Source organism: Microbulbifer hainanensis (assembly GCF_014904735.1).
Classification (GTDB): domain Bacteria; phylum Pseudomonadota; class Gammaproteobacteria; order Pseudomonadales; family Cellvibrionaceae; genus Microbulbifer; species Microbulbifer hainanensis.
The window spans coordinates 1-57671 of sequence record NZ_JACZCR010000057.1 but is presented as its reverse complement, the minus strand read 5'-3'; the positions used below and the strand labels follow the sequence as shown (position 1 = coordinate 57671).

Sequence of the window (57671 nt, the reverse complement as noted above, 5' to 3'; positions counted from 1 at the left end):
GCGTGGCAGTGTGAATAAACTCGATGATGGCCGCCAGATCGATGTGCTCGCGGCCATTGAAGCCCGCGGCGCGGGCGCACAGCAGTACCAGCAGCGGGCGCAGGCGCTTGCCACCGGCTTCGACCAGGTAGTGGCCGATATTCTCAACCAGGGGAACGTCGGAATGCAGCTGGTCGATGATGAGCTGATTGACCGCGGCGAAATCGTCGGCGGCGACCCGGTGGAAAGGCAACATGCGAGGCTTCCTTATACTTCTGTTGGGGGCTGGTGGCGGCCGTTTCGGAAGGGCCCGGTACGGCGGCGGCGCGCTATTGTATCAATCTCGTGAATTGATTAGAATCTGCGCCCCACTTTGGCTGGCCCTTCGCCGGCTGGGGAACTGGTTTTTAAACTACACGGCGCAAGCTCCCGAAATGCGGGGCAGTGACTGCCCGGTTTTATGCCGGCAGTGCGAGTCTCTCCCGCTGCTTCGTGTCGTCCATCTCGGAGCATGAGATATGTACGCTGTAATTGAAAGCGGTGGCAAGCAGCACCGCGTAGAAGAGGGCGAAGTCCTTCGCCTGGAGAAACTGGAAGTCGCCACTGGCGAGTCCATCGATTTTGACAAGGTGCTGATGGTCGTCGACGGCGACAAAATCAACATCGGCGCCCCCGTAGTAGACGGCGCTAAAGTGACTGCCGAAGTGGTTAGCCACGGCCGCGGCGAGAAGGTGAAAATCATCAAGTTCCGCCGTCGCAAGCACTCCATGAAGCGTCAGGGCCACCGTCAGTGGTACACCGAAGTTAAAATCACTGGCATCAAGGCATAAGCAGAGGAGTAACGACTCATGGCACACAAGAAAGCTGGCGGTAGTACGCGCAACGGGCGCGATTCCGAAAGTAAACGCCTGGGCGTGAAGCGCTTTGGCGGCCAGTCTGTTCTGGCAGGCAACATCATCGTGCGTCAGCGCGGCACCAAGTTCCACGCCGGCGTAAACGTTGGTATGGGCAAGGACCACACCCTGTTCGCGACTGCGGACGGCGTTGTGAAGTTCGAGGTGAAGGGCCCCAACAACCGCAAGTTTGTTTCCATCGAAACTGCTTAAGCGATTGTCTGGTCCGATCCGAAAAGCCCCGCCCCGAGCGGGGCTTTTTCGTTGTGAGGCGGCCGGGAGCCGCTGTCCGTATACACTCGTATAGAGAGAAGCAACCGCCGCGGCGGTGGAGAGAGCATGAAATTTGTCGATGAGGCGCCCATCTACGTACAGGCTGGCAAGGGGGGCAATGGCTGCCTGAGTTTCCGCCGCGAAAAGTTCGTCGAAAAGGGCGGTCCCGACGGCGGCGATGGCGGTGACGGGGGTTCCGTTTACCTGGAGGCCGACGAGTCTCTCAATACCCTGGTGGACTACCGCTACCAGCCCCGCTACAGCGCCGAGAGTGGCCAGCCCGGCCGCGGCCGCAACTGTACCGGCGCCAAGGGTGAGGACCTGGTATTGAAGGTGCCGGTGGGCACCACTGTCATCGACGTGGATACCGGTGAGACGCTGGGCGATATGACCGAGGCCGGTGAGCAGCTGCTGGTGGCCCAGGGCGGCTGGCACGGTCTCGGCAATACCCGTTTCAAGTCCAGTACCAACCGCGCGCCGCGCCAGACCACCAACGGTACCCTCGGCGAAGAGCGCAATCTCAAGCTGGAGCTCAAGGTGCTGGCGGACGTGGGTATGCTGGGGTTGCCGAATGCGGGCAAATCCACCTTTATCCGCGCGGTTTCGGCGGCCAAGCCCAAAGTGGCCAACTATCCCTTCACGACACTGGTGCCCAACCTCGGCGTGGTGCAGGTGCAGAGACACCGCAGCTTCGTCATTGCGGATATTCCCGGGCTGATCGAGGGTGCGGCTGAAGGTGCCGGGCTGGGTATCCGCTTCCTGAAGCACCTGACCCGCTGTCGCGTACTGTTGCACCTGGTAGACCTGGCACCGTTTGACGGTTCCAATGCTGTCGACAATGCGCTGGCAATCGAGCGCGAACTGGAGGCGTTCAGTCCCACGCTGGCGGCACGCGAGCGCTGGCTGGTACTCAACAAGACCGATCTGGTCCCGGCGGCGGAGCTGGAGCAGCGCTGCAACGAAGTGGTCGAAGCGCTGGGCTGGCAGGGGCCGGTTTTCCGGGTTGCTGCCATTCGCGGCGAGGGCACCGACGTCCTGTCGGGGCGACTGATGGACTACCTCGAGGAACGCAAGGAAGAGGAAACCGCCAATCCTGAGCTGGCCGAGGCGGAACTGGAGTCCCAGCGCCAGATGCAGCGGGAGGCGCGCGAGCGCATCGAGGAGCAGCGTGAGGCCCAGCGCGCCAAACGGCGCGCAGCGAAAGGGCAGGATGACGACGAAGATTGGGACGACGATGATCACGACGTCGATATAGAATATCGACCCTAATCAACACGGCTGGGCAGAGGTATTGCCCGGTTTTATCGCCCCCGCCATTGTGGCTCGGGGCGGCTCCAGGGGAGGGAATCGGTGCAAGCTCGGCAACAGCTCGCCGCCAGCCGGCGCTGGGTAATCAAAATCGGCAGTGCCCTGCTGACCGACAACGGCCGTGGGGTCAACCGCGCGGCCATCTTCAATTGGGCCGAGCAGATTGCCGCGCTGCGCAGCAACGGCATCGAAGTGGTGCTGGTCTCGTCTGGCGCCGTGGCCGCCGGCATGGATCGCCTCGGCTGGCGCCGCCGGCCGGAATCCATCCACCAGCTGCAGGCCGCCGCCGCAGTTGGCCAGAGCCATCTGGTGCAGGTCTACGAGCAGGCCTTCGGGCAGTTTGACTGTCGCACCGCGCAGATTCTGCTGGATCACGACGATCTCTCCAATCGCACCCGTTACCTCAATGCCCGCAGCACCCTGCGCACGCTGCTGTCTCTCGGCGCCCTGCCGATCGTCAATGAAAACGACACCGTGGTCACCGACGAGATCCGCTTCGGTGACAACGACACGCTGGCGGCGCTGGTGGCCAACCTGGTGGAGGCTGATGCACTGCTAATTCTCACCGATGCCGATGGCCTGTTTACTGAGGATCCTCGCGACAATCCCGCGGCCGAATTGATCGCTGAGGGCTCGGCAACTGACCCGAGACTGATGGCCATGGCCGGCGGTTCGCGCAGCGGTCTCGGCCGCGGCGGCATGAGCACCAAGGTTCGCGCCGCACAGCTGGCGGCCCGCTCCGGTGCCTATACGGTGATCGCCGGTGGCGTGCTGGATGATGTCATTGAGCGTGTCGCCGCCGGCGAGCCTCTGGGTACGCTGCTGCTGCCGGACGCAGATCCGCTTGCGGCCCGCAAGCGCTGGCTTGCCGGGCAGCTGCAGGTGCGCGGTGCGCTGGTGCTCGACAGTGGGGCTGAAGCGGCGCTGCGCAGCCAGGGCAAGAGCCTGCTGGCGGTGGGTGTGAGGGAAGTGAGTGGCCACTTCCGCCGCGGCGAGCTGGTTTCCTGTCGCAATGCGGCGGGGGTGGAGATAGCCCGCGGGCTGGCCAACTACGACAGCAGCGAGACCGCACGCATACTCGGGCAGCCTTCGGAAAAGTTTCTCGAGCTGCTGGGTTATCGCGACGATGACGAGTTGATTCACCGGGACAACCTGATTCTGCTCTAGCAGGTAATCGCCCGCTTCGCGGAATCGGGCGATGGCATTTTTTGGGGAGGGATAGCGATGTTTTCCACAGCCGAATGGCTGGTGTTCGCTGGTGCGGCGCTGCTGATGGTGCTGACGCCGGGACCGAATATGATCTACTTGGTCTCCCGCTCCATTTGCCAGGGCCGGAGAGGCGGGCTCGTTTCGCTGCTCGGGGTGGTGGCGGGATTCCTGATGCATATGTTCGCCGCCGCTGCGGGCCTGACGGCGCTGCTGCTCGCGGTGCCGCTGGCCTACGAATTGCTGAAATGGGCGGGGGCTGCATACCTGCTATGGCTGGCCTGGCAGGCGCTGCGCCCGGGTGCCCGCTCCCCGTTCGATCCCCGGCCACTGTCGCCGGACTCGCCGTTGCGGCTCTTCTCTATGGGTTTTCTGACCAACCTGCTAAACCCCAAGATCGCGGTATTCTATCTGGCCGTATTCCCGCAATTTATCGATATCGAACGGGGATCGGTGTTTGCGCAGGGCGTGCTGCTGGGCGCGACGCAGATTGCCATAAGCTTTGCCGTCAACCTGATGATTGTGCTGTTCGCGGCAGGTATCTCGCGCTGGTTTGCCCGCAAGCCACTGCGGCTGGCGCTGCAGCGCTATGTCATGGGGTTTGTGTTGGCGGGGTTAGCGGTGCGCCTGGCTGCTGAACAGCGGCGCACCTGAGCGGGCAAATGAAGGAGGAGACTAGGGTTGCTCGCCAATAATTCCCGGCGCCGTTTTGTCGAACTGGAGTGATATTTATTAATGGCGGCCTCTCATGAACAGCTGGATAAGTTGCGCATTTCCCTCGGTCGGATAGCGCTTATCCCGGATGACGCCTGGCGCGCCGCCGAGCCGTACTTTAGCGCTCGCCGGCTGGAGTCGGGGGAATGTCTGCTGCAGGCGGGAGAGGTGGCGAGCCAGCTGTTTTTCCTCACCCGGGGCCTGGCGCGCTTCTACTACCTGGACGCCCACGGGCGGGAGTTCAACAAGACCTTTGCCGGACCCGGCCAGGCGCTGGGCAGCCTCGCCGCGCTGGTGGACGGCGAGCCGTCGCCGTTTTTCGTGCAGGCGCTGCTGCCGAGCAGCTGCCTGGCGATCGGCTATCGGGAATTTCTGACGCTGGCGGCGGCGCACGAAAGCTGGCGCGCGCTGCAGTTGCGCTTGCTGGAACAGCTGGTGATCAAGAAGGAACGGCGCGAGGCTGATTTCCTGTGCCTGTCCGCCACCGAGCGCTACCACCAGTTCCTGCGGGATTATCCCCGCTTTGCCGATGCCATTCCCAACTACCATATCGCCTCCTATCTAGGGGTTACCGAGGTAGCGCTGTCGCGTATCCGCCGGCGGCTGAAATTAACCGCGGTTAAGGATTCCGCCGGCGATTGAGTGGATTCTGAGTCTCCGTACAAACAGGAGGCACATGATGAAACTGAGCGAAAATACTGTTTTGATTACCGGCGGCAGCGAGGGTGTTGGTCTGGCGCTGGCCAGGGCGCTGATTGCAAACAACCGGGTAATCGTCTGCGGGCGCAGCGAGGAAAAGCTGCGCCGCGCCAAGGCGCAGCTGCCCGGCCTGCACACGGAGGTTTGCGATGTCACCGACGCCGCACAGCGCGACAGCCTGCTGTCCCGCCTACGCGGCGACTTTCCCGAACTCAATTTGCTGATCAACAATGCCGGCGGCAAGTGGCCCTGCGATTTGCTTGATCCCGCCTGTTCGGCGGCGCTGGTGGCGGATATGGCGCTGAACTTTACCGCGCCGGTGGCGCTGACCAGCCAGCTGCTGCCGCTGTTGCGCGAGCGGCCCCGCGCGGCCATCGTCAATATCACCAGTGGTCTCGTATACCTGCCCAAGGCGGAGCAGGCCTTTTACTGCGCGGCCAAGGCGGCGCTGCACTCCTACAGTCGCAGTCTGCGCTGGGCGCTGCGGGATTCCGCGGTGTCTGTGTGTGAGGTACTGCTGCCACTGGTGGGTACCAATTTTCACCGCGGCCGGCCGCCGCGGAACCTGCGGGCGATCAGCGCCGAGCGGGCCGCGGAGCTGGTCCTGAAGGGGGTTGCCAGCGGTGCTCGGGAGCTGCGCCCGGGAAAATCGGCGCTGGCGCGCTGGCTGGATTTCCTGGCGCCCCATCGCGGCTTGGCCGCGGTCAACGGCTGAGGGGGTGCTTGTGGCGAAATACACTGTCTTTATGCACCTGAACGCGACCCGCCATTGGTTGTCCCTCAGCCGCGAGCAGCGCAATGCCTTTTTCGGCGGCGAGGTAGCCGGGATTCTGGCCCGCTACCCGCTGGTGCGGGTGCGTTTCTACGACGTGGAAGCTTTCAGCGGCCGCTGCAGCGATATCGCGGTCTTCGAGACGGACAGCCTGCGGGACTACCGCTTTGTGATAGATGCGCTGCGGGATAGCGAGGTATACACCCGCCCCTATTTCGAGGTGGTGGACATATTCCCGGCGGTGGAGGATGGCTTTGAGGAGTACGAGCGACAGCTCGGGGATTCTGCCTGAGTCGGCAACTGCTGGGCAGATACAAAAAAGCCCCGCAATTGCGGGGCTTTTTTGTATTCGCGCGAGGCGTCTACTTGAGTCGCTAACGCTTAGGCAGCCAGTGCCTTGATCTGCGCGTTCAGGCGGCTCTTGTGACGGGCGGCCTTATTCTTGTGAATAATGCCTTTGTCAGCCATGCGGTCGATGACCGGCACTGCTTCCGCGTAGGCGGTCTTGGCTTTTTCCGCATCACCTGCATCAATGGCCGCAACTACCTTTTTGATGTAGGTGCGCACCATGGAGCGCAGGCTGGCGTTGTGATTGCGGCGCTTGTCGTTCTGGCGCGCGCGCTTCTTCGCTTGAGGTGAGTTGGCCACCGGTTGCTCCTGTCTGGAATCTCTAAATCTGTAACTAACAGGCCCTGGGGCCCGATTGGGACGCGACATTATCCCCACAGTTGGTTGTTTGTCAACCTAATTGGTGCCCAGCTGCGGCATTGTGTGTGGCTGGCCGTCCGCGGCTGAATGCGCGCTCCCGTCCCCCCGTGTCCCCTTTGCGCCGGGGTGCGATCGTCACTCAGGCGGGCAGTTCGAGCGTGAACACGACGCCGCTGCCATCCTCCCGGTTGGCGGCACTCAGGTGCGCCCGGTGAAAGTCAGCGATCAACCTCGCGATATGCAGCCCGAGCCCCAGGTGCCCGGCCTTGCCCCCGTCGGCACGCACCGAGACCAGGGAGTCGAACAGTTTCTGGTTGAAACCTTCCGGCAGCAGCGGCCCGTCGTTTTCCACGGCGATCTGGTAGCCGCCCGGTTCTCGGCGCGCCTGCAGCTGAATCTCGCTACCCGCCGGCGCGAAGCTGCAGGCGTTGTCGACCAGTTTGTCGAGCAACTGCGCCAGCAGTTCCGGGGCCCCGTGGGCGGGCATCTCGCCGTCGGGCTTGTGCAGGGTGATCTGGTGCTGCGGATGGGCGTCACCGTAGCTCTGGCTGAGTACGTCCAGCAGGTCAGCCAGGTCGAAATCTTCCGTCTCCGCCTGCTGGATACTGGCTTCCAGATGGCTTGCGGCGGCCAGGCTATTGAGGATGCCGGAGAGGCGCGCGCTGCCCTCCATTGCGCGCTCGGCATAGCGGCGCCCGTCTTCGTCCAGCTCTCCGGCGGCCAGGTTGTCCAGAGACGAACGCACCACCGCCAGCGGTGTGCGCAGCTCGTGAGACAGCTTGCCAGCCAGCGTGCGCAGGTACTGGTGGTAGTGGTCCAGCTCGCCCAGCAGGCTGGCAAAGGCCCGGTTCAGGGCGCCGAGCTCGTCGCCCAGCCGGGCGCGGGGGAAATTGCCGCGCAGCTTGCCGGTGGCGTCCACGGCATTGCGCGCAGCCCGGTGCAGGCGGCGAATGCGCCAGGACAGCCAGCTGGCATAACCCAGTAACAATAGCAGCGCCGTACCCGCGGCCGCGCAGCTGATCAGCCACAGCCGGTGTGCAGCAGATTCGGTCAGGGACTGCACTGCCGCACCCGACTGCAGTGCGATGACCCGCCCCAGCAGTGGCCGTTCGACGATATCGTCGGCGTGGGTGACCACCGGCACGCTGGCGACACCGATCCGGTCTTCATTGCTGCTGCGGAACCACTGTTCGGCGGTTGTGCGGTTGTCAGTAACGGATTCCGGCAGCCCCTCTGCGGGCAGTGGCGGCAGCGCGACCCGATCCAGCAAGCGGCGGTAGAGCCAGTCGCGCAACCAGTGTCGCGCTGCGCCGGCTTCACCTTCGGCGGTTGTTGGCTCTGGGTTAATATCTCCGGTGCCGACGTGACCGCTGCTGGCCAGCAGGAAACCCTCGCTGTCGACCACTGCCAGACGCAGTTGCGGCCGCGCAAAATGTGCCAGTTCCCTCTGCAGATCCGGCAGCGGTTGCACCAGTTTGCCGGGGTAGCCGTCGGTGGGGAGCGTCGTGGCGGTGCGTCGCGGGGTACCTCCATCGCTGTCGGCGCGGTCCTGTACGGTAATGGCCAGTTCGCCCCCAGTGAGTTCATAGGGCAGTGCCAGTTCCAGTTGATAGCCACCGGAGGACGATGTCCACCGCCCGCGCAGTCGTAGTTCGCGCTCGAAGTCGCCGCGCCGGTAGTTGTGCCACAGTGCGCTGGCGACGCCTTGGCTGGCTACTGGCAGTGTGTAGTGCCGACCGCCGGTATACAGCTCTACGGCATCGCCGCTTGCCAGCAGGCCGGTGCGCGGATCCTGGTAGGCCGGAGTGTCGTCGGCCACGGTTAGTAACAGGTACACGCGGTCGCCGTCGCGGCCGAGTGTGACCCGGGCCAGGGAAGCGCCATCCGCGTCGTCGAGCTCCCGGGGCTTCAGCTGCCAGGGGCGCCAGTCGTCGCCGTAACCGTCCAGCATTGGCGCCTGGGGCAAGGGATTGAGATAGAGCTGCGCACCCGGTGGCCGACCCTGGCGCTCCGGATCCGGCGCGATCAGCTGTGGTGCGCTGGCAAGACGCGCGGCCACGGCGCTGGCCGTGGCTTCCAGAGCCTGCATCTGTCCCTGGGCGAGGGCATCATCGACCTGTCGCAGGTACTGGCAGCCGGCCCAGGGCAGGGCCAGGGCGACGAGACTGACGAGCAGGAGTTGGCGGCGGAGCTTCATCGGCGCTATTTATCCCCAGCGGCGGCCGTCAGGCCTGCCACCGGTAACCCATGCCATAGGCGGTGCCGATGGCGTCGAAATCGGGGTCGATCACCTGGAATTTGCGTCGGATACGCTTCACGTGCGAGGTGATGGTGTTGTCATCCAGTACCACGCGGGCGGCCTCCATCAGCTGGCCGCGGGATTTGACGTGGCCGGGGCGTTTGGCGAGCGCGTGCACGATCCAGAACTCGGTCACGGTGAGATCGACGGGTTCGCTGGCCCAGTGGCAGTGCAGGCGGGAGATATCCAGTTCGAGCTTGCCCTGGGTCAGGGTTTCACCGGCGTCACTCTGGTCGCGCAGTACGCTGACCCGCCGCAGCAGCGCATTGATGCGCGCCTGCATGTGCGGCAGGGAAATGTCTTTGGTCAGGTAATCGTCGGCGCCCAGGCGCAGGCCGGAGATGATGTCCAGCTCGGAATCCCGTGCGGTCAGGAACAGGATCGGCAGTGTCGGAGCCATTGCGCGCAGCTCCCGGCACAGCTCGAACCCGCCCTCGACTTCCGCGCCCAGTCCCACATCGATGACCGCCAGGTCCGGCAGTCGCTGGCGAAAGGCCTCCAGGGCCTCCGGGCGGGCGCTGTAGAGATTGACGTGATAGCCGCTGCGACGCAGGGCATCGCGGTAGTTCTCGGCGATGGCGCGTTCGTCTTCAACAATGGCGATGGTGGCGGTCATGGCGGGTCCGAATATTTTTTATACGATGTTGCTGGCGCAGAATCATGCCGCAAAACGCTGGTCAACGCCAAAAAAAGGCGGGCATTTGAGGTGCCCGCAAAGGTATGGAGAGCGTTACAGGGGAGAGTGCCGGGCGCCGGATTTCCCGACGCCCGCGGGATAGTTAAAAGGTGCCGGCCATGGATTCCGGCAGGTTGAAGTGGATGTCCACCCGGCGCTCCAGCGCATAGGCGTCGGCGTCGCCGCGGGGGGCTTTGGATTGGCTGGCGCCCAGGGCGCGGCGGCTGATGCGAGTCGAGTCGACACCGTACTCTTCCAGGGCCCGCTGGACGCTGAGGGCGCGCTGATCGGACAGCACATTGTTGTAGCCGTCGCTGCCGCGGGGATCGGCGCGCCCTTCGAGGCGCACATTCAGGTGCGGGTGGCGGCCGAGGAAATCGGCGAGGGCGGACAACTGTTGCATCTGGCCCGGCTGCAGCTGGTCGTCACCAGTGGTGAACAGCAGCTGGAACTGCAGGGCGTCGACCGCGAGTTGGTTGGCGTCATTGGCGGAAAGGTGGGCCGCGTCCAGTTGTTGGGCCAGGTTGCCGAGTTCGGTGCGGCTCTCAGCCAATTGTGATGCCAGCATATCTGCCTCTTCTGCGTGTTTAATCTGCTCGCCCAGCCAGGCTCCACCGAGGGCGCCGGCGATGAAACCTACCGGCCCACCTACTGCGGCACCCGCGATGGCGGAGCCGGTAAAAACGGTGGCCTGCTTGGCCGGAGTCAGTTTCGATCCTTGAAACTCTGGTTTAGTTTCAGTTGCCTGGACGCCAGTGGTAATCAGGGAACCCAGAGCTACAGCGGTCAGTACTTTTTTCATTGGTCCATCTCCTTGCGGTTTTGCTTCGCGGATTGCGTGTCTCGTTGGGGCCACCTCTGTGTTCCGGCCCGGTCGAGAGTTATTTAAAATCCGCAAGGAGGCACTAGCATGGCGCCAGTGTGGCCAATTTCAGTGAAATTGTGGCGAAATATGGCAGGTGCGCCCGGCGCCTGAACTCAGTTCAGCGGTGACGCTGGCGGTAGCGCCGGTCGCGGGGAGCGTCGATGCGTACCCTGATCCGCTGGGGACGAGGCCCGAGCACTACCGCGACATACAGCAAAAGAGCCAGCGCCATAGCGATAAACAGTGCGTTGATGGTCATCCGTCATCTCCTTAGGCCACCAATCCCTTAAGGCCCGCCACAATCTCATTCTGAGTATAGTTTCGTCCGCCGGGCTCGGCAGGCATCCGCAGGGATAAAAAGGCGGGGTCTAATTGCGTTAGACTTGCCGGCCACTGATCTTTACGAACACGAGAATTCCGCCTTGTCGCAATCGTCTGCAAACTCCGAGGAAAAACCGGCTACCGGCCTGCTGCGCGGCAGCTCAGTGGTAGGCGGCGCCACAATGCTATCGCGCGTCGCGGGACTGGTGCGGGATATGGTGTTCGCCCCGCTGACCGGCGCTACCGGTGCTGCCGATGCCTTTTTCGTGGCGTTCAAGATTCCCAATTTCTTTCGCCGGCTGTTTGCCGAGGGCGCCTTTTCCCAGGCGTTCGTGCCGGTGCTGGCGGAGTATCGCCAGAAGGGCGGCGTGGCCGCCGCGCGCGAGCTGAATGACCGGGTAGCCGGTGCCCTGGGGGGCACGCTCCTGTTGGTAACCCTGGTCGGTGTGGTCTGCGCTCCACTGATTGCTGGCGTCTTTGCCTTTGGCTGGTGGTGGGATGGTGCCGAGCGGGAGAAGTTTTCCCTGGCTACGGAAATGCTGCGGATCACCTTCCCCTACCTGATGCTGATCTCGCTGACCGGATTTGCCGGGGCGATCCTGAACAGTTTCGACCGGTTTGCGGTGCCGGCGCTGACACCGGTGTTGTTGAATCTGGTGTTGATTGCCGCAGCCACCGTGGCGGCCCGCTGGTTTGAGCCGCAGGTCATGGCGCTGGCGTGGGGCGTGCTGGCTGCCGGTGTGCTGCAGTTGTTGTTCCAGTTGCCGTTCCTGGTGCGCTATGGACTGCTGCCGCGTCCGCGCTGGGACTGGCACTATCCCGGAGTGCGCAAGATCCTGCGGTTGATGGGGCCGGCCATCTTCGGGGTGTCGGTCACCCAGATCAGCCTGATGCTGGATACGGTACTGGCGTCCTTCCTGCCCACCGGCAGTATTACCTGGCTGTACTTCTCCGATCGCCTGACGGAGTTGCCGCTGGGGGTGTTCGGCGTTGCCGTCGCCACAGTGATACTGCCGAACCTTTCGCGCCAGTTCGCCGGCAAGGATCCGCGCCGCTTCCGCCACACCCTGGACTGGGCGCTGCGCAGCGTGACTTTGATCGCTTTGCCGGCCACCGTGGCCCTGTTTGTGCTGGCGGAACCCTTGCTCACTACCCTGTTCCAGCGCGGCAAGATGACACCGTTCGATATGCAGATGGCCGCCTGGTCACTGCGCGCATACTCCCTCGGGCTGCTGGCGTTCATGCTGATCAAAGTGCTGGCGCCGGGATATTTTGCCCGCCAGGATACCTATACACCGGTGCGTTTCGGCCTGATTGCCATCTCTGCGAAGATGGTACTGAGTCTGCTGTTCGTGATTCCCCTCAATTACTACTTCCGACTCGGTCATATGGGGCTGGCACTGGCCACGGCCTGCCAGGCCGGGATCAATGCCTGGTTGCTGTACAAAGGGCTGCGCCGAGACGATGTCTATGTCCCGGAAGCCGGCTGGGGCGCCTATCTGCTGCGCCTGGTGCTGGCCAACCTGGCAATGGTGGCGGTGCTGCTGACAGCCCTGTATTACTGGCCGGAGTGGAGCGGCTGGCCCTGGTGGGAGCGGGCCTGGCGGATGGGGGCGCTGGTTGCTGCAGGTGGGGCTACTTACCTGTTGGCTCTGCTGGCCTCGGGACTGCGGCCGCGACATTTCCGCGCAACCAGTTGAGTGGAGCGTTTTTGCGACGTATCCGCTGGATTCCCGCCACTGACCGATACCCCCGAATCCGCTATACTGCGGCGCTCGATTTTGTGAGTATGGGAATGCCGCAGTGACCCAACAGTGGGAACCGAAGCGCGAACTGATCCGCGGGTTACACAACCTGCAGCCCCGCCATCGCGGCTGCGTTGCCACCATCGGCTCGTTCGACGGTGTGCACCTGGGGCATCAGGCCATTATTGCGCAGCTGCGGCAGCGGGCCTCGGAGCTTGGTGTGCCAGCGGTGGCGATCATCTTTGAACCCCAGCCACATGAGTACTTCTCCGGTGAAAAGGCACCGGCGCGACTGATGCGTTTCAAGGAGAAGGTACTGGCACTGTTTGCGGCGGGTGCCGACCGGGTGCTGTGTCTGCAGTTCAACGAGAAACTGCGCAGCCTCAGTGCTGAAGACTTTGTCCGGCGCGTCCTGGTTGACGGCCTGGGAATCCAACACCTGGTGGTGGGCGACGACTTCCGCTTCGGCTGCGACCGCAGCGGCGACTACCAGTTGCTGCGCAGGGTCGGTACCGAGGCCGGTTTTACGGTCGAGGATACGGCGACGGTGGAAATCCGCGGCGCGCGGGTCAGCAGTACGCGAATCCGCGCAGCGCTGGAAGACGGCGATTTCGAACTGGCGGAAACCCTGCTCGGCAAGCCCTACCGCATAACCGGGCGCGTGGCGCCGGGGCGGGCACTGGGGCGCCAGCTGGGCGCGCCGACCGCCAATGTGCGCCTGCACCGCTATCGTTCACCGCTGGTGGGCGTATACACGGTGCGCACTCGCGCGACTGACGGCAGTGATATGGCGCCGGGCCGCAAAGTGATCGACGGTGTGGCCAACGTAGGATTCCGCCCGACGGTGGAAGGCGAGGGCGCGCAGCCACTGCTGGAAGTGAACCTGTTCGATTTCGACGGCAATCTGTATGGCCGTGAACTGGCGGTGGAGTTCTGCCACAAGCTGCGCGATGAAGAGAAGTTCGCGTCCCTGGACATCCTCAAGGCCAAAATCGCCCAGGATATTCGCGATGCCAGAGCCTGGTTCGCCAAGCACGCTTAGGCAGCGCTGAAGACAACCAATTATTTTCAAGTCTCGAGCTGAAGTAGACACCCAATGACCGATTACAAAGCAACGTTGAACCTGCCCCACACCGAGTTTCCCATGCGCGGCAACCTGCCGCAGCGGGAACCGGACATCCTGAAAAAATGGCAGCAGGGCAAACTCTACGAAAAGATCCGCGCTGCCCGCGCCGGGCGCGAGCAGTTTATCCTGCACGACGGCCCGCCCTACGCCAACGGCGATATCCATATCGGTCACTCGGTCAACAAGATCCTGAAGGACATCATCGTCAAGTCGAAAACCCTGAGCGGCTTCGATGCCCCCTATGTGCCCGGCTGGGACTGCCATGGCTTGCCGATCGAGCACAAGGTCGAGCAAAAGGTCGGCCGGGCCGGTGTCAAGGTGGACCACAAGACTTTCCGCCAGAAGTGTCGCGACTACGCTGCCAAACAGGTCGAGGGACAGAAAAAAGACTTTATCCGCCTGGGGGTGTTCGGTGAGTGGGACAACCCCTACCGCACCATGGATTTCCAGTTCGAGGGCGACATCATCCGCGCCCTCGGCCGCGTCGTAAAAAACGGCCACCTGGCCCGCGGTTTCAAGCCGGTCTACTGGAGTGTGGTAGGCGGCTCGGCGCTGGCCGAGGCGGAAGTGGAGTACCAGGACAAGACCTCTTACTCCATCGATGTCTGCTATCCGGTGACCGAGGATACCGCGCTGGCGATCGCCGATGCCGCCGGCGGCCACGCCGGTGACGGCCCGCTGTCTGTCGTAATCTGGACCACCACACCCTGGACGCTGCCGTCTTCCCAGGCGGTTTCCGTCAACGCCGAGCTGGAATATGTGGTCGTGCAGACCGGCGACCGACGCATCCTGGTCGCCGAAGAGCTGAAAGACGCGGTGCTCGAGCGCGCGGGGCTCGAGGGCGAGGTTGTGGGCCATATCCGCGGTGCCGCGCTGGAGCACATGAAGATCCACCACCCGTTCTACGACAAGGAATTGCCGATCATCCTCGGCGATCACGTCACCACCGATGCCGGTACCGGCTGCGTGCACACCGCGCCGGACCACGGCCCGGACGACTTCCTGGTGGGCAAGAAATACGGCATCGAGACGCTGAACTACGTCGACGACAACGGCGTTTACCGCGACAGCGTGCCGGTCTTTGCCGGTGACCACGTGTACAAGGTGGACGACAAGATCGTCGCGCTGCTGGAAGAAAAAGGCGTATTGCTGCACCAGGGCAAGCTGGTACACAGTTACCCGCACTGCTGGCGCACCAAGACACCGCTGATCTACCGCGCCACGCCGCAGTGGTTTATCAGCATGCAGCAGAACGACCTGCTGGATCACGCGCAGAAAGCTGCCGACGCCGTGCAGTGGATCCCCGGCTGGGGCAAGGCGCGCATCGATGCGATGCTGGACGCCAGTCCTGACTGGTGTATCTCCCGCCAGCGCACCTGGGGCGTGCCCATCGCGCTGTTCGTGCACAAGGAGACTCACGAGATTCATCCGGACACGCCGGCGCTGATGGAGAAGGTCGCCGCGAAAGTCGATGCCGAGGGCATGGATGTCTGGTTCGACCTGGATCCGGCGGAGCTGCTCGGTGACGAGGCTGACCAGTACCAGAAAGTGACCGATACCCTGGATGTCTGGTTCGATTCCGGCGTAACCCACTACGCGGTACTCGAGCGCCGCGACGGCCTGCGTTTCCCGGCTGATCTTTACCTGGAGGGCTCCGACCAGCATCGCGGCTGGTTCCAGTCCTCCCTGAAGACGTCCATCGCCATCAACGACTGCGCGCCCTACAAGCAGGTGCTGACCCACGGTTTCACCGTCGATGCAGAAGGGCGCAAGATGTCCAAATCCATCGGCAACACCGTGGCGCCGCAGGACGTGATCAACAAACTGGGCGCCGATGTGCTGCGCCTGTGGGTGGCCGCCACCGATTTCAGTGGCGAGATGGCGGTTTCCGATGAAATCCTGAAGCGCACCGCGGATTCCTACCGCCGCCTGCGCAATACCGCGCGTTTCTTCCTGTCCAACCTGGCGGGCTTCGATCCGGAAAAGGATCTGCTGCCGGAAGGTGAACTGCTGGCGCTGGACCGCTGGGCACTGGACAAGGCTGCGCGCCTGCAGGACGAAATCATCGCCGCCTACGACAGCTACCAGTTCCACCAGATCTACCAGAAGCTGCACAACTTCTGTGTGGTGGAAATGGGCGGCTTCTACCTGGATATCATCAAGGATCGCCAGTACACGACCAAGGAAGACAGCGTTGCGCGCCGCTCGGCGCAGACGGCGCTCTACCATATCGTGCAGGCGTTCACCCGCTGGGTGGCACCGATCCTGAGTTTTACCGCCGACGAACTCTGGCAGTTCATCCCCGGTAACAAGGGCGAAAGCATCTTTGTCGAGGAGTGGTACCCGCTGCCGAAACTGCCGGCGGATGCAGACAAGGGCGCCGACTACTGGGTGGCCATCGCGCAGGTCAAAACGGCGGTCAACAAGGTGCTCGAAGAGCAGCGTGCAGCCGGCAATATCGGCGGATCGCTGCAGGCGGCGGTCACCCTGTACGCCGACGAGGACTTGCGGGAAAAACTGCTGGAGCTCGCCGACGAGCTGCGCTTCGTGCTGATCTGCTCATCCACCTCGGTACAGCGGCTCAGCGACGCCGCCGGCGCCGAGGCCACCGAGCTGGCGGGCCTGAGAGTCTCAGTCAGCAAAGTGGATCACCCGAAATGCGCGCGCTGCTGGCATTACCGCGCCGATGTCGGTGCGGATCCGGCGCACCCGGATATCTGTTCCCGCTGCGTGGACAACGTAACCGGCAAGGGCGAGGAACGCCACTATGCCTAAGCAGGGCGGCTTCAGACTGTTCGCACACCCCTGGCGCTGGTACTGGCTGGCGCTGCTGACCATCGGTGTAGATATCGCCACCAAGGTGTGGGCGGTGGAACAATTCCGCTTCGGTCCGCCGCTGCAGATCATTCCGGGACTCCTGCAGTTTACCTACGCGGAAAACACCGGCGCGGCGTTCAGTTTTCTCGCCGATGCCGGCGGCTGGCAGCGCTGGTTTTTCGGCCTGATTGCACTGGGATTCAGCGCATTGGTCTGCGTGTGGCTGTGGCGCCTGTCGCCGCGCAAACGCTGGGAACCATTTGCACTGGCGCTGATTCTCGGCGGTGCCCTGGGCAACCTGTGGGACCGGGTGCTGCTCGGCTACGTGCGGGATTTCATTTCCGTCTACTACGGCAGCTGGAGTTTTCCAGTATTCAATGTGGCGGATATGGCGATCAGTATCGGCGCCGCCATGCTGGTCATTGAATTGCTTTTTTTTGCGGAAAAAAGCGGTAAAGACGGCGATAAAGACAACGACGCGAAGAAGGGTGCAGAAGTTTAAATGGCGAATAACGTAATCGGCGAACACAGTCACGTGACCCTGCATTTCAGTCTGAAGCTGGACGACGGCACCGAAGTGGATTCCACCTTCAAAGGGGATCCGGCTTCTTTTACCGTCGGCGACGGCAGCCTACTGCCCGGTTTCGAGAAGGCGCTATTCGGCCTGGAAGCCGGCGACGAGGCGGAAATCGAGATTCCGCCGGAAGTCGGCTTCGGCCAGCGCAATCCGGCAAATATCCAGAAGGTGCGCCGCGATCACTTTTCCCCGGAAATCGAGCTGGAGCCGGGGCTGGTGATATCGTTTGATAACGGCAGCGGTGAGCTGCCGGGCGTGGTCCGCGAAGTTGGGGAAGAGGAAGTCACCGTCGACTTCAATCACCCGCTGGCCGGGCAGACGCTGAATTTTCACGTAAAGATCATTGAAGTGGCATCGGTGAACTAATGACTGCAATCCGCCTCGCCAATCCGCGCGGTTTCTGCGCCGGCGTCGATCGCGCGATCGACATCGTCAACCGCGCCCTCGATGTATTCGGTGCGCCCATTTATGTGCGCCACGAAGTGGTCCACAACAAGTTTGTCGTGGATTCCCTGCGCGAGCGCGGCGCCGTGTTTGTCGACGAGCTTTCCGAAGTGCCGGACGACGTCATCGTGATTTTCAGCGCCCATGGGGTTTCCAAGGCCGTGCAGCAGGAAGCCGCCAGCCGCGGGCTCAAGGTCTTTGATGCCACCTGCCCACTGGTCACCAAGGTGCATATGGAAGTGAGCAAGTTCAGTACCGACAGCTCCGAGTGCATCCTGATCGGCCACGCCGGCCACCCAGAGGTGGAGGGCACTATGGGTCAGTACGACACCAGTGGCGGCGGCGCCATTTACCTGGTGGAAGATGAAAATGATGTGGCCAAGCTACAGGTCAACGATGAAAACGACTTGGCCTTCGTGACACAGACCACGCTGTCCATGGATGATACCGCCAGGGTGATCGATGCCCTGCGTGCGCGCTTTCCCAATATCCGCGGGCCGCGCAAGGACGACATCTGCTACGCGACGCAGAACCGCCAGGATGCGGTCAAGCAATTGGCGTTAGAGAGCGACTTGGTGCTGGTGGTCGGCAGCCCCAACAGTTCCAACTCCAATCGCCTGCGTGAACTCGCCGAGCGTTGCGGTGCGACCGCAAAACTGATCGATGGCGCCACCGATATCGACCCCGCGTGGATTGCCGGCAAGCAGTCTATTGGCATCACCGCCGGTGCCTCCGCTCCGGAAGTGCTGGTGCGCGAGGTGATTCAGCGCCTGCAGGAACTGGGTGCCGAATTGCCGCAGGAAATGGACGGGCGGGAGGAAAATATCCGCTTTTCACTTCCCAAAGAATTACGCTGACAGCGGTGGTGCCACTGGGTGCCACCCGCTTCCTTGCAATACCCGCGCTTTAATTTTCCCTTTTATATTTCCGCTGAAGGCAACTTGCCGCCGGTCGCGCATGGCTGACCGCCTGTCACTTGGAAAATAGATCGACGCCAGTAACACATCAACTCCTCTCCCATCTTCTAATCTCTCTGCAAGTTGTAATAACGAAAACCGACAGGGCTCCGTCGGCGCGGAAAACGCTCGCAGTTTCCTTATTGCAACGCACGAAGCATGTCGCCGGGAAAAGTATCCATCGGCTCTGGGTTCAAGCCCCAAAGTAACCGAAAACTCCAAGTGCACCGGTGAACGTGCAGCCCGTTTAACGATTTTCGCGAAGGGACCTGACGATGAAATCCCATGCGGGTGCAACCCTGATCGAAGTGCTGGTAACGGTGTTGATACTGGCAGTCGGTCTGCTGGGACTTGCGGCCACTCAGACGATGAGTCTGAAAAATGGCAACAATTCACACCAGCGTTATTTCGCCGCATTGGCTGCCGAGGAGATGGCCGACCGCTTGCGCGCCAATCCGGAGGGAGTGGCGCTCGGTGCCTACGATGGTGCCGAGGTCAACGGCGAAGAGAGTGTGATTAATTGCCGTACACCAAGTCCCCGCTGTACCGCACGCCAGCTCGCATTGATGGACCTCTACGAGTGGGGCCAGGCAATTAGCACCAATTTGCCCGCAGGCGCTGGAAGAATAAGTCGCGACGGCTCTCAGTTCACGCTTACCGTCGATTGGTCAGAGCAGCCCACCGGTACCAATCGTGGCAGCAACCTGGTGCAGGCCGACGAATTTTCCTTTGCGCTGGAGGTGGAACTGTGAAGATGGCTTCGGTGTGGCAACAGCGCGGTCTGTCCCTGATTGAATTGATGATCGGGATACTGCTGAGTGCTGTCTTGTTACTGGGTGTGCTGCAAATCTTTGATAGCAACCGCAATACCATGCACATGCAGAACGCATTGGCCCGGGTACAGGAGAGCGGTCGATTTGCGATGGATTATTTGATTCGCGAAATTCGCATGGCGGACTACTGGGGATGTAAACCGACCAAATCGAGTATCCGCAATCATCTGGACACCAGTGACCCCGATTACGCCGGCTATAACCTCGATAGTTTTCTGGTTACCAACGCGATCAGGGGGCAGGACAATGCCAAAGGACAAACAGTCGGGGGCCTGCAAGTAATCGAAGGGTCCGACATGCTCGTGCTGGGCGGCTCCGCGGACGCCTGTCAGGGCACCGGTCGCATGGTGCCGAGTGTCAGCGCCGCCGCGCTGCAGGTTTCCCCCGAATGCTCCGTTGAGCCGGGGCAGATAGTGCTGATCGCCAGCTGTGACAGCGGTGAATTGATGACCATCACCAATGTGCAGGGTGGCGGCTCCGGAAATTCCGGCAAGAAAACCATCGTGCATGAAACCGGCAAAGATGCTGATCACTGGGTAAAAAATGCCAGCAAGACACTTCAACGCAAATATGGTGCAGAAGCCCGTCTCCTCACTCCCTACCTCAAGACTTTTTTTATCGCCAAAAACGAAGATGGTGGTTCATCCCTGTTTGTGAGTGAAAGCGGTGCGGGCACATATGAACTGGTTCCCGGCATCGAGGGCATGCAGATCTTGTATGGCTGGGATGCCAACGGGGATGATGCAGTGGATACCTGGGGCGAGGCCCAGGCGGATGCGGCAATCATGCAGAAAGTCATCTCTATCAAGGTGCAGTTGCTTGTGGCCAGTGATGAACGGGCAACGACAGGGACACGTGATTTTACCGACCTGGATGGCAAAAAAAGCACCTACTCCGATGGCAAGTTAAGAAAAACCTATCTGGGGTCCGCCAAGATACGCAACCGGGGAAAAATGTGATGAAAAAAGCTTTCGCACAGAAGGGCGCAGTGCTGATCGTTAGCATGATCATCCTGTTGGTTTTGTCTCTGATCAGCGTATCTGCAGCGCGAACAATTCTGCTACAGGAGAAAATGACGTTTGCGTCCCGAGACGCGAAGGTGGCTCTGGAGGTGGCGGAGGCGCTGGTGCGGCAGGGCGAGAGCGAAATCGAGAAAATGGAGACTACCGGCAATTTCTCTCCAGAAGCCAACGTGAGTTGGCTACACGAGGAGGGCGCCGGACTGGACAACCTGGCGGATGCAGCCGGCTGGTCCGATACCAACTCGAAACTGATCAAAGTTGAAATGGGGAGCGGCGACAAAAAGCAAAGCATGTACGGCCGCGTGTTTATCGAGATGGCCGGAACCGCGGAACAGGTAGATCCCTCTGGGAATATCACGATCGAGGGGTACGGGCAAACCACCGGAGGAGGCGAAGTGCAGGTATTTCGCGTGGTCGCGCTGGGCTACGGCATTTCCGGCTCCACGACGCGTATGGTGATCAGTCACTACGGCAAGCGCTTTTAAGTGGAGCTGAATATGAAAGGAATCATTCCCCGCGGCCGGTTCCAACAGGCCACTCTTTCGGCCTCGCTTGGTTTTTCCGTAACTCTGTCGATTTGTGCCGCTGCCGATCCGCTGACACTCAGCGATGCGCCGCTGCAGTCGCTCGGCAAAACCGAGCCCAACCTGATGCTGGTGCTGGATTCTTCCGAAGCCATGGCCACCAATACACTGTCAGATGGCCAGACCCAACTGCAGGCGGCCAAGCAGGCGGCAGTCAATGTGGTCAACAGCGTGAACAATGTGCGGGTCGGCGTGGCACGCCTGAATCGCACTAATATAACGAATGTGGGGGGAGATGGTGGTGCCAGTGACGATGACGGGGCCCTGGTCCTGAAAAACCTGACCAGTCTTTCCGAATCGGGCGCGCGCCAGGATATTATTTCGATCATCAATGCCATCGACGGTAGCGGATTCGCGCCACTTTCTGAGGCGCTGGCCTCGATGGGGCGCTACTTCACTATTGGTTTCGATCCATCGGGACAGCTTGTTGCGCACCCGGACGGCATTGCATCGAGCGGTACCAGTGCAGAGATTTTCGGACCGGAACCGAGTTATGCGGCCGGCCTCAGCTCGCCGACCGGCAACAATCTACCCGTGCAGGAATACTGCCAGAAAAGTACCTTGGTAATGTTGACCGAGGGAGTGCCGACCAAAGATAGAGACCTTTCCGCCAATACTTTTCTTGAAGACTATGACGGTGACTGCACGGACGTGGAAACGCCCTGCTTAACCTTCGACCGTAAACCGAATGAAATCTACTCGTCGGATGGCGGATCCGACTATCTGGACGATGTTGCAGGTGCTCTTTATGACATCGACCTGCGCCCGGACCTGACCGATCCGGACGATCCCGATCAGAAGAACAACGTGATCAGTTACTTCATCGGTTTCGGGGATAACCAGTTGCTTGCGGACGCGGGGATAAACGGTTTCGGCGGTTTCACAATCGTATCCGACACAGCTGCGATGGAAAATGCCCTCAGCGAGACGATCAACTCCATCTCCAGTTTCGTCGGTACCCAGTCATCAGTTTCCTTCAATACCACGACACTGGAATCGGGATCCGTTATCTATTCGGCGAAGTTTGATACCGATGACTTTAGCGGTCGCCTTTTTGCGCGCTATCTGGATCCCAATACCGGCCGGATTGATGGCACCCAATGGGAGGCTTCAGAATTGCTGGCCGGGCGGACCTCCGTCGGTCGCCAGATTCTGACCTACGTGGATGGCCAGGGAGTGCCGTTTACGCGAAGCAGTCCCATGGCCAACCTGGGCACACCACAGCGGTTGGATCTACAGGTGGATGCCAGCGACGGCTCCACCGATGACCCGGATGGACTCTGGGATAACCGGCTTGAATATATCCGCGGCGACACCTCCAGCGACAGGCTGGACGGCTTCCGCACCCGGGGGCGGTTTACTGCTGGAATCAGCGTGGGCAGGGTGAAATTGCTGGGCGATATTGTGCACTCCAGCCCCGTCTATGTCGGCGCGCCGGATCTCAGCTGGCCGTCGACCTTTGGTACGCCGGACGCTACTTACGATCAGTTCACGCTGGACTTCCAGAATCGCGCACCTGTCGTTTATATCGGCGCCAATGACGGCATGCTGCACGGCTTCCTGGCCGATTCGGGCGATGAGCTGTTTGCCTATGTGCCGAAACTGGTCGCGAGCACCGACAGGGCGAATGGCCTGCACTATTTCACCTCCTCCGTTTATACACACAAATACTATGTGGATCTCACACCCGCGGTATCCGATGTTTTTGTGGACCCCCAGGGTGGTGGCAGCCCTGAATGGATCACGCTGTTAGTAGGCGGGTTGCGGGGTGGTGGCAAAGGCTATTTCGCCCTGGATGTCACCGACCCGGCATCCCTGACCGAAGCGAATGCCGACAATGTCGTGCTCTGGGAGTTTGATGGCGGGGACGATACCGATCGCGCAAACCTGGGATTCAGTTACTCCGAAGCGAAAATCGCCAAGCTGAATAATGGGGAGTGGGCGGTTATTTTCGGCAACGGATACAACAGCGACAACGGCGTGGCCGGTCTGTTTATCGTCTATATCGAAGCCGGTGCCGACGGCACCTGGCAATCCGACGACTGGCTGTTTATATCCACTGACGCCGGCACCGTGGACGATCGCAAGAACGGCCTATCCACGCCGCGGCTGGTGGACCTTGATGGGGACAGTATCGTGGACCGTGCCTATGCCGGTGATCTGATGGGTAACATGTGGGCCTTTGACCTCTCCGGTAATAGAGACAGCCAATGGGACGTAGTGGGTGGCCACCCGCTATTCAAGGCCCCGGGAGAAACCATCATGGCGGCACCGTTGATTGCCGAAAATACCGCGGTCACCGATGGTGCCTCGCCCAATGTGCTGGTGCTGTTCGGCACAGGGCAGTACCTGAACAAGGGTGACCTCGTCGACCAGAATGCGGGTGCCTTCTATGCAGTATGGGACAACGGCGACACGGTTTCCGGGGCTTCGCTCACCGAAGGCGATCTGGCCGAGCGCCTCGTCGAGACAGTCGGCAGCGGGCGGAAATCCGACCCCGATGATCCCGAGATGGACTGGGCGCAACAGCACGGCTGGTATATCCGCCTGGACAGGGGAACCGGCAATTTTGCCGGTGAGCGGGTAGTGACCTCGCCGGCCTTGAGGGGGAATACGCTATTTTTCAATACAATCATTCCCAATCCCGACAGCTGTTCATCCAGTGGCACCGGCTATCTGATGAGCCTGGATTTCACGTCCGGCCTGTCGGGTACTGAAGCGGTGGCAGATTTTAATAATGATGGCGAGATCGATGAGGGGGATGTGGGCTTTATCGGCAAGCTATTCGAGCCCTGCATCGGCGCGCATTGCAAGGAGGGAGACGGCGACGATGGTGTCGTCAGCGGCGATCCGGGGATGCCGGGACAGCCGGGCTTTGTCGGCGATGTCCGCTGTACGCCCGGCAGTAATGGCGGTGTCGTCTGCGATGATATCCGGGTGAGTGTCGCTAACCGCAGTGGTCGTATTGCCTGGGAGCAGGTGCAGCCGCGATGACTGTGAAAGTGAAAATAAGGGACACAAAATCGAGGCATTTTCACGAACTATTGAATTGCGAATGAACACCCCAATTGATGCCGATCAATCCACAGGTGGGACCTCGCTCTGGTTTTGTCTTTAATTGGCAGAATTACCTCTAATTTTGGTCTCTAAAAGATGGTATTACCTAGCACGATGTTTTCCCCAATACGATTTCGTTCGTTTTCAAAACGATAGTGCCGATAGAACCGTTGAATTCACTCTCGATTGGATTCTTCTCCAGTAATTTCGTGAGCGTACCAATTACGGAAGTGATGCTGAGTCTTTAGAAATTTGGCACGGGGATGCCGCAGAATAATCAAGAGTGGAACGAGGGTTTTAACTTCTTCTTGCCATAAACCCCTTATGATTTGAGCCAATCGGTCCACATAAAATTATCAAATTTATTTGTCTAATTATTCCTTTTGCGCCCTTTTTTAAGGAAATGTTCCTGCCATTTGTCAATCTCTCGATGCCGCCCGTCGCCGGTTGATGAATTTTGTGACTGTTGCACTGTCGTCAGTATTGCCTCCCGTTATATAAATGCACATTCAAGCCAATGCTATGGACAGCATTGTCGCCCGTCGAGCGCGATATTATTTATGGACAAATATACCAAGTCAGCAGGATTCACGTTGGTGGAGTTGATGATCACGATTGCGATTCTGGCAATTGTGACCGCTTTGGCCGCCCCTTCTTTCAGTGAATCCATCCGTCGCAATAAGCGAATCTCCTGTACCAATCAACTTGTCGGCACTCTGCAACTGGCTCGGAGCGAAGCCGTCCGCCGTGGGCAGACGATCACGGTGACCGCACCTAATGGCATTGCACAGGGCATTACCGTCTACCGAGATGACAACGCTGACGGCGACGCCGACAGTGATGAAATCATTCAGCTCAGCGGTCGTTGTAACGGACCGGATGTGGTCGTCAGTAGCGGTGATATCGAATTCAGTTATACGGCCGACGGTCAGACCACGATGGCCAGCAGTCTTGCCATCGACATCTGTGATACGGAAACATCAGGGGAAAGCGGCCGCAAAGTCAGCGTACTAGTCAGTGGGGTTCTGCGCAGCAGTCCGTTTACCTGTAGCTAAGGAGAGCGAAAGATCATGAACCATCAACGAGGGGCCACGCTGATCGAAGTGCTGATCACTGTCTTGGTTATGTCCGTAGGCCTGCTGGGGCTTGGCGCCACGCAGATGATGAGCCTGAAAAACAGCAACAACGCCAATCTGACTTATTTTGCTTCCCTGGCGGCTTACGATATTGCCGAACGCATGCGGATTAATCCGCTGGGAGTTGAAAACGACGCCTACGATGCCACCAATGTGGACAACAGTCAGACGGCGCAGACCTGCCTGAGCGGAATCTGCAGCACGCTGCAATTGGCGGCCATGGATCTCTACGAGTGGGGGCAGATGCTTTCCACCAATCTACCCGAAGGCAAAGGCTCTATCGCCGTTGACGACGATGGCGAAGCCACGATTACCGTGACCTGGTCGGAGCAGCACACTGGCGAAGATTACGGGCAGTCCACCGGTGGTGCGGTGGATCGAACCTTTGAACTGGTGGTGGAGCTCTGATCGATGCAATTTCTGGAAAAGCAACGCGGTCTTTCGTTGATAGAATTGATGATCGGTATCCTGCTGTCGGCCGTGCTATTGCTGGGTGTGTTACAGATCTTCGACGCCAATCGTCGCACTCACAGCCTTCAGGAATCGCTGTCGCGCATTCAGGAGAGCGGTCGCATGGCTACCGATATGTTGTCGAAGGAGTTGCGTGGAGCAGCATTTGACGGCTGCGTGGTGGACCCGACTCTGCTCGTGAACAATGCCGACACGATATTCGATGGCGACTTTGTCAGTGGCACTGATAACGTGACCGGCACCGTGACACTCGGTGGCAAAACCGTGGAGCCGGGTACCGACGTCCTGCGTGTGCGTGGTGCGCTGGATGCCTGTGGTGGCGAAGGACGTATTGCGGCCAATATCAGTGGCACCCAGGTTGAGATCGAAGGCAGCTGCAATGGCATCAAGGCCGGGGACTATGTGATGGTAGCGAGCTGCCGCGCCGGTGATATCACAACCGTCGCCAGCCTGGTGGGTTCCCCCACGATCCTGACCGTCGACGATACCTTTTCCAGTCTTTACGATGCCGATGCCGCGATCTACCGCCCCTATGTTCGCGATTATTTTATCAGCCGCGATACCACTACGAACCTCCCCGGACTGTTTGTCCGGGAAAATGAAGCGAGCAGTGCCCAGGAATTGATCCCCGGTGTGGAAGACCTGCAAGTGATATACGGGCGCGATGCCGGTGGCGGTGACGATATTGTCGATATCTGGGGGGCACCGCCAGCCAATGCCGTGGAGAGCGGGCAGGTTGCGGCGATCCGTATCCAGCTACTGGTGGCCGCGGACGAGCGCAGCGGTGCCAAACAGCTGAAGTACACGCGGTTGGGAACAACCGTCCAGATCTCGGCACCGGACGACGGGCGCTTGCGCAAGACATACAGCGCACTGACCAAACTGCGCAACCGGGGGAGCCGCTGATGAATAATTTTTCTCTGGGGCGCCAGCGCGGTGCCGTGCTGGTGATCTGCATGATCATTTTGCTGATGCTGACGCTGATCGGTGTGTCCGGTGCGCGCAGTGTCATTCTGCAGGAAAAAATGACCTCTGCATCGCGGGATGCACAGCTGGCATTGCAGGTGGCAGAGTCTACCGTGCGCGCAGCGGAAAAAGATGTCAACGGGCTTGTCGATACCAGCGCATTTTCTGCGTCCGGTACCGATGGCTTGTATACCGAGGGCGACGCACCTGCAGATCTTTTTGCGGCGGCGACCTGGAATGCCGGAGTCAGCCGCGATGTCACCATCACCATGGACGGTAAAACGTTCACCGGTCACTACTTTATCGAAATGGCGGGAGAAATCGATCCGGAGGCAGTTGCCGGGAAAACAGAAGTGGCGGGGACTAATAACGTGGTTGCAAGCAGTGGCAATATAAAGGTTTTTCGCATTGTCGCCATGGGGGAGGGACTCGCGAAAACCGAGCGCGTTATCGTGACCCATCACGGAAAGTTGCTATAAGGAAGTGCAATGGAAATTCTAACTGGCTCGCGGATACGCGGGCTTTCACTTGTCGTCGGCTCTTTTGCGCTCAGCTCTTCGATACTTGTCAGTGCCGAGACAGCACCGGGCGCAGTGGCCGATGTGCCGCTGGTCACGCAGGGCGGTGCTAAGCCGAATCTGATGATCATGCTGGACTCATCGGGCTCCATGGGTAACAAACTGGATAGCGGGGAAAAGCGAACCGATGTGGTAAAACGTGCGGCAAAAGGCCTGGTTGACAGCCTTGGCGATGGAAGCATGCGTGTGGGATTGTCGAGGTTTAATGGCAGTGAAGGCGCGCGCATCTTGTACAACCTCACATTGCTGGATTCGACAGAAAAAAAGAATATCAAAGACGGTATCGACGATATCCCCGCCAGCGGTGTGACGCCACTGGCCGAGGCAGCATCGGATATCGGGCGCTACTTTACCTACGGCTATAAGGCCTCCGGCAATCTCGCCCTGCATCCCGAAAACTCTTTCAAACAGACAGAAGATTTCAAGTCGGTCAGTGATATATTCGAAGACCAGCCGGATTTCAAAAGCGGCTTAACCGCACCTTCGCAATCCGTTCAATATTATTGTCAGAAAAATTTCTTCATGCTGCTGACGGACGGTGAGCCAAATGGAGACTTCGATGTCAGCGACGCGTTGCGGGATTATGATGGAGACTGTACGGCAACGAGTGACGATTCCGACTGTCGCACGCACTATAGTGGCAAGGGATCCGACTATCTGGACGATGTCACCACGGCGATGTATGACATGGATCTGCGCCCCGACCTTGATGGCCCCGATGCCAGCAATCCGGTAAAAAACAATGTGTCGTCATACATGGTCGGTTTTGCTGAGGGCTCGCTGGCCAACAACCCGCTGCTAAAGAGTGCCGCCGAACAAGCCGGGGGCAAGTTTCTTTACGCTTCCGATAGCGATGCGCTGGAGACAGCGTTCCAGTCGATTCTTACAGATATCTTCTCGAAGGTCGGTGCTTCTTCAGCGGCCTCATTCAACGCCACATCACTGAGCAGTAACTCGGTGATCTATCTGGCCAGTTACAATAGCGAGAAATGGTCCGGTAGTCTGGTAGCGCGAGAATTCGATCCGGTCACCGGAAAATTCAATAGTACGGATAAGTGGAGTGCCCAGACACTCCTGGACAGTCGCTCGGTGTCGACACGGTTGATTTTGACCTCGGAGGACGGCGTCGGCAAAGAGTTTGAGGCTGGACTGATCGGCAGTGATCCTACCGATCCGTCGACACCGCAACAGGCAGACCTTGATATCAATTCAGCCTCGGCCAGCAACGATGGACGCGGAGACGAGCGACTGGATTATATCCGCGGTGTGCGTACCAATGAGGGCACGGACAGCAGTGAGTTCCGCCTGCGCGATACTGCGCTCGGCGATATCGTGAATTCGACGCCGACTTTTGTCGGCGAGCCGAACTTCAATTATCCGGATACGGATCCGTTCGGCGATGTCAATGATCGCTATTCTGATTTTGTCGCCGCCGCGGCGAACCGCGATCCGATTGTCTACGTGGGGGCGAACGATGGCATGCTGCATGGATTTGATGCAGATACCGGTGAAGAGAAGATTGCCTACATTCCGGAGTTGGTACTCAGTACCGAGGCAACGGAAGGACTGCACTATCTCACCAGCCAGAACTATGGCCACAGGTTCTACGTCAACCTGACCCCGACGGTCGCCGATGCGTTTTTTGATGATGACTGGCACACGGTGCTGATTGGTGGTCTCGGAGCCGGCGGCAAAGGTTATTTTGTTCTCGATGTGACGGACCCGGATGATTTTTCCTCCGGCAACGCCTCCCGAATCGTGATGGACGAGATAGGCGCGGATGATGACGATATGGGCCTGTCTTTCAGTCGGCCGAAGGTTGCCCTGCTCAACAATGGACGTTGGGCTGCGATTTTTGGTAATGGCTACAACAGTGACAGTGGCAAAGCAGTCCTATATATCTATTACTTCGATAACGGCGATATCAAAAAGATTGATACAGGTTGGACGGACTCGAGTGGAAATAATGAGAAGAACGGCTTGTCCACGCCCTCGCTGGCCGATACGAACGGCGATGGCGTCGTGGATCGGGTCTATGCCGGTGATGTGCAAGGCAATATGTGGGCCTTTGACCTGTGCAGCCTGACCAATGGGGTCTGCTCAACGGCGGATACCAGCTGGAGCAGGGATTACGGCGGCCCGCTCTTTACCACGGGTACCAATACGGAGCCGGAGCCCATCACCACGGCGCCCCGTATTGCCAAGAACACTCAGGTCCCCAACGGCCCCTATCCGAACCTGCTGGTCCTGTTCGGATCCGGTCAGTACCTGAACTCAGATGACCTGCAGGATACTGATGCCATGGCTTACTATGGCGTCTGGGATAAAGGGGACGACGACCTGGATTCTAGCGACCTGGTGTCGCGGAGCTTCTCCGTACAGAGTGGGCAGCGTACGATGAGCCTCGCAGCTGATCCTGTGGACTGGAGTGGTGGTGAAAATGGCTGGAAAATACCTCTGCAGGGGGGCAGCAACGGTTTTGACGAGGTGACCGGTGGGGAGCGGGTCATCACCGAGTCTCTGCTACTGGGCAGTGTCCTGTTTTTTAATACCGCCATACCCAGCACTGCGGTATGCTCTTCGGGTGGAACTGGTTACCTGATGAGCGTCGATTTCCGTAGCGGATTGGCCCCTGAAGTGGCTGTCTATGACGGTAACAACGATGGTGTGATCGACGACGCAGATAAGGGCTATGTTGGTGAATTGGCCAGCAGTCTTGGAGATGATGGAGAACACGGTGGGGGCGGTATCCCCACTGATCCGGCAATAATTCGCAAATCTGACGGTAGCGGTGCCAGTCGTAGTGGCGGTTCCGGTCAGTTTTGTATTAATGTCAGTGGCGAGCCGGATTGTGGCCCACGCGAATGGTACGTGGGCAACCGCGAAGGGCGCCTGTCCTGGCAGGAAGTCAGTCCTTTCTGAGGGCAGATTTTCACGCTGGCTGTCGCCACATGACCGTTGAAGAATAAATTGGAGAACTGATAGTGAACTTTATATCGGCCCGAACCCAGCGCGGCTTTACCCTGATCGAACTGATGATCGTGGTGGCGATTGTTGCGATTCTGGCGGCGGTGGCCTGGCCCTCCTACCAGAACCAGGTGCGCTCTTCCAACCGCGCCGATGCCCAGGGCGCCCTGATGGGGCTGGCCCAGGCGATGGAGCGGCATTTCACCGAGACCGGCAGTTACAAGGGCGCGGCCAGTGGCGGTGGCGACACGGGTGCACCAGCGATCTTCCCTACCGAAGCACCACTCGATGGCAGCCGCAAGTCCTATGACCTAAAAATTACCAGCGCCGATGGAACCTCCTATCTGCTTACAGCTACCCCCAAGAGCACGGGCGTGCAGAGTGGCGACGGTGACCTGACCCTGAGCTCCACTGGCGAACGCTTGTGGGATGAAAAGGGTAGTGGCACTACCAAACCTTGGTAATCCCTCCCTGTTCTAGCCTCTGACGCCGGCACCCCGCCGGCGTTTTTGTATCCACAGTGTCAGCAGCTAAGGTCGTCGCCGGTGCCGTCCTCGGCAATGCCGTCTCCGTCACCGTCGCGACCGAAATAGGGGCGGCCGCTGTAAAAGAAGACCAGAATCCAGCCGGATTCTGCGTTGTGGTCCGGTGGGCAGTAACTGATATGTCCGGAGGCGTTCAGGCGCCCATCCGGCTTGTAGCGCAGTTCATCGGCGATACCGCCATAGAATGTGAGCTCGCTCCCCGCCGGTATGCGCGACAGGTGTTGCAGGATTTCTTCGTCAGCGTCCCGCGCGCCGTCCCGATCACTGTCCAGAAACATCATGCCGCCCCTATTCCAGCTTTCGACACAGTCGCGGTCGTTGACGCTTCCACAGACAACCACGTACGCCTGGCGGGCTACGGCCATGGTGCGGGCGTAATTCAGACTGCCGAACAGCTGGCGGGCGGCCTCTTGATTGCGATGGCGTTCGATGAAATCACTCATCGAGGGCAGAGCCGTCGCGGCGATGATTCCCAGCAGGACTAACGTCACCATCAGCTCAACCAGGGTAAACCCGGAATCCGTTCTACACATTTTCACGCTGCAATTCCTTTGCTGAGCGAATCCCGTTCAGCATACAAGGATCTGCCTAAAAACCAATCACAGCGCATTACAGCAGTCGCCAGCGCTACCGATCAGTTGCTGATCGCGCTGAAATTGAAAATGTGAACTCCGTTCAGTTTGTCGCGCCGTTTGTCGAGTGGGTTGCGCCGCTCGTCGTCGGGCGTGCAGGTGACATATTTTTTTTTGTGCATCGCACGTAAATTAGTAACCCGGTACCACTGTCATGGTTGCATGGCAAACAAATTGCCCAAAAGGTAAGCAAATGCGCAAGGCCCGCCAACTGGCTCCCGGCTTTACCCTGATCGAACTCATGATTGTCATTACGATCCTGGCAATCGTCATCGCGGTCGGTGTGCCCTCATTTTCACAGATGATCCGCAAAAATCGTTTGGCCGCTGCGACCAACGACCTGGCCGGTGCACTGCAATATGCACGCGCGGAGGCGGTTCGCCGCGGTCGTAGTGTGCAGGTGGCGGCCAAGTCCGGCGATCTCGCCAATGGCTTGCGGGTCTGGTTCGATGACAACGGTAATGGCAGCTATGACGATGGTGAAACCCTGCGTGAATTGGCTGCGCCAGCGACCTCCATCGACCTCAGCGCGGAGAAGGATGGCAGTGCGGCCACCAACCTCAGCTTTTCCTATACGGCGCAGGGTGCGGTCAGCGGTGGTGGCAACGAGCTGAAAATCAATATCTGCGATGGCGTCGATGACGGCCGGCAGCTAAAGCTGCTCGCCTCCGGTGTCTTGCGTCTGAAATCCGATGTGACCTGTAGCGGAGCTTGAAAGTGAAATCACAGCGCGGGGCGACCCTGGTCGAAGTGTTGATTACAGTCCTGATCATGGCAGTGGGGCTGTTGGGACTTTCTGCCACACAGGTGATGAGCCTGAAAAACAGTAACAACTCCAATCACCGTTATCTGGCCGCCCTCGCGTCCCACGAGATGGCTGAACGTTTGCGGGGCAACCCGAGGGCGCTGGAGCTGGGCAGCTACGACGGCGAAACCGTCGATGGCACTGAGACCAGCCAGGACTGCAGTGTAGCCTGTACGCCGGCGCAGCTGGCCAAGTTGGATCTCTATGACTGGGGTCAGGTGATCAGCACTAACCTGCCCGGTGGCACCGGCTCGATCAGTCGCGCCGGGCAAGTGGTAACCCTGACCGTGAACTGGAAAGAACAACATACCGGGGAAAATCAGAGTACGGCTGCAGGAGGCGCGGAAGACGCCTCGTTTGAACTGGTGGTGGACCTGTAATGATGAATCACATGTTGAAACAGCGGGGCCTGTCCCTGATTGAACTGATGATAGCCATTCTTTTGAGCTCACTGCTGCTGCTGGGCGTGCTGCAGATTTTCGATGGCAACCGCAACACCATCCGCATGCAGAATGCCTTTGCCCGCGTGCAGGAAAGCGGCCGGTATGCCATGGATATGCTCACCCGCGAGGTGCGTATGGCGGACTACTGGGGCTGCGCGCCGGATAAAGGCAGTATTCGCAACCACCTGGATACGTCGGATCCCGACTACGACCCGAATGTCCAGGACCAGTACGGCGCCGACGGTATTTTAGGGCAGGACAATGTCAGCGGTGTGAGTATCGGCGGGGTCAATGTGATCGATGGCACCGATATCCTGACCCTCAGCGGTGCTTCTGACGCCTGCGGCGGTACCGGCCGCATGGTGCCCAGCGTTACCGCCGCGTCCTTGGCGGTGACACCCAATTGCCCGGTAAAGGAAGGGCAGATCGTGCTTATCACCAACTGCCAGAGTGGCGAGTTGATGACCATTACCAACGTGCAGGATGGCACTGGAGGCGATTCCGGTAAAAAGACCATCGTGCATAACACCGGCTCGCTGACGGTCGGTTTTGTGGAAAATGCCACCAAGAATATGCAGCGCGAATATGGCGCCGACGCCAAGGTGTTGCTGCCCTATCAAAGAAAGTATTTTGTCGCCGATAACAGCGACGGCGAGCGCTCCCTGTTTGTCAGTGAGGACGGCGGTACACCGCAGGAACTGGTGCCGGGCATCGAGGACCTGCAGTTACTGTTTGGTCGCGACACCGATGATGACGATGTGGTGGATACCTGGCAGCCGGCGGTGGCGGACAAGACGCAGATGGAGCAGGCGTTGACAGTCAAGATCGAGATGGTCGTCAGCAGCGACAATACCGTGGGTGCGAAAGATTTCACGGTGACGGATATCGACGGCGAATCCACCACTTACGGCGATCGCAAGCTGCACCGGGTTTACCTGACCACGGCCAAGGTGCGCAACCGGGGGGCAATGTGATGCGTTTAGCAAGTCGACAGAAGGGGGCGGTACTGGTTGTCTGCCTGATTGTGCTGATGGTACTGACGATGATCGGCGTCTCCGCAGCGCGCACGGTCTTGCTGGAGGAAAAAATGACTTTCGCCTCCCGCGATGCAACCGTGGCACTGGAAGTGGCGGAGGCGCTGGTCCGCCAGGGTGAGGTATACGTCGATGGCCTCTCCACCACCGGCGATTTCGACAAGATTAACTGGCTTCATACCGAGGAAGGCGGGCCCGACAATATGCTCGACAGCGCCACTTGGACTAACGCCAACTCCATTGAGCGCGAAGTCGATATGGAAGGGGCAGATGGCCAACCTCTGAAAGGCCGAATTTATATCGAATTATCTGGGAATGCCGATAAGGAAGATCCGGCTGACAGTATTACCGTGGGTGGTTACGGACAATCCACCGGCGGTGGTGAGATCAAGGTGTTTCGCATAGTCGCACTGGGGCAGGGTATCGCCGACGGGACTGAGCGCATCATTGTGAGCCACTACGGAAAGCGGTTTTAAACGTCCTATGAAAAACAAACTGATTACGCGTGCTCTGCTGAAGCCTCTGCTGTGCGCTTCCGCCGGTTTTTCCCTGACTTTCGCCACTTGCATCAGTGCCGCGCCGCTGACCCTGTCGAAGGTGCCGTTGCAGGCAACCGGCAAAGTCGAGCCCAACCTGATGATCCTGATGGATTCGTCCGGCTCCATGGCCTGGTATGTCGATCATAATTACACGGCTGACGATCCGGCGGACAGCCGCCTGGGCATTGCCAAGACTGCGGCAAATACGGTCGTACGGGGTCTCGGCGAATTGCGTGTGGGTCTCGCCCAGTTCAATAGCGGCGACGGTGCCGAGATCCTGCAGGGGCTGACCAGTATTTCTAAAACCGGCGCCCGTGAGACATTGATCAAGAAGATCAACGCGATCCAAGCTGGCGGTTCCACGCCGATTGCGGAAGCCGTAGCCGATGTCGGGCGCTATTTCGTCGAGGGCTATGAAGGGCAGCAGGTCACCTTGCATCCGGGCCAGACTAATGAGAGTAAGATGCTTGCCAAGCAAGTCCTTGGAGGTGGGCCGCTGTACGCTACTGGTGTCACGGTGCCCGGTACCGGCAGCAACTCCGCAATCCAGGAATACTGCCAGAGCAATTTCATCCTTGCGCTGACGGATGGCATTCCCAACGGGGATTCCGCGCGCACGACTTATCTCGCGGATTACGATGGTGATGGCAACAGCGAGGGCGACGACGCACTGGACGACGTGGCCTCGGCGCTGTACGACATCGACTGGCGCCCGGACAAGACCAATCCCCGCAATCCGGACCACAAGAACAATATCACCAGCTACTTCATCGGCTTCGCCGATCCGGCGCTGGCCGACAACCAGCTGCTGAAAGATGCCGGGGCGCAGGGCGGCGGCAGTTACCAGTTCGCTTCCAGCGCCGACAGTTTGCTGAGCTCACTCAACGATGCGGTAAATTCGATTTCGAACTCTATCGGTACCCAGGCGTCGGTCGCATTTAACTCCACTTCGCTGGATATCGGCTCGGTGATTTACTCGGCCAAGTTTGATACCGCCGATTTCAGCGGCAAGTTGCTTGCGCGATCGCTGGACCCGGATACCGGGCGCATCGCGTCCGAACTCTGGGAAGCATCGGAAGAGCTGACGAAACAGACTGCCAGCAGCCGCGAGATCATCACTTACCTCAATGGCAAGGGTGTGCCCTTTACCGCAGACGTCAGCGGCGTGGACACCAGCAGCCCCGACTCTCCACAGGAACTGGATCTGAAAGTCGAGGACGCCGATGGCTCCACGAACGACGCGGCCGGATTGTGGCAGTCGCGATTGGCCTATATCCGCGGCGACAACAGCCTTGACGGCCAGAGCGGACTACGCCAGCGCGGCAAATTTTCTACCTTCGATGCAGTCAGCGGGCCCAAGCTGCTCGGGGATATCGTGCACTCGACCCCCATCTACGTGGGCAAGCCGGAACTGGACTGGCCGGCAACTTTTGGCAAAAACAATCCCTACGCGCAGTTCGCCATCGATGAAGAAAACCGCACTCCGATGGTTTACGTAGGTGCCAACGACGGCATGCTGCACGGCTTCAACGCCAATACCGGGGCCGAAGTATTCGGTTATATCCCCGGGCTGGTGGTGAATTCCGACCGCTATGCGGGGCTTCATGCATTCACCAGCGACAAGTATTCCCACAACTACTATGTCGACCTGACGCCTGCGGTGTCGGATGCTTACATCGATCCGAAAGGTGGCAATCAGGCGGAATGGACCACGGTGGTGGTCGGCGGACTGCGTGGCGGCGGCAAGGGCTACTTTGCGCTGAATGTGACGGACCCCTCCAGCATTAACGAGTCCAATGCCAGCGACCTGGTGTTGTGGGAGTTCGATGGCGGTGACGCCACCGATCGCGCCAACCTGGGTGAGTCCTATTCGGAAGCGCAGATCGCCAAGCTGAACAATGACGAGTGGGCGGTGATTTTCGGCAACGGCTACAACAGCGACAACGGCGTCGCCGGCCTGTTTATCGTCTACCTGGAAAAGGGGGCCGACGGCCAGTGGGACAGCGGTGACTGGAAATTTATTTCTACCGGCAGCGGCACGGTCGACGGGCGCAAGAATGGGCTATCGTCACCGCGACTGATCGATGTCGACGGCGATAGGGTTGTGGATCGTGTCTATGCCGGGGACGTGATGGGTAATATGTGGGCGTTCGACCTGAAGGGAGCTGAAAGCGGCTGGAAAGTACTGGGTTCCAAACCCCTGTTCACCGCCGGTGCCAATGCCGGTCAGCCGAATCACGCGATCCTGGGCAAGCCGCTGGTAGCGCGCAATACTGCCGCGAGTAACGGCACCGACCCCAATCTACTGGTGATGTTCGGTACCGGGCAGTATCTCAATGGCAGTGACCTGACCGATAATTCCGCGGGTGCTTTTTATGCCGTATGGGACGACGATTACACAGATAGTAACTCCTCCCTGACCGTTTCCGACCTTGCAGAGCAAAAGCTGACCAGTGATGGCAACGGGCGCATGATCGACGCCAGTACCAGTACAACCGTCGACTGGACCCAGCACCACGGCTGGTATATGCAGCTGGAAACCGGCAACGCCGGCGCTATCGATTCCGCGGGATATGCCGGGGAGCGAGTTATCTCCGGAGCCACGCTGCGGCGGAATACACTGTTCTTCAGTACCGTAAAACCCAATGCCATGCCCTGTGCGTCGAGCGGTAGTGGCTACCTGATGAGCCTCGATTTCCGCACCGGACAGGCCGGCGATGACGGGGTAGCGGACTTCAATAACGACGGCAGCATCGACCAGAAGGATGCCGGTTATGTGGGCATGGAATTCAATGCCTGCATCGGCGGAAATTGCGGCACTGGCGACCCCGGCGACGATGATCCGGGAATGCCCGGCCAGTCCGGCTTTATCGGCGACGTGCGCTGTACCCCGGGCAGTAATGGCGATGTGATCTGTGACGATATTGAAGTCGGCGATGAAGAGCGCGAAGGGCGATTAGCCTGGGAGGAGCTGACGCCGGGGTATTGATATGAGGTATCGACCGGGCAGCGGGCTTCCGCTGCTCAGTCTTCCAGCCCGAGCTTCTTGAGGCGGTAACGCAGGGAGCGAAAACTGATCCCCAGCTTCTGCGCCGCCGCGGTCCTGTTCCAACGCGTGGCGTTGAGGGTGTCTTCGATCGCCCCGCGTTCAATGGTTTGCAGGAAGTCGTCCAGCGAGGCGTGCTGGCTCGGATCGAACTGGCCGGGATAACTTTCGCCGGCTTCGTTCTGCAAAGCCCGTTGCTCGGTTGCCACCGATGAGGCTGGCTTTTGAAACTGAAAGGTATCGTGATCCAGCAACAGGTCTCCCGCGCGAATTACCTGCTGGTCACACAGGGTAAATGCCCGCTCCAGGATGTTTTCCAGCTGGCGGACATTGCCGGGAAAAGCATAGACGCGCAACGCGGCTAGGGCATCTTCGGCGAGCCGTGGCGGTGCGACACCGGCATTGCTGGCGATGCGCTGCATGATCGTTTCCGCGAGCAGTGGGATGTCTTCCTCCCGTTCACGCAGCGGCGGCACGGCGATTTCGATGACGTTGATGCGGTAGTAGAGATCACTGCGGAAGCGGCCCTCCGCGACTTCCCGCGCGAGGTCTTTGTGGGTGGCGCTGAGCAGGCGCACATCGATGGGGATTTCTTCCGTCGCACCGATGGGGCGGATGCACTTTTCCTGAATAGCGCGGAGCAATTTTACCTGCATCTCCAGTGGCAGATCTGCCACCTCATCGAGAAACAGCGTGCCGCCGGCCGCGCTTTGCAGCAGCCCGGGTTTGTCCCTGTGGGCACCGGTGAAACTGCCTTTTTTGTGTCCGAAAAACTCGCTCTCCATCAATTCCGCCGGAATGGCACCGCAGTTGATCGCCAAGAATGGCTGATCGGCCCTGGGGCCCTGCGCGTGAATGGAGCGCGCGGCCAGTTCCTTGCCGGAGCCAGATTCGCCGCTGATGTAAATGGGGGCATCACTGCGCGCCACTTTGGCGATCTGTTCGCGCAGGCGACACATGTTTTCCGCGCGGCCGATCAGCAATTGTCCCGACGCCGCCGACTGCGGTTCGTTACGCTTGTCTCGCAGGCGCAGGGCCAGCTGGACGAGACTGCGCAGTCGCTCCAGATCCACCGGCTTGCTGACAAAGTCGAAAGCGCCCAGTTTGAGCGCGCTGATGGCGGTATCCATATTGCCGTGGGCGGTGATGACGGCAATCGGCATGTCGCCGCCGCGCTGCCCCTGGATATGTCCTACCAGTTCAAGGCCATCGCCATCGGGCAGGCGCATGTCGGTTAGGCAGAAATCGAATGTGTGTTCGCGCAGCAGGCGATACGCTTCGCCGAGACTGTCTGCCGTATGGCAGCTGACGTCCATGCGCCGCAGAGTCAGGGTGAGCAGTTCGCAGATATCCGGTTCGTCGTCAACGACCAGGGCCAGTGGTTGCATGTATCCGTGCGCTTTTATTGTTGGTTTGCAAAATTCCCCAACCAGCGATTATGGCAGAAATTACCAGCTATTTGGGGGATGCCGGGGCGGAATCTTTTTCTAATTTTTGTCGAAACCGCGTTTAAAAAACCCGATTGGTATGGGCGAATTCGACTCGGAAGCAACTTTTGTTTTCATCATTGCGGCAATAATAAAGATTGGCCTGGTTGGCCTCACACAGTTCGCGGGCGATATACAACCCCAGGCCGCTGCCACCCTGGCCGGTGGTAAAAAACGGCTCAAAGATGCTGTCGCGGTGTTCCGGCAGTACGCCGCGGCCGCTATCCATGACGTCGAGCACGGCGCAATCGCGTTCACGATTGTGGTAAACGGTGATCTCCACTTCGCGCCGGCCGGTGGCGATGTGGGAGTGGTGCAGGGCGTTATTGCACAGGTTGGTCACAATCTGTGCAAGCTGCTGCGGGTCGAAACGTGCCGTCACCGGGGATGGCGGCAGCCGCAGCCGGATTTGCGCATCGCGCGGCGCGCCAGCGTGAAAGTCGGGGATGAACTGTTCGAGCCATTGCCCCAGATCATTCAGGAGTGGCACTGAAGCGCGTCGGCGCGACAGTTGCATCACATTCTCGACGATCTGATTTACGCGCTGGCTGTGCCGGCAGATGATTTCAGTCAAATGCCGATCCTCGGGGCTCAGGGACTTCGATTCCGACAGTAGTTGCGCCGCATGGCTGATGGCCCCGAGCGGATTGCGGACCTCGTGGGCAATCGAGCCGGTCAGGTGGCCGAGGGAGGCGAGTTTCAGTTTCTGCGCGGCCTGGGTGAGTTTGCGATTGTCCTCGACAAATACCAGGGTGCTGTCGCCGCGGTCGCGGCGCAGGTTGGCAAAGCTGAGCCGCAGTTCACCGCCGCTTTCTGCATTCAAGAGAGTGGAACCGTGGGCGGGGTCGCGGCGCCACTCGCGCACGATCTGGTGCAGTGCTGCCTGACGCCCGCCTCCGGGCTGCAGTTGTTCGCCCAGCAGTTGGCGCGCGGCCCGGTTGATCAGCTCCGGCTTGTTGGCGGAATCCATCACCAGCACGCCGGTGCGCATGCGCTCGACGATCTGCTGTGCCAGGCGCTGCAGGTGGGCGGCCTGGCGACTTTGCTGATCCGCGCGCAATGTGGCCGTGCGGATGCGGGCGGACAGGTATTGCAGGGCGCTGACGGTGGCGAACAGCAGTATGCCGAGACTACCGGCCGAAACGATGTCCTGGGTGTCTGCATGACCGGCCAACAGGCCGTAAAGCTGCTGGCCGATCACGGCGATACTGGCCACGGCGGCGAAGAATGCGCCCATGCGGCGATCCAGCAACATGGAGCCCACCGAACAGCTGATCAACAGCAGGTATCCGAGCCCCGAATTGAGACCGCCGCTGGCGTGAATCAGTAGCAGGAAGGCAAAAATATCGCAGCCGAGTATCAGTCCCACCTGCCCGGTATTGGTGTGGTAGCCGACGTGCCGCAGATGCACCAGCCAGCCAAAATTGAGCGCGGCGTAGGCGATGGTGGTTTGAAGGTAGAGTCCGGGTGCGCTGTTGCCCACCGCGCCTTTGCCGATATCCGAGACGAAAATGCCGAGCAGAATCAGCGCCATGGCGACGCGGTACAACGCATAGATCCGCAGCAGTTCGTGATGTTGTAGCGACTGTTCGTCGGCGGTGGTTGCTGCGCTGGTCAAGGTGGGAGTTCTCATTGTTGTTATCGCGGACTTCGGGCCTAACTTCTTCACGCACGCGCGATACCGGAACGATCTCGCGATACAATAGAGGCTCGACAGGCCCGAGGTTCGAAGATGTCTACTTTGCAGTTAGTGCTGGCACAAATCAATTCTCTGGTCGGGGATATTCCCGGCAATACCGCCCAGGTGATCGAGGTCGCGCGTCGCGCGCACCGCGAGCACGGAGCGGATCTGGTGCTGTTTCCCGAATTGACCCTGTGCGGCTATCCGCCGGAGGATCTGCTGTTACGACCCAGCATGCAGCGCCGTATCGATGCGGCGCTGGCTCAGCTGGTCGCGGCAGAGCTGCCCTGCGCCGTGCTGATCGGCTATCCCCGAGTGGTGGCCGGCAAAGTATTCAATATGGCCGGGTTGATCGAGGCGGGGGAGCTGCGGGCGGAATACGCGAAACAGCAACTGCCCAATTACCAGGTTTTCGACGAAATGCGCTATTTCGTCCCCGGCGACAGGCCCTGTGTCGTCGATATCAAGGGCATCCCCACGGCGATCACTATCTGCGAGGACATCTGGCACCCGGAACCGGTAGCTCAGGCCGCGGCCGCAGGCGCCCGGTTGATGCTGAATATCAATGCCTCACCGTTTCACCGCGGCAAGTCCCAGCAGCGCCTGGAACTGCTCGGCAACCAGGCCCGTGCCGGCTGCATGCCGGTGGTGTATGTGAACTGGTTTGGCGGCCAGGACGAGCTGGTATTTGATGGTGGTTCCTTCGCGGTCGATGCTCAGGGCAAGCTCTGTGCTCGGGCACCGGAATTCGTCGAGCACCTGCTGCCGCTGCGTGTGAACCATCGCGACGGTGAGGTAGCGCTGGAACCGGGCGAAATTACCCCGGCGCTCGAGGATCTCGCTTCCATTTACTCGGCTCTGGTGTTGGGCGTGCGCGACTACGTCAACAAGAACGGCTTCAACGGCGTGGTATTGGGCCTGTCCGGCGGTATCGATTCGGCGCTGACATTGGCCATCGCCGTGGATGCGCTGGGCAAGGAGCGGGTGGAGGCGGTGATGATGCCGTTCCGCTACACCTCGGATTTGAGCAAGAACGATGCCGCCGACCAGGCGCAGCGGCTCGGTATTCACTACCGGGTAATCAGTATCGAGCCGATCTTCGATTCTTTTATGGCGTCGCTCGCCGAGGAGTTTGAAGGTACAGCGCGGGATACCACCGAGGAAAACCTGCAGGCGCGCTCCCGCGGGGTCCTGCTGATGGCAATTTCCAACAAGAAAGGAGCCATGGTGCTCACTACCGGCAACAAGAGTGAGCTGGCGGTGGGCTATGCGACGCTCTATGGCGATATGGTGGGTGGCTATAACGCCCTGAAAGACGTGCCCAAGACACTGGTGTTCCAGCTGGCGCGCTACCGCAACACGCTCGGAGAAGTGATACCGGAAACGGTCATCACCCGCCCGCCCAGTGCAGAGCTGGCGCCGGACCAGGTGGATTCCGACAGCCTGCCGGATTACGACGAGCTGGACCGGATTCTCCACCTGTATATCGATCAGGACCACAGTGCGGCGGAAATCATAGCGGCCGGCTTTGCCGCGGAGACGGTGGAACGCGTGGTGCGCCTGGTAGACAGGAATGAATACAAGCGCCGCCAGGCCGCAGTGGGGGTGCGAATTTCCGAGCGGGGATTTGGTCGCGACCGGCGCTACCCGATCACCAATGGCTGGAAAGCGGGCGAATAGGCCCGCGACTGAATAAAAAAACGGCGCCACTGGCGCCGTTTTTTTATTGCTAACCGGACTCGCTTACATCAGCTCGGGCGGCATGGGGGCGTTTTCCGGACGGTATTCCGCGTTGTACAGCTTGCGGGTATCGAAGCCACGGGGGTCGGACTTCTCGAACAGACCGAGGGTCAGGCGGTGCAGGATGCTGCGGCCGCTGGCGCCTTTGTAATAGTTGTAGTTAAACGAACCGTCCCTGCGGAACGCCGGGTGGTTCGGGTAATTGGTGCGCAGCACGTTGAGCGCGTTGGCTTCCAGTTCCGGCATTTCCAGCAGGTGGTAGCCCTCTACCATGGCCGCCAGAGCATCGGGTACCGCCGGCGTCTGCTGGAAGTTTTCCACCACGTAGCGGCCGCGGTTGGCAGCGGCAAGGTAGGCGCCGCGCTTGAAGTAGTAGTTGGCCACGTGGATTTCGTAGCGGGCCAGCAGGTTGCGCAGGTGAATCATGCGCTTCTGCGCATCTGGTGCGTAGCGGCTGTCCGGGTAGCGGGCCATCAGCTGGGAGAAGTACGCAAAGGACTCGCGCGCCGAGCCGGGGTCGCGGCTGGTCATATCCGTGGGCAGGAAGCGCTCAAACAGGCCTGTACCCTCGGTAAAGGAGGCCAGTCCCTTCATGTAATACGCGTAATCGACGTTGCGGTGTTGCGGGTGCAGGCGGATAAAACGGTCCGCCGCAGCGATGGCCGCATCGTTGTCGTAATTGCGGTAATAGGCGTAGATCAGTTCGAGCTGGGCCTGTTCGGCGTAGTTACCGAAGGGGAAGTTGTCCTCCAGGGCGCGAAAGTTCTTGATCGCAAGGTCCCACTGGCTGGATCTCAGCTGTTTTTGTGCCGCCTCATAGAAGGCTTGCTCGGTGCGGCTGCCGGTGGGCAGGCCCTCTTCAGATTCATCGGTGCTGGCGCAGGCGACAAGGATCGCGGACAGTACAACCAACCACAGGATTTTCGAAGCCTGCATAGCCCCTCGCTCTATCATTATTACTCTCTACCTTTAAACTAGCCGCCAATTATAGGTGATCGGCGGCCCGCCATTTAACCACAGTCGCGGAGCTGCCCAAAGTGTTTGAAATTGATCAATGAATGAACAGCTCGAACTTGATATCGAAGTCCCGGCAGAATTGGCCGGATTGCGCTTAGACCAGGCGGCAGCGGAATTAATTCCCGACTATTCCCGCGCACGCCTGCAGGGGTGGATAAAAAGTGGTCAACTGACCGTCAATGGCGCGACTGCGAAGCCCAAGGACAAGCTGTTTGGCGGCGAGCGCCTGAGCTTGCGCGCGGAGCTGGAGCCCCAGGGAGAGTGGCTCGCCCAGGCGATCGACCTGAATATCGTTTACGAGGACGACAGCCTGCTGGTGATCGACAAGCCGGCGGGCCTGGTCGTGCACCCGGCGGCGGGCAACCCCGATGGCACCCTGTTGAATGGCCTGCTGCACCACTGTCCGGCGCTGGAGATGATCCCGCGCGCCGGTATCGTCCACCGGCTGGACAAGGACACCAGTGGCCTGATGGTGGTGGCCAAGACGCTGCCGGCGCAGACTAGCCTGGTGGCGCAACTGAAAGAACGCAGTGTCAGCCGCCTGTACGACGCTATAGTGCAGGGCGTTCTCAGTGGCGGCGGTACCGTCGACGCGCCCATCGGCCGCCACCGGCAGAATCGCCTCAAGATGGCCGTGCTTGACTTCGGTGGTAAGGAAGCGATCACCCACTACCGGGTGCAGGAGCGCTTTCAGGCCCAGACATTGGTGCGCTGCAAACTGGAGACCGGTCGCACCCACCAGATCCGGGTACATATGGCCCATATCCGCCATCCGCTGGTCGGCGACCCGCTCTACGGTGGTCGCCCAAGGTTGCCGGCAGAAGCGCCCGCCGAGCTGGTGCGCGCCCTGCAGACCTTTCCGCGCCAGGCGCTGCACGCCGCAGAACTGGCGCTGCTGCACCCGCAAAGCGGCGAGGAAATGCACTGGTCTACACCCATGCCGGCGGATATGCTGCAACTGCTGGCCCAGTTGCGCGCCGGCTCTCACGCGTGAACCGCAAACTCGCCGCCCGCGGCGACGACCAAGGATACTGAATGGCCGCCGAGCACTACCTGATCCCCGACTGGCCCGCTCCCTCTAATGTGCGCGCGGCCACCAGCCTGCGTACCGGCGGCCACAGCGCCGGTGCTTACGCGTCGTTCAATCTGGGTAGCCATGTGGACGATGATGCCGATGCAGTCGCGGCCAATCGCCGGCAGCTGTGCGACGAGCTGCAGTTGCCCGCCGAGCCCCAGTGGCTCGAGCAGATCCACAGCGACCGGGTAGTAACGGCCCGGACCGATGGATTGGTGCGCACCGCCGATGCCAGTACCGCCAGCACTCCCGGCGCCGTGTGCGCGGTGCTCACTGCCGACTGCCTGCCGGTGCTGTTCTGTGATCGTGCCGGTACACGTGTGGCCGCCGCCCACGCCGGCTGGCGTGGTCTGGCCGGCGGCATACTGCGCGAGACAGTGGCGGCGCTGGACTGTGCGCCGGAAGAATTGCTGGTCTGGCTGGGCCCGGCCATCGGTCCGCGGGCATTCGAAACCGGTGTCGACGTGCTGGAAACCTTCTTTGAGCATGCACTGGACGGCGAGCACACGGAGGCTATCGCCCAGTGCTTCCGCCCCCATGTACAGAAACCGCTGCATTTTCTCGCGGATATTTACGGCCTTGCACGTGCCGAGCTGCGGCAACTGGGCATTGCCGATATCTACGGCGGTGATCGCTGCACGGTCAGCGAACCCGATTACTTCTATTCCTACCGGCGCGACAGAATCACCGGCCGCATGGCCTCACTGATCTGGCTGCAGGCATCCTGACCGGCCGGGGCATGCGCCCCGGCAGAATCCTTTAAACACGGTGCCTGGCTGTGCCGGTGGCCTTCACCGAATCTCGGCGCATAGATCTCGATCACAAACGTCGCCGTCAGCCGATTGGCCCGCGGATTGTTGCGCCGATTGATCCAGATCATTGAAAACTCCCCGAGCGCCCCTATTTTATTCATGCGTTTCCCGGCCGCACTACACTGAGAGTACGGCGCCGAAATGGCGCTTTTATGTTTCTCGTCGCCGGTTTCCCATTGCCTTGATTGAGGGGAGAATTTTTCCATGCGCATTGATCGAATGACTAACCCACTGCAGGCCGCGATTGCCGATGCGCAGTCCATTGCCGTGGGGCGCGACCACAACCAGATTTATCCGGAGCATCTGTTGCAGGCGCTGCTAAACCAGAACAATGGCAGCGTGCCCGCGTTTCTTTCCCAGGCCGGTTTCAATCTCAACGGCCTGCGCAATGATCTGGCCAAGCGCCTCGACAGTTTGCCGACGGTGAGCTCACCCACCGGCGATGTGGGTATGTCGCAGGAACTGATGCGCCTGTTCAATCTGGCGGACAAGCGCGCGCAGAAAAATGGCGACAGTTTTATCGCCAGCGAAACGGTACTGTTGGCGGCGTTTGATTCGGCCGCCGGCGAGATCTCCAAGATTCTCAACGCCAATGGCGACGTCAAACAACTGCAGGCCGCCATCGACAAGGTACGCGGTGAGGAAAAAGTCGACGACCCCAATGCCGAAGAAGCCCGCCAGGCGCTGGACAAATACACCCTCGATCTCACCGAGCGCGCGGTGGCGGGCAAACTGGATCCGGTAATCGGTCGCGACGACGAAATCCGCCGCACCATTCAGGTACTGCAGCGCCGCACCAAGAACAACCCGGTGCTGATCGGTGAGCCGGGCGTGGGCAAGACCGCCATTGTCGAGGGGCTCGCACAGCGCATTGTCAATGGCGAGGTGCCCGAGGGTCTGAAAGACAAGCGACTGCTGTCACTGGATCTCGGTGCGCTGTTGGCCGGGGCCAAGTTCCGCGGCGAATTCGAAGAGCGCCTGAAAGCGGTGCTGAACGAGCTGTCGAAACAGGAGGGGCGAGTCATCCTGTTTATCGATGAACTGCACACCATGGTCGGCGCCGGCAAGGCCGAGGGCGCGATGGATGCGGGCAATATGCTCAAGCCGGCGCTGGCGCGCGGCGAGCTGCACTGCGTCGGCGCCACGACACTGGATGAATACCGCAAATATATTGAAAAGGACGCGGCGCTGGAGCGGCGCTTCCAGAAAGTACTGGTCGACGAACCCACCGAAGAGGACACCATTGCCATCCTGCGCGGACTGAAGGAGCGCTACGAAGTGCACCACGGCGTGGATATTACCGACTCGGCGATCATTGCCGCGACAAAACTGTCCCAGCGTTACATTACTGACCGCCAGCTCCCGGACAAGGCCATCGACCTGATCGATGAAGCCGCGAGCCGTATCCGCATGGAAATTGATTCCAAGCCGGAATCCATGGACAAACTGGAGCGCCGCCTGATCCAGTTGAAGATCGAGCGCGAGGCGGTGAAGAAAGACAAAGACGACGAGGCGACGAAAAAGCGCCTGGCCAAGCTGGAAGAGGAAATCCAGCAACTGGAAAGGGAGTACTCGGACCTCGAGGAGGTCTGGAAGGCGGAAAAGGCGCAGCTCGCCGGCAGTCACGATATCAAGGAAAAGTTGGAGCAGGCCAAACTGGATATGGAGGCCGCGCGCCGCGCCGGCGACCTGACCCGTATGTCCGAATTGCAGTACGGGGTGATTCCGCAGCTGGAGCAGCAGTTGCAATCAGCAGGGAGCGACGAGCCCAGCGAAGAACCGCGCCTGCTGCGCAACCGCGTCACCGACGAGGAGGTGGCGGAAGTGGTGTCGCGCTGGACCGGTATCCCGGTTTCCAAAATGCTCGAGGGCGAGCGGGAAAAACTGCTGCGCATGGAAGAGGCAATGCACGGCCGCGTAATCGGACAGGACGAGGCTGTCAGTGCCGTGGCCAACGCGGTGCGGCGCTCCCGCGCCGGCTTGGCCGATCCCAATCGGCCCAACGGTTCCTTCCTGTTTCTCGGCCCCACCGGCGTGGGCAAGACCGAGCTGTGCAAGGCGCTGGCGCAGTTCCTGTTCGACACCGAAGACGCCATGGTGCGCATCGATATGTCGGAATTTATGGAGAAGCACTCGGTTGCGCGCCTGATTGGTGCGCCCCCCGGCTATGTCGGTTACGAGGAAGGCGGCTATCTCACCGAAGCAGTGCGGCGTAAACCCTATTCGGTGGTATTGATGGACGAGGTGGAAAAGGCGCACCCGGACGTATTCAACATCCTGCTGCAGGTACTTGAAGACGGGCGCCTGACCGACGGGCAGGGACGCACGGTAGACTTCCGCAACACCGTGGTGGTGATGACGTCCAACCTGGGCTCGGACCTGATCCAGAAATACGCCAGTGCCCGTGATGAAGATGAACTGGACAGCGAAATTCACTACCGGCAGATGAAGAGTGCGGTAATGGATGTAGTTGGCGATCATTTCCGACCGGAGTTCATTAACCGAATCGATGAGGTAGTGGTTTTCCACCCGTTGGCGAGATCCGAAGTACGCGCTATCGCCGAGATTCAGCTCGACCAGCTGCGCAAGCGCCTGGCGGACCGCGATCTCAAGCTGGAGGTGTCGGAAGACCTGCTGAACAAACTCGCCGATGTGGGCTTCGATCCGGTCTACGGTGCCCGCCCGCTCAAGCGTGCGATTCAGATGTGGCTGGAAAATCCGCTGGCGCAGGATGTCCTGTCGGGGAAATTTGTCCCCGGCGATACCATTCACGCCACGTTGGAAGGCGACAGGGCGGTATTCAACAAGTAGCTGTGTGAAGTGGCTGACTGGCGGCCGATTCCGGCCGCCAGTTTTCTTTTCCCTATTCTCTAACTCCCGTTCCCGAATTTTTCTCCATTCATCTTTTCTCCACCGCGCAGGTGCCGAGACTTGCCTATCCTGTCTGCGACGGATTGCGCGATCGGTCGGCGAGTTTCTGCGCCCCGTGCTCCCGTCGAGGATCTGCGCGACGAGGAAACGGAATTTTTTGTGGCTGGTGTGAAACGTGTCATCAACAAGCCGATGCTGTGGATGTTGCTCGGCTGCCTGCTGCTGTTCGGCGGTGTGTTTGCCTTCAAGATATTCGGCAAATACATGATGAACAAGGCGTTTGACAATATGCCGCTGCCGCCGGCGACGGTAACGGCGGCGCCGGCGGAATTCCAGACCTGGCGCCAGCAATTGTCGGCGGTGGGTTCCCTGCGTGCAGTCAACGGCGTGGACGTCACTACCCAGGCAGAAGGTGTCGTCAGCGCCATTCACTTCGAGTCCGGCGACCGGGTAAAAAAAGGTGTGCTGCTGGTGGAACTGGAGGCGAAACCGGAAAGGGCGCAGCTCAAGGTGTTGCAGGCGGAGTTACTGCTGGCGCGACGCAACAACCAGCGCACCAAGGAATTGCACGCGAGAGGTGTCACTACGGATGCGGATCTGGATGCTACCCAGAGCCAGCTCGAGCAGGTGCTGGCGAGTCTGGAAGTGCAGCGGGCAACCATCGCCAAGCGGAATATCGTCGCGCCTTTCTCCGGCCGCCTGGGGGTGCGCAAGGTCGATCTGGGCGAAAATGTTAGTCCCGGTGACCCTGTGGTATCCCTGGTACAGCTGAATCCGATTTTCGCGGATTTCGCCGTGCCCGAGCGCCACTTTGCGCGGGTCAAGCTGGAGTTGCCAGTCTCTATCCATACCGGCGCCTTTCCCCAGCAGGCATTCCCTGGGCGGATTACCGCAATTGATCCACAAGTTGATCCAGCCAGCCGCAACTTTCTCGTACAGGCAACCCTGCAGAATCCCGATCAGAAGCTGCGCCCGGGCATGTACGCGGACGTCACAGTCGATCTCGCCGGTGAGCGGCGCGTACTTGTGGTGCCGCGCACGTCCATTCAGTTTGCCCCCTATGGCAATGCGGTATTCGTTCTGGTCAAAAACAAGCAGGGCGATGGCCTGGTTGCGCAGAAACGCGTGGTGAAACTCGGTGAAGAGCGCGGCGACCTGGTGGAAATCCTGCGCGGCGTGAAAGAGGGCGAACAGGTGGCCACCAGTGGCCTGCTCAAACTGCGCAACGATGGTGCGGTCATCATCAACAATGCCAACGAGCCGCCGGCGGAGAAAAATCCGCAGCCGGAAAACAGTTGAGTCCAGCGGGAGCCGCGCGTGAATTTTACCGAAATATTCATTCGCAAGCCGGTACTGGCCTCAGTGGTGAGCCTGTTCATTCTGCTGCTCGGGTTGCGCGCCGCCACCCAGTTGAATGTGCGCCAGTACCCGAAACTGGAAAATGCGGTGATTACCGTCAGCACCGTGTATGTCGGGGCCGACGCGGATCTGGTACAGGGCTTTATTACCACGCCGCTGGAGCAGGAAATTGCCACGGCCGACGGCATTGATTACATGGTTTCCACCAGCGTGCAGGGCGTGTCGACCATCCAGGCCTATGTGCGCCTGGACTACGTGGCCAACGATGTGCTCACCCAGGTTGTGGCCAAAGTTAACAAGCTGCGCAGTGAACTACCGGACGAATCCGAGGATTCCACCGTGGAGATGGCGGTGGGGCAGACGGTGGCGGCCATGTATCTGTCGTTCTCGTCGGACATCCTCGATAACAACCAGATCACCGATTATCTCACCCGCGTGGTACAGCCGAAGCTAACGACGATCGCCGGCGTGCAGCGCGCGCGTCTACTCGGCAACCGCACTTTTGCCATGCGCATCTGGCTGCGCTCGCAGGACATGGCCGCCCAGGAGGTGACGCCGGCAGATGTCAGTGCCGCGCTGAGGGCGAACAATGTGCTGTCGGCGGTGGGCAGTACCAAGGGCACCATGGTCACCTTGGAAATCTCCGCAGATACGGATATCGGCACGGCAGAGGCCTTCCGTCAGTTGGTCGTGCGCGCCGATGGCGATCGTATCGTGCGTCTCGGCGACGTGGCCGACGTAGAGCTGGGTTCCGAGTCCTACGATACGTCGGTCACTTTCAATGGCCGCTCCGCTACTTTTATCGCGGTGGAGGTCGCACCGGATGCGAATGCCCTGGATGTGATTCGCGTGGTGCGGGACAAGCTGGAGAAGGAAATCTTTCCACAGCTGCCCCAGGGCATGAAGGGTGAAATCCCCTACGACAGCACCGAGTATATCCAGGACTCCATCAATGAAGTCGTCAAGACCATCATCGAGGCGATACTGATTGTCATCCTGGTGATCTACCTGTTTCTCGGCTCGCTGCGCAGTGTTGTCATCCCTGCGATCGCGGTGCCGCTGTCGCTGGTCGGGGCGCTGTTCCTGATGTTGCTGATGGGATTCACCATCAATCTGCTGACGCTGCTGGCAATGGTGTTGGCCATCGGTATCGTCGTCGACGACGCGATCATTGTGCTGGAAAACGTGCACCGGCATATCGAGGAGGGCATGGCGCCCAGGGATGCGGCGATCCGCGGGGCGCGTGAGTTGGCGTGGCCGGTTGTAGCGATGACCACGACGCTGATCGCGGTGTACCTGCCCATCGGGTTTCTCGGCGGGCTGACCGGAACTCTGTTCGTGGAGTTCGCCTTTTCGCTCGCCGGTGCAGTGCTGTTGTCCGGTGTGGTGGCGCTGACGCTGTCGCCGATGATGTGCTCGAAGATTCTGCGGCCACACAAGGGCGGCGGTAATCGCCTGGAGCGATGGCTCGAACACCAGTTTGATCGGTTGCAGCACGGCTACCAGCGGAGGCTGCACGGGGCACTCGAATACCGTTTTGTGATTCTCGTGTTCGGGCTGATCGTGTTGGTGAGCTGTTACTTCCTGTTTATCGCGTCGCCGAGTGAACTCGAGCCGAAAGAGGACCGCGGCCTCGTACTGACCATTGCCTCTGCAGACTCCTATGCCACTATCGATTACCTGGAGCACTTTACGCGGGAACTGAACGTCATAGCCGAGCGTCACCCGGAGGTGGAAAACCTGTTCCTGCTCAACGGCGTCGGCGGCGCCGGCAATGCCTCCAACAGTGCCATCGCCGGCTTTGTACTCGACTCCTGGAACAAGCGCGATAAAGACACCACGCAGATGCAGAACATCATCAGCGGGGAAGTGGTGCAGATTGCCGGGCTCAAGGTGGCGGTGGTGGTGCCCCCCAGCCTGCCCACGGCCGGCGGGCGCCTGCCGGTGGAATTTGTGATCGGCGCTACCGAGCCGATGGAAAACCTCGCCAGCTACTCCAATGAAATCATGGAAAGGGCTTTGGCCAGCCGCAAATTCATTTTCGTCGACTCGGACCTGAAGATCGACAAGCCCAAGCTGGAAGTCATGGTCAACCGCGACAAGGCCGCCTCTATCGGCGTCGACATGGCGGATATCAGCCGCGAACTCGGCGGCATGATGTCCGGGGCCTACGTTAACCGATTCTCCCTCGACAACCGCAGTTACAAGGTGATCCCGCAGGTGGTGCGTCGCGAGCGTCTGACTGGCGAGCAGCTGGAGCAGTACTACATACGCGCGCGCAACGGCGATCTGGTCCCGATGTCGACACTGGTAACCCTAAGGGAGACGGTGGAGCCGCAACAGCTGAAACGCTTTCAGCAGCTCAATGCGGTCACCATTTCCGGGGTACCGCGCCCGGGTATCACTCTGGGTGAGGCTCTCGGTGTGCTGGAGCAGGCGGCCCGCGACATTCTGCCGCGGGGTTATTCCATCGACTATGCCGGGCAGTCGCGCCAGTACAAGACCGAGGGCTCGCAACTGGTGGTCACTTTCTTCTTTGCGCTGATCGTGATCTACCTGGTGCTGGCGGCCCAGTTTGAGTCCTGGCGGGATCCGCTGATCATGCTGGTGACGGTGCCGATGAGTGTCTGCGGCGCAATGCTGTTTGTCAGCCTCGGCCTGACGACGCTCAATATTTACACTCAGGTGGGGTTGGTGACACTGATTGGGGTTATTTCCAAGCACGGCATCCTGATCGTGGAGTTTGCCAATAAATTGCAGGAAAGCGGCCGCGACAAGCGCGCGGCAATCGAAGCGGCAGCCGCCATTCGCCTGCGCCCGGTATTGATGACGACGGCGTCGCTGGTGCTGGCGATGGTGCCGCTGCTGCTGGCGGCCGGCCCCGGCGGCGGCGCCCGCTTTGCGATGGGGCTGGTGGTGGCGACCGGGATGACCATCGGCACCCTGTTTACCCTGTTTGTGGTGCCGGCGATGTATCTCTACCTGGGGCGCGATTATCAGAACGAAAAGGCGCACGATGATGCAGGGGAGGGCCCGTCGCCTCAGACGGTGTGATGCAGATGGCCGTGTTTCAAATCGTGAGAGTTGGGGGAGGGGCGGTTGCCGGTACTGGCGCCCGGCAACCGTTTTGCGGCTAGCAGTTGATCTGGATGGCCTGCTGCGCGCGCTGGATGCGCGCCTGGCGCTCCTCTTCCGGCAGTACCCGCATCTTGCCGTCGCTGCCAATCTCGCGCACGCGGGCATGGGTATTGAGTTCCTGCAGGTTGGACTGCGCCATACGGCAGCGCTGTGCCCGCACGGCCTGCTCGGCTTTACTCATCCCAGTGTCTGCTTTTTTCTGTTCCGGGTTGGCGGCAGGCGCTGCGGCTGTCGTGTTCTGCTCGAGGGCTTCAGCATCGCTATCCTTCTCTGCCTGTAATGCCTGCTGCTCGGACTGCCACTGCTTGAAGCGGGCTGATTTGGGTTTTTTGACCACTTCCACCTCGCCTTTTTCCGGTGGCTGTGAACCAAAGTGCACCACCCCCTGGTCGTCCACCCACTTGTAGATGCCGTCGGCCTGGGCGGAAATCGCCAGGCTCGAGATCAGAATCGCGACAGCGATGCGCATTGGGGACCCTCAATCTGCTTTAGATGTTGTAATAGTTACTGCCATTGTACCGGTCTGCGACTGCTTGCCTACAACCGCTTTAACACTTTCGCCAATCGCCTCTGCCTCTCTATTGACAGGCGGGGCTCAGTTTGGAGAATCAGGCCATCACTCGGCGAGTAGATGTATCCGCACACCCCGCGGCCCCGTTTCTATCCCCCGGCGAGCCAAACGCTTGCCCCACCCTGCCGAGACGGCTCTCCCCACCTGGAGGCCTGCAAACCCCGTTCAGGACACCCGATTGCCCGGTGCGGGATTGGCGCGTTTAACCCCTGTCGATGAAGTTATCCTAAAAATCGACATGAATATGCGCTACAGGCTGATATTTGTCATCAATTTCCTTTACAATCGCCATCTGGCTTCTCGTCAACTGGCGGTTTTTGCCTTTTTGCGTGATGAATATCCTACCAAACAGGAAAAATGAGGGGGCTTCAGTGGAATTACTCTCCGGCGGCGATATGTTGGTTCGCGCGCTGCAGGATGAAGGGGTCGACCTGATCTTCGGTTACCCCGGCGGATCGGCGCTGCATATCTATGACGCGATCTTTCGCCAGAAGGAAATCAAGCATGTGCTGGTGCGCCACGAACAGGGCGCGACCCATGCGGCGGATGGCTATACCCGCTCCACCGGCAAGACCGGTGTGGTGCTGGTGACCTCTGGCCCCGGGGCGACCAATGCGATTACCGGCATTGCCACTGCCTATATGGATTCGATTCCTATGGTGGTGATTTCCGGCCAGGTGACTTCCGACAAGATCGGCGAGGACGCCTTCCAGGAAACAGATATGGTCGGCTGTTCACGGCCGATCGTGAAACACAGTTTTCTCGTGAAGCGCGCCGAGGATATTCCCGAGGTCGTCAAGAAAGCTTTCTATATTGCCAGCACCGGACGGCCCGGCCCGGTGGTGATCGATGTACCCAAAGATGTCACCAACCCGGCGGACCGCTTCCCGTACGAGTATCCGGAAAAGCTGCGCATGCGCTCCTATACCCCCGCGGGCAAGGGCCACAGTGGCCAGATCCGCAAGGCTGTCGCCCTGTTGCTGTCTGCCCGGCGGCCGGTGATCTATGCCGGCGGCGGTGTCGTGCAGGGCAATGGTGCCGAGCTGCTGACCGCGCTGGCACAGCGGTTGAATTACCCGGTGACCAATACCCTGATGGGGCTCGGTGCCTACCCCGGGAGCGACAAGCGCTTCCTGGGCATGCTCGGTATGCACGGGACGTTTGAGGCCAACACGGCCATGCATCACGCCGATGTCATTCTCGCGGTGGGTGCCCGCTTCGACGACCGTGTTACCAATACGCCGGGCAAGTTCTGCCCCGGTGCCAAGATCATTCATATCGATGTGGATCCTGCCTCCATTTCCAAGACCATCGTCGCCGATGTGCCGATCGTCGGCACGGTGCAGTCGGTATTGGGCGAGATGTTGGAGATGCTGAAATCGTCGGACGACGAGCCGGATCAGTCGGCCATTGTCGACTGGTGGCGGCAAATCGACGACTGGCGCGAGCGCCACGGTATCTACGCGGCACCGCGCTATCGCACCGATGGCGAAATGATCATGCCGCAGGAAGTGATCAAGGCGGTCTACGACATCACCGAGGGGAACGCCTTCGTCACTTCCGACGTGGGGCAGCACCAGATGTTCGCCGCACAGTACTACCTGTTCGACAAGCCGCGCCGCTGGATCAATTCCGGTGGCCTCGGGACCATGGGCTTCGGCCTGCCGGCGGCGCTGGGGGTGAAGATCGCGCACCCGGATAGTGAAGTGGTGTGCGTAACCGGCGAGGGCAGTATCCAGATGTGTATCCAGGAACTGTCGACGGCCACGCAGTATCACCTGCCGGTAAAAATCCTGTGCCTGAACAACCAGGCCCTGGGCATGGTGAAGCAGTGGCAGGAAATGCAGTACGAAGGGCGCCTGTCGAACAGTGTCTACGAGGAGTCGCTGCCGGACTTCGTCAAGCTGGCTGAAGCCTACGGCCATCTGGGGATGAAGATCGAGCGACGCGAGGAGCTGCACGACAAGCTGCACGAGGCGTTTGCGATCAAGGATCGCACTGTTTTTATCGACGTCTACGTGGATCCGTCTGAGCACGTTTATCCCATGCAGGTGATGCCCAACGGCTCCATGCGGGATATGTGGCTGAGCAAGACGGAGCGGACCTAGGGAAGTAAGACGATGCGCAGAATAATTTCAGTTCTGATGGAAAACGAACCCGGTGCTCTGTCCCGCGTGGTAGGACTGTTCTCCCAGCGCGGCTACAACATCGAAAGCTTGACGGTGGCCCCTACCGAGGACGCCACCCTTTCGCGCCTGACCCTGGTCACCATCGGCAACGATCACAAGATCGAGCAGGTCACCAAGAACCTGAACAAGCTGATCGATGTCGTGAAGCTGGTGGACCTTACGGAAGGTGCGCATATCGAGCGCGAGTTGCTGCTCGTGAAGGTGCGCGCTACCGGTGCGCAGCGCGATGAGGTCAAGCGCAGTGTGGATATTTTTCGCGGCCAGATCGTGGATGTCACCAGCAATATGTATACGGTGCAGGTAGCGGGTACTGGCGAAAAACTGGACGCTTTTTTACAGGCCTTGGGCGAACACACCATTATGGAAGTCGTGCGTTCCGGAGTGTCGGGCATAGCCCGTGGTGAAAAAGTCTTAAGTATTTGATTGAGTGTAAATAGGAAGCGAATGATGCAAGTTTACTACGATAAAGATTGCGACCTCTCTTTGATTCAGCAGAAAACCGTGGCCATCATCGGCTACGGCTCACAGGGTCACGCCCACGCCAACAACCTGAAAGATTCCGGTGTGAAGAATGTCGTGGTGGGTCTGCGCAAAGGCTCCAGCTCCTGGGCCAAGGCGGAAAAGGCCGGTCTGCGAGTGGCGGAAGTCGCCGATGCAGTAAAAGACGCCGACGTCGTTATGATCCTGACCCCGGACGAGTACCAGGCGGCCGTTTACCGCGAACAGGTGGCGCCGAATCTGCGGTCGGGTGCCGCCCTGGCCTTCGCTCATGGCTTCAACGTGCACTTTGAGTTGATCGAGCCGCCGAAGGATGTCGACGTAATCATGATCGCGCCGAAAGGCCCCGGCCATACCGTGCGCTCAACCTACCTGGAAGGTGGCGGCGTGCCGACCCTGATTGCGGTCTACCAGAGCGCTTCCGGCAAGGCCAAGGAACTCGCACTGTCCTACGCCTCTGCCAACGGTGGCGGCCGCTCCGGGATTATCGAGACCAACTTCCGCGAAGAAACCGAGACCGACCTGTTCGGTGAGCAGGCGGTGCTCTGCGGCGGTGTCTCCGCACTGGTTCAGGCCGGTTTTGAAACCCTGACCGAAGCGGGTTACGCGCCGGAAATGGCCTACTTCGAGTGCCTCCACGAACTGAAGTTGATTGTCGACCTGATGTACCAGGGCGGCATTGCCGATATGCGCTACTCCATCTCCAATACTGCGGAGTACGGCGATTACGTGACCGGCCCGCGCATTGTCACGGAAGAAACCAAGGCGGAAATGAAGCGTGTCCTGAAAGACATCCAGACCGGTAAGTTCGCCAAGGACTTCATGCTCGAGTCCCTGGCCGGGCAGCCGCGCCTGAAAGCGGAACGCCGTATTGGCAGCGAACATGAGATCGAGCAGGTGGGCGCCAAGCTCCGGGATATGATGCCCTGGATCAAGGCCAACAAGATTATCGACAAGACCGAAGGCAACAGCTGATCTTGTAAGTCGGTGAAAAAAGCGGCGGGGGTAACCCCGCCGCTTTTTTTGTGTGCGGGAAATGGTGCCCGGCGGCCAAGTGGCAGCGACGCTTCGTGCGCACTATTGTTAATCGCTGTACACTCGCCCGCGGCAAAACGCATTTATGGAGAAGCTATGAGCGATAATCGGGAAGCCAATAAGCGCGAAGGCCAGGCCGCCCCTGCGGACAGCAATGCGGAAGAGATCCGGCTGCCGGTCGACGAGCATGTAGAGGAAGAGGTTTCCGCCAGTGGCAAGAAGGTCCGGGCCCGCGGCGTTTACCTGCTGCCCAACCTGATTACTACCGGCGCCCTGTTCAGTGGTTTTTACGCCATTGTTGCTGGCATGAACGGCAATTTTGAAGCGGCGGCCATCGCGATATTTGTCGCCATGATCCTCGACGGGCTGGACGGCCGGGTCGCCCGGCTGACAGATACGCAGAGCGCCTTTGGTGTCCAGTACGACTCCCTGTCCGACATGGTTTCCTTTGGCCTCGCGCCGGCGCTGGTTTCGTTCAGCTGGGCGCTGGGGCATCTCGGCAAGTTTGGCTGGGCGGCGGCATTTCTCTATGCCGCCTGTGCTGCGCTGCGGCTCGCCCGTTTCAATACCCAGGTAGATACGGTAGATAAAGGCGTCTTCATCGGGCTCGCCAGTCCGACAGCGGCGGCCATCGTCGCCAGCATGGTCTGGGCGGGGCACGACGTTGAGGTGGGAACCGGCCTGTCGGTCATCGCTGCGCTGGTGACCCTGGTTGCCGGCCTGTTGATGGTGTCCAACTTCCGCTACTCCAGCTTCAAGAAGCTCGACTTCAAGGGGCGGGTGCCCTTTGTAATGATGCTGGCCGTCATCCTGATTTTCTTCCTGGTGACCATAGACCCGCCTCGAGTTCTGTTGACGATTGCGATCGTCTATACCTTTTCCGGCCCAGTCATGTGGGTGTTGGAGCGGCTGCGCAGCCGCCGGACAGATGCCGCCTCGGAGTCACGTGAGGAAGCTGCAGGTGGGCAACCTGAGCAGGGCGACAGCAAAGAAAAAGAAGAGGGCGATTCCTGATCGCGGAAACTTGGTGTTTCACGTCTCGTGATACTAAAGTTACAGATGAGGGACCGCAGTAACGTGGGGTCGCACAGCGGCTCTTCCTACCGGCTGGAGAAAATCCTCCCAAGAAGGGAAAAAGTGCTTGCGCGGTAGTGTGCAAGCT

At 60.0% G+C, this 57671-nt stretch carries 51 protein-coding genes (1 of these 51 running past the window's edge); 40 read left to right on the top strand and 11 right to left on the bottom strand.

Annotated features, from left to right (window positions below; genetic code table 11):
- On the bottom strand, positions 1 to 235 hold the start of the coding sequence (locus IG168_RS19880; protein ID WP_193166357.1) for a polyprenyl synthetase family protein. 728 nt of this gene lie to the left of the window's left edge; the window shows 235 of its 963 coding nt (coding positions 1–235); it begins with the start codon at positions 233 to 235; its stop codon lies beyond the left edge, outside the window.
- Between the two features lie 262 nt (positions 236 to 497).
- Here IG168_RS19880 and rplU point away from each other — a divergent pair, with 262 nt between their 5' ends.
- From rplU to IG168_RS19840, 8 genes are all read left to right on the top strand, one after another.
- Positions 498 to 809, top strand: coding sequence for a 50S ribosomal protein L21 (rplU, locus tag IG168_RS19875; RefSeq protein WP_193166356.1), 312 nt, complete (start codon positions 498 to 500; stop codon positions 807 to 809).
- Between the two features lie 18 nt (positions 810 to 827).
- The gene (gene rpmA / locus IG168_RS19870; RefSeq protein WP_193166355.1) at positions 828 to 1085 is read left to right on the top strand and encodes a 50S ribosomal protein L27; all 258 of its coding nucleotides are present in this window, start codon (positions 828 to 830) and stop codon (positions 1083 to 1085) included.
- A gap of 126 nt (positions 1086 to 1211) precedes the next feature.
- Positions 1212 to 2414: an Obg family GTPase CgtA gene (gene cgtA / locus IG168_RS19865; protein WP_193166354.1), complete on the top strand. Its 1203-nt coding sequence runs from the start codon at positions 1212 to 1214 to the stop codon at positions 2412 to 2414.
- Positions 2415 to 2495: 81 nt separating this feature from the next.
- Positions 2496 to 3620, top strand: coding sequence for a glutamate 5-kinase (gene proB, locus IG168_RS19860; protein ID WP_193166353.1), 1125 nt, complete (start codon positions 2496 to 2498; stop codon positions 3618 to 3620).
- 57 nt (positions 3621 to 3677) lie between these two features.
- Complete coding sequence (locus IG168_RS19855) at positions 3678 to 4313, top strand: LysE family translocator (protein WP_193166352.1); 636 nt, start codon at positions 3678 to 3680, stop codon at positions 4311 to 4313.
- A gap of 81 nt (positions 4314 to 4394) precedes the next feature.
- A complete protein-coding gene (locus IG168_RS19850) occupies positions 4395 to 5015 on the top strand; it encodes a Crp/Fnr family transcriptional regulator (protein ID WP_193166351.1) in 621 nt (206 codons plus the stop codon).
- Between the two features lie 34 nt (positions 5016 to 5049).
- Complete coding sequence (locus IG168_RS19845) at positions 5050 to 5787, top strand: SDR family oxidoreductase (protein ID WP_193166350.1); 738 nt, start codon at positions 5050 to 5052, stop codon at positions 5785 to 5787.
- Between the two features lie 10 nt (positions 5788 to 5797).
- Positions 5798 to 6136 (top strand): darcynin family protein, encoded by a 339-nt coding sequence (locus IG168_RS19840; protein WP_319024767.1) that lies wholly within the window; start codon positions 5798 to 5800, stop codon positions 6134 to 6136.
- 89 nt (positions 6137 to 6225) lie between these two features.
- Here the strand turns inward: IG168_RS19840 and rpsT are convergent, their stop codons facing one another.
- From rpsT to IG168_RS19815, 5 genes are all read right to left on the bottom strand, one after another.
- On the bottom strand, positions 6226 to 6492 hold the full coding sequence (gene rpsT, locus IG168_RS19835; protein ID WP_091517007.1) for a 30S ribosomal protein S20: 267 nt from the start codon (positions 6490 to 6492) through the stop codon (positions 6226 to 6228).
- Between the two features lie 199 nt (positions 6493 to 6691).
- Entirely contained in the window at positions 6692 to 8749 is a 2058-nt protein-coding gene (locus tag IG168_RS19830; RefSeq protein WP_193166349.1) for an ATP-binding protein, read from the bottom strand.
- Positions 8750 to 8777: 28 nt separating this feature from the next.
- Positions 8778 to 9467 (bottom strand): proteobacterial dedicated sortase system response regulator, encoded by a 690-nt coding sequence (gene pdsR / locus IG168_RS19825; RefSeq protein WP_193166348.1) that lies wholly within the window; start codon positions 9465 to 9467, stop codon positions 8778 to 8780.
- Positions 9468 to 9630: 163 nt separating this feature from the next.
- A complete protein-coding gene (locus IG168_RS19820) occupies positions 9631 to 10329 on the bottom strand; it encodes an OmpA family protein (RefSeq protein ID WP_193166347.1) in 699 nt (232 codons plus the stop codon).
- Between the two features lie 181 nt (positions 10330 to 10510).
- On the bottom strand, positions 10511 to 10651 hold the full coding sequence (locus IG168_RS19815; RefSeq protein ID WP_193166346.1) for a hypothetical protein: 141 nt from the start codon (positions 10649 to 10651) through the stop codon (positions 10511 to 10513).
- Positions 10652 to 10814: 163 nt separating this feature from the next.
- On the opposite strand from IG168_RS19815, the gene murJ reads away from it, so the two are divergent.
- The 16 genes from murJ to IG168_RS19735 all read left to right on the top strand — a co-directional run bounded on the left by murJ (position 10815) and on the right by IG168_RS19735 (position 30456).
- Positions 10815 to 12413, top strand: a complete 1599-nt coding sequence (murJ, locus tag IG168_RS19810) for a murein biosynthesis integral membrane protein MurJ (RefSeq protein WP_193166345.1) — start codon at positions 10815 to 10817, stop codon at positions 12411 to 12413.
- Positions 12414 to 12516: 103 nt separating this feature from the next.
- Complete coding sequence (gene ribF, locus IG168_RS19805; protein ID WP_193166344.1) at positions 12517 to 13500, top strand: bifunctional riboflavin kinase/FAD synthetase; 984 nt, start codon at positions 12517 to 12519, stop codon at positions 13498 to 13500.
- 54 nt (positions 13501 to 13554) lie between these two features.
- Positions 13555 to 16359 (top strand): isoleucine--tRNA ligase, encoded by a 2805-nt coding sequence (gene ileS / locus IG168_RS19800; RefSeq protein WP_193166343.1) that lies wholly within the window; start codon positions 13555 to 13557, stop codon positions 16357 to 16359.
- On the top strand, positions 16352 to 16903 hold the full coding sequence (lspA, locus tag IG168_RS19795; protein WP_193166342.1) for a signal peptidase II: 552 nt from the start codon (positions 16352 to 16354) through the stop codon (positions 16901 to 16903). The genes ileS and lspA overlap by 8 nt, the downstream gene beginning before the upstream one ends.
- A complete protein-coding gene (locus tag IG168_RS19790) occupies positions 16904 to 17344 on the top strand; it encodes an FKBP-type peptidyl-prolyl cis-trans isomerase (protein WP_193166341.1) in 441 nt (146 codons plus the stop codon).
- The gene (gene ispH, locus IG168_RS19785) at positions 17344 to 18279 is read left to right on the top strand and encodes a 4-hydroxy-3-methylbut-2-enyl diphosphate reductase (RefSeq protein WP_193166340.1); all 936 of its coding nucleotides are present in this window, start codon (positions 17344 to 17346) and stop codon (positions 18277 to 18279) included. Before IG168_RS19790 ends, ispH begins: the two co-directional genes overlap by 1 nt.
- Before the next feature lie 374 nt (positions 18280 to 18653).
- Complete coding sequence (gene pilV, locus IG168_RS19780; RefSeq protein WP_193166339.1) at positions 18654 to 19130, top strand: type IV pilus modification protein PilV; 477 nt, start codon at positions 18654 to 18656, stop codon at positions 19128 to 19130.
- Positions 19131 to 19132: 2 nt separating this feature from the next.
- Positions 19133 to 20170, top strand: coding sequence for a PilW family protein (locus IG168_RS19775; RefSeq protein ID WP_226877182.1), 1038 nt, complete (start codon positions 19133 to 19135; stop codon positions 20168 to 20170).
- Entirely contained in the window at positions 20170 to 20718 is a 549-nt protein-coding gene (locus IG168_RS19770; RefSeq protein ID WP_193166337.1) for a pilus assembly PilX family protein, read from the top strand. The genes IG168_RS19775 and IG168_RS19770 overlap by 1 nt, the downstream gene beginning before the upstream one ends.
- 12 nt (positions 20719 to 20730) lie before the next feature.
- Entirely contained in the window at positions 20731 to 23811 is a 3081-nt protein-coding gene (locus IG168_RS19765) for a pilus assembly protein (protein WP_193166336.1), read from the top strand.
- A gap of 623 nt (positions 23812 to 24434) precedes the next feature.
- Positions 24435 to 24929, top strand: coding sequence for a GspH/FimT family pseudopilin (locus tag IG168_RS19760; RefSeq protein WP_193166335.1), 495 nt, complete (start codon positions 24435 to 24437; stop codon positions 24927 to 24929).
- Positions 24930 to 24944: 15 nt separating this feature from the next.
- The gene (gene pilV / locus IG168_RS19755; RefSeq protein WP_193166334.1) at positions 24945 to 25418 is read left to right on the top strand and encodes a type IV pilus modification protein PilV; all 474 of its coding nucleotides are present in this window, start codon (positions 24945 to 24947) and stop codon (positions 25416 to 25418) included.
- A gap of 3 nt (positions 25419 to 25421) precedes the next feature.
- Positions 25422 to 26387, top strand: coding sequence for a PilW family protein (locus IG168_RS19750; protein ID WP_193166412.1), 966 nt, complete (start codon positions 25422 to 25424; stop codon positions 26385 to 26387).
- Positions 26387 to 26926, top strand: a complete 540-nt coding sequence (locus IG168_RS19745; protein WP_193166333.1) for a pilus assembly PilX family protein — start codon at positions 26387 to 26389, stop codon at positions 26924 to 26926. Before IG168_RS19750 ends, IG168_RS19745 begins: the two co-directional genes overlap by 1 nt.
- Before the next feature lie 9 nt (positions 26927 to 26935).
- The gene (locus IG168_RS19740; protein ID WP_193166332.1) at positions 26936 to 29947 is read left to right on the top strand and encodes a PilC/PilY family type IV pilus protein; all 3012 of its coding nucleotides are present in this window, start codon (positions 26936 to 26938) and stop codon (positions 29945 to 29947) included.
- Between the two features lie 62 nt (positions 29948 to 30009).
- Positions 30010 to 30456, top strand: coding sequence for a type IV pilin protein (locus tag IG168_RS19735; protein ID WP_319024766.1), 447 nt, complete (start codon positions 30010 to 30012; stop codon positions 30454 to 30456).
- Positions 30457 to 30515: 59 nt separating this feature from the next.
- On the opposite strand, the gene IG168_RS19730 is transcribed toward IG168_RS19735, so the two are convergent.
- Positions 30516 to 31070, bottom strand: a complete 555-nt coding sequence (locus tag IG168_RS19730; protein ID WP_226877180.1) for a GspH/FimT family pseudopilin — start codon at positions 31068 to 31070, stop codon at positions 30516 to 30518.
- A 292-nt stretch (positions 31071 to 31362) separates the two neighbouring features.
- Here IG168_RS19730 and IG168_RS19725 point away from each other — a divergent pair, with 292 nt between their 5' ends.
- Genes IG168_RS19725 through IG168_RS19705 form a run of 5 tightly spaced genes read left to right on the top strand, consistent with a single transcriptional unit; the run spans position 31363 to position 36979 of the window.
- Entirely contained in the window at positions 31363 to 31884 is a 522-nt protein-coding gene (locus IG168_RS19725) for a GspH/FimT family pseudopilin (protein WP_193166410.1), read from the top strand.
- 2 nt (positions 31885 to 31886) lie between these two features.
- Positions 31887 to 32354, top strand: a complete 468-nt coding sequence (pilV, locus tag IG168_RS19720; protein ID WP_193166330.1) for a type IV pilus modification protein PilV — start codon at positions 31887 to 31889, stop codon at positions 32352 to 32354.
- A gap of 11 nt (positions 32355 to 32365) precedes the next feature.
- Positions 32366 to 33391 (top strand): PilW family protein, encoded by a 1026-nt coding sequence (locus IG168_RS19715; protein WP_193166329.1) that lies wholly within the window; start codon positions 32366 to 32368, stop codon positions 33389 to 33391.
- The gene (locus IG168_RS19710) at positions 33391 to 33927 is read left to right on the top strand and encodes a pilus assembly PilX family protein (RefSeq protein ID WP_193166328.1); all 537 of its coding nucleotides are present in this window, start codon (positions 33391 to 33393) and stop codon (positions 33925 to 33927) included. The genes IG168_RS19715 and IG168_RS19710 overlap by 1 nt, the downstream gene beginning before the upstream one ends.
- Positions 33928 to 33934: 7 nt before the next feature.
- Complete coding sequence (locus IG168_RS19705) at positions 33935 to 36979, top strand: PilC/PilY family type IV pilus protein (protein WP_193166327.1); 3045 nt, start codon at positions 33935 to 33937, stop codon at positions 36977 to 36979.
- Between the two features lie 35 nt (positions 36980 to 37014).
- On the opposite strand, the gene IG168_RS19700 is transcribed toward IG168_RS19705, so the two are convergent.
- Complete coding sequence (locus IG168_RS19700) at positions 37015 to 38424, bottom strand: sigma-54-dependent transcriptional regulator (protein WP_193166326.1); 1410 nt, start codon at positions 38422 to 38424, stop codon at positions 37015 to 37017.
- Positions 38425 to 38545: 121 nt separating this feature from the next.
- Positions 38546 to 40156, bottom strand: a complete 1611-nt coding sequence (locus IG168_RS19695) for a sensor histidine kinase (RefSeq protein WP_226877176.1) — start codon at positions 40154 to 40156, stop codon at positions 38546 to 38548.
- Positions 40157 to 40255: 99 nt separating this feature from the next.
- On the opposite strand from IG168_RS19695, the gene IG168_RS19690 reads away from it, so the two are divergent.
- Positions 40256 to 41884, top strand: a complete 1629-nt coding sequence (locus tag IG168_RS19690) for an NAD+ synthase (RefSeq protein ID WP_193166325.1) — start codon at positions 40256 to 40258, stop codon at positions 41882 to 41884.
- Between the two features lie 63 nt (positions 41885 to 41947).
- Here IG168_RS19690 and IG168_RS19685 read toward each other — a convergent pair whose 3' ends face one another.
- Positions 41948 to 42880 (bottom strand): outer membrane protein assembly factor BamD, encoded by a 933-nt coding sequence (locus IG168_RS19685; protein ID WP_193166324.1) that lies wholly within the window; start codon positions 42878 to 42880, stop codon positions 41948 to 41950.
- A 118-nt stretch (positions 42881 to 42998) separates the two neighbouring features.
- Here IG168_RS19685 and rluD point away from each other — a divergent pair, with 118 nt between their 5' ends.
- From rluD to IG168_RS19660, 5 genes are all read left to right on the top strand, one after another.
- Entirely contained in the window at positions 42999 to 43955 is a 957-nt protein-coding gene (gene rluD, locus IG168_RS19680) for a 23S rRNA pseudouridine(1911/1915/1917) synthase RluD (RefSeq protein WP_193166323.1), read from the top strand.
- 41 nt (positions 43956 to 43996) lie between these two features.
- On the top strand, positions 43997 to 44764 hold the full coding sequence (pgeF, locus tag IG168_RS19675; protein WP_193166322.1) for a peptidoglycan editing factor PgeF: 768 nt from the start codon (positions 43997 to 43999) through the stop codon (positions 44762 to 44764).
- Between the two features lie 288 nt (positions 44765 to 45052).
- Positions 45053 to 47659, top strand: a complete 2607-nt coding sequence (gene clpB, locus IG168_RS19670) for an ATP-dependent chaperone ClpB (RefSeq protein ID WP_193166321.1) — start codon at positions 45053 to 45055, stop codon at positions 47657 to 47659.
- 219 nt (positions 47660 to 47878) lie between these two features.
- The gene (locus IG168_RS19665; RefSeq protein WP_319024765.1) at positions 47879 to 49018 is read left to right on the top strand and encodes an efflux RND transporter periplasmic adaptor subunit; all 1140 of its coding nucleotides are present in this window, start codon (positions 47879 to 47881) and stop codon (positions 49016 to 49018) included.
- Between the two features lie 18 nt (positions 49019 to 49036).
- Positions 49037 to 52132, top strand: a complete 3096-nt coding sequence (locus IG168_RS19660; protein WP_193166320.1) for an efflux RND transporter permease subunit — start codon at positions 49037 to 49039, stop codon at positions 52130 to 52132.
- Positions 52133 to 52211: 79 nt separating this feature from the next.
- Here the strand turns inward: IG168_RS19660 and IG168_RS19655 are convergent, their stop codons facing one another.
- The gene (locus tag IG168_RS19655; protein ID WP_193166319.1) at positions 52212 to 52685 is read right to left on the bottom strand and encodes a DUF4124 domain-containing protein; all 474 of its coding nucleotides are present in this window, start codon (positions 52683 to 52685) and stop codon (positions 52212 to 52214) included.
- 280 nt (positions 52686 to 52965) lie between these two features.
- On the opposite strand from IG168_RS19655, the gene IG168_RS19650 reads away from it, so the two are divergent.
- From IG168_RS19650 to pssA, 5 genes are all read left to right on the top strand, one after another.
- Positions 52966 to 53148: a hypothetical protein gene (locus IG168_RS19650; RefSeq protein WP_193166318.1), complete on the top strand. Its 183-nt coding sequence runs from the start codon at positions 52966 to 52968 to the stop codon at positions 53146 to 53148.
- A gap of 10 nt (positions 53149 to 53158) precedes the next feature.
- Complete coding sequence (locus tag IG168_RS19645; protein ID WP_193166317.1) at positions 53159 to 54895, top strand: acetolactate synthase 3 large subunit; 1737 nt, start codon at positions 53159 to 53161, stop codon at positions 54893 to 54895.
- 12 nt (positions 54896 to 54907) lie between these two features.
- Positions 54908 to 55399 (top strand): acetolactate synthase small subunit, encoded by a 492-nt coding sequence (gene ilvN / locus IG168_RS19640; RefSeq protein ID WP_193166316.1) that lies wholly within the window; start codon positions 54908 to 54910, stop codon positions 55397 to 55399.
- A gap of 24 nt (positions 55400 to 55423) precedes the next feature.
- Positions 55424 to 56449 carry a ketol-acid reductoisomerase gene (ilvC, locus tag IG168_RS19635; RefSeq protein ID WP_193166407.1) on the top strand — a complete coding sequence of 342 codons (1026 nt, stop codon included), beginning with the start codon at positions 55424 to 55426 and terminating at the stop codon, positions 56447 to 56449.
- Between the two features lie 156 nt (positions 56450 to 56605).
- Positions 56606 to 57523: a CDP-diacylglycerol--serine O-phosphatidyltransferase gene (pssA, locus tag IG168_RS19630; protein WP_193166315.1), complete on the top strand. Its 918-nt coding sequence runs from the start codon at positions 56606 to 56608 to the stop codon at positions 57521 to 57523.
- Positions 57524 to 57671 lie beyond the last annotated feature (148 nt).

What these genes read in the sequence shown, in the direction of transcription:
- rplU (WP_193166356.1), top strand. Translation starts at nt 498, where the DNA reads ATGTACGCTGTAATTGAAAGCGGTGGCAAGCAGCACCGCGTAGAAGAG.
- rpmA (WP_193166355.1), top strand. Translation starts at nt 828, where the DNA reads ATGGCACACAAGAAAGCTGGCGGTAGTACGCGCAACGGGCGCGATTCC.
- cgtA (WP_193166354.1), top strand. Translation starts at nt 1,212, where the DNA reads ATGAAATTTGTCGATGAGGCGCCCATCTACGTACAGGCTGGCAAGGGG.
- IG168_RS19855 (WP_193166352.1), top strand. Translation starts at nt 3,678, where the DNA reads ATGTTTTCCACAGCCGAATGGCTGGTGTTCGCTGGTGCGGCGCTGCTG.
- IG168_RS19850 (WP_193166351.1), top strand. Translation starts at nt 4,395, where the DNA reads ATGGCGGCCTCTCATGAACAGCTGGATAAGTTGCGCATTTCCCTCGGT.
- IG168_RS19845 (WP_193166350.1), top strand. Translation starts at nt 5,050, where the DNA reads ATGATGAAACTGAGCGAAAATACTGTTTTGATTACCGGCGGCAGCGAG.
- IG168_RS19830 (WP_193166349.1), bottom strand. Translation starts at nt 8,749, where the DNA reads ATGAAGCTCCGCCGCCAACTCCTGCTCGTCAGTCTCGTCGCCCTGGCC.
- pdsR (WP_193166348.1), bottom strand. Translation starts at nt 9,467, where the DNA reads ATGACCGCCACCATCGCCATTGTTGAAGACGAACGCGCCATCGCCGAG.
- IG168_RS19820 (WP_193166347.1), bottom strand. Translation starts at nt 10,329, where the DNA reads ATGAAAAAAGTACTGACCGCTGTAGCTCTGGGTTCCCTGATTACCACT.
- IG168_RS19815 (WP_193166346.1), bottom strand. Translation starts at nt 10,651, where the DNA reads ATGACCATCAACGCACTGTTTATCGCTATGGCGCTGGCTCTTTTGCTG.
- ileS (WP_193166343.1), top strand. Translation starts at nt 13,555, where the DNA reads ATGACCGATTACAAAGCAACGTTGAACCTGCCCCACACCGAGTTTCCC.
- lspA (WP_193166342.1), top strand. Translation starts at nt 16,352, where the DNA reads ATGCCTAAGCAGGGCGGCTTCAGACTGTTCGCACACCCCTGGCGCTGG.
- IG168_RS19790 (WP_193166341.1), top strand. Translation starts at nt 16,904, where the DNA reads ATGGCGAATAACGTAATCGGCGAACACAGTCACGTGACCCTGCATTTC.
- ispH (WP_193166340.1), top strand. Translation starts at nt 17,344, where the DNA reads ATGACTGCAATCCGCCTCGCCAATCCGCGCGGTTTCTGCGCCGGCGTC.
- pilV (WP_193166339.1), top strand. Translation starts at nt 18,654, where the DNA reads ATGAAATCCCATGCGGGTGCAACCCTGATCGAAGTGCTGGTAACGGTG.
- IG168_RS19775 (WP_226877182.1), top strand. Translation starts at nt 19,133, where the DNA reads ATGGCTTCGGTGTGGCAACAGCGCGGTCTGTCCCTGATTGAATTGATG.
- IG168_RS19770 (WP_193166337.1), top strand. Translation starts at nt 20,170, where the DNA reads ATGAAAAAAGCTTTCGCACAGAAGGGCGCAGTGCTGATCGTTAGCATG.
- IG168_RS19765 (WP_193166336.1), top strand. Translation starts at nt 20,731, where the DNA reads ATGAAAGGAATCATTCCCCGCGGCCGGTTCCAACAGGCCACTCTTTCG.
- IG168_RS19760 (WP_193166335.1), top strand. Translation starts at nt 24,435, where the DNA reads ATGGACAAATATACCAAGTCAGCAGGATTCACGTTGGTGGAGTTGATG.
- pilV (WP_193166334.1), top strand. Translation starts at nt 24,945, where the DNA reads ATGAACCATCAACGAGGGGCCACGCTGATCGAAGTGCTGATCACTGTC.
- IG168_RS19750 (WP_193166412.1), top strand. Translation starts at nt 25,422, where the DNA reads ATGCAATTTCTGGAAAAGCAACGCGGTCTTTCGTTGATAGAATTGATG.
- IG168_RS19745 (WP_193166333.1), top strand. Translation starts at nt 26,387, where the DNA reads ATGAATAATTTTTCTCTGGGGCGCCAGCGCGGTGCCGTGCTGGTGATC.
- IG168_RS19740 (WP_193166332.1), top strand. Translation starts at nt 26,936, where the DNA reads ATGGAAATTCTAACTGGCTCGCGGATACGCGGGCTTTCACTTGTCGTC.
- IG168_RS19730 (WP_226877180.1), bottom strand. Translation starts at nt 31,070, where the DNA reads ATGTGTAGAACGGATTCCGGGTTTACCCTGGTTGAGCTGATGGTGACG.
- IG168_RS19725 (WP_193166410.1), top strand. Translation starts at nt 31,363, where the DNA reads ATGCGCAAGGCCCGCCAACTGGCTCCCGGCTTTACCCTGATCGAACTC.
- IG168_RS19715 (WP_193166329.1), top strand. Translation starts at nt 32,366, where the DNA reads ATGTTGAAACAGCGGGGCCTGTCCCTGATTGAACTGATGATAGCCATT.
- IG168_RS19710 (WP_193166328.1), top strand. Translation starts at nt 33,391, where the DNA reads ATGCGTTTAGCAAGTCGACAGAAGGGGGCGGTACTGGTTGTCTGCCTG.
- IG168_RS19705 (WP_193166327.1), top strand. Translation starts at nt 33,935, where the DNA reads ATGAAAAACAAACTGATTACGCGTGCTCTGCTGAAGCCTCTGCTGTGC.
- IG168_RS19700 (WP_193166326.1), bottom strand. Translation starts at nt 38,424, where the DNA reads ATGCAACCACTGGCCCTGGTCGTTGACGACGAACCGGATATCTGCGAA.
- IG168_RS19695 (WP_226877176.1), bottom strand. Translation starts at nt 40,156, where the DNA reads ATGAGAACTCCCACCTTGACCAGCGCAGCAACCACCGCCGACGAACAG.
- IG168_RS19690 (WP_193166325.1), top strand. Translation starts at nt 40,256, where the DNA reads ATGTCTACTTTGCAGTTAGTGCTGGCACAAATCAATTCTCTGGTCGGG.
- IG168_RS19685 (WP_193166324.1), bottom strand. Translation starts at nt 42,880, where the DNA reads ATGCAGGCTTCGAAAATCCTGTGGTTGGTTGTACTGTCCGCGATCCTT.
- rluD (WP_193166323.1), top strand. Translation starts at nt 42,999, where the DNA reads ATGAATGAACAGCTCGAACTTGATATCGAAGTCCCGGCAGAATTGGCC.
- pgeF (WP_193166322.1), top strand. Translation starts at nt 43,997, where the DNA reads ATGGCCGCCGAGCACTACCTGATCCCCGACTGGCCCGCTCCCTCTAAT.
- clpB (WP_193166321.1), top strand. Translation starts at nt 45,053, where the DNA reads ATGCGCATTGATCGAATGACTAACCCACTGCAGGCCGCGATTGCCGAT.
- IG168_RS19655 (WP_193166319.1), bottom strand. Translation starts at nt 52,685, where the DNA reads ATGCGCATCGCTGTCGCGATTCTGATCTCGAGCCTGGCGATTTCCGCC.
- ilvN (WP_193166316.1), top strand. Translation starts at nt 54,908, where the DNA reads ATGCGCAGAATAATTTCAGTTCTGATGGAAAACGAACCCGGTGCTCTG.
- ilvC (WP_193166407.1), top strand. Translation starts at nt 55,424, where the DNA reads ATGCAAGTTTACTACGATAAAGATTGCGACCTCTCTTTGATTCAGCAG.
- pssA (WP_193166315.1), top strand. Translation starts at nt 56,606, where the DNA reads ATGAGCGATAATCGGGAAGCCAATAAGCGCGAAGGCCAGGCCGCCCCT.